Here is a 51,848-nt window from a genome sequence, read left to right on the forward strand (position 1 = left end):
CCCCCCCCCCCCCCCCCCCCCCCCCCGCCGCCCCCCCCCCCCCCGCCCCCGCGCGCCCGCCCCCCCCCCCCCCCCCCCGGGCCCGGCTGGTCGCCGCCTGTGACCGGCTGCTCGCAGGGTGATGCTCAGGAGGGCGCGGCCACCGGCTCCTGCACGGCCGGCGCGACGCTCGCACGACGCTCCCGCCGCCAGGCCGCCCGCGCGATCCCGGCGGTGACGGCGACCCAGCCGGCGATCAGCAGCAGGTCGACGGCTCCGGGGAGGTCCGCCACAGCGCCCATCACGGCGGCGGCGTTGACCAGGATGACCAGGCCGCCCACCAGTGCGCCCATCGGCGCGTGGGGCAGCCGGCCGGCGAGCCGGGCGGCGACGGGGGCGACCAGGACGCCGCCGAGCACCAGGCCGAGGACCGGCAGCCACGGGATCTCCTGGTGGGCGGCACCGGTGACGAACCCGCCCGAGACCGACACCGCGACCACGAACTCGGCAGCGTTGGTGGTGCCGACGACGCGGCGCGGCTCGTGGCTGGTGACGGTCATCAGGCTCGGGGCGACGACCGGGCCCCAGCCGCCGCCGCCCGTGGCGTCGACGAACCCGCCGAGCAGGCCGATCGGCGAGAGCCAGCGGGCGGTGTGCCCGGACCGGGGCGTCGGGATGATCCGGAACCCGAAGCCGAAGCGCGCCAGGATCACGAGCCCGAAGAAGAGCAGCAGCCCCGCCATCGACGACTTCGCGGCCTCGAGGCTGATCGAGGTCAGCACCACCGCGCCGAGGAAGCCGCCGATCGCGCCCGGGACGGCGACCCGCACGAGCACGGCGCCGTCGACGTTGCCCTCGCGCCAGTGCGAGAGCCCTGAGATCAGCGTCGTCGGGAGCTTGGCGGCGTGCGTGGCGGCGCTGGCCGTCGCCGGCGCCACGCCGAGGGCCAGCAGGACGGTGGCCGAGGTGACCCCGAAGCCCATCCCGAGGGTGCCGTCCACCAGTTGGGCGAGACCGCCCGCGAGTGCGAATGCTGCGACCAGCCACATGTCCGACGCCTCTTCTCGACTCTTTCGACTAAGACTAGTTATTCACTATAGATAGAGGCCCCGCGATTCCGCCAGTCCGGGCCGGCGCCGAGTGTCCGCGACCCCGTGCCACACGAACCCGGCCTATGCTCGGCTCCGTGACTCACGTCCACGACGCCGTCATCGTCGGCGCAGGGTTCGGCGGGATGGGTGCGGCGATCCAGCTGCGCCGCCTGGGGTACGACGACCTCGCCGTCCTCGAGCGCGAGAGCGGGCTCGGAGGCACGTGGCACGTCAACCGCTACCCCGGCCTGGCCGTCGACATCCCGAGCTCGACGTACTCCTACTCCTTCGAGCCGAACCCGTTCTGGTCCCGCCTGTTCGCACCGGGCCCGGAGCTCAAGCGCTATGCGGAGCACGTGGCCGACAAGTACGACCTGCGCCGCCACATGCGCTTCGGGGTCGTGGTGACCGACGCCGAGTGGGACGACGACGCGGCGGTGTGGCGGGTGCACACCGAGTCCGGCGACGTGGTCTCGGGGCGCTACCTGCTCACCGCGACGGGCTTCCTCTCCCAGCCGCGCACCCCCGACATCCCGGGCATCGAGGAGTTCGCGGGCACGATCGTGCACACCGCGGCCTGGGACGACGACGTCGAGCTCACCGGCAAGCGGGTCGGGATCATCGGCACCGGCGCCACGGCCGTCCAGCTCATCCCCGAGCTGGCTCGGGTCGCCAGTCACCTCACCGTCTACCAGCGCACCCCGATCTGGGTGTCGCCCAAGATCGACGGACCCGTGCCCGGGGGGCTGCAGAAGGCGTTCGCGCGGGTGCCGCTGACGCAGCGCGCGGTGCGGCTGGCCGGCACCGGCATCCTCGAGGTGATGATGGTCGCCGGCGTGCTGCACTACCGCGACCTGCCGCTGGCGAACCGGATCGGCGCGACCGTCTGCCGCAACCACCTGCACCGGCAGGTGCGGGACCCGTCGCTGCGCGAGAAGCTCACGCCGCGCTACTCGTTCGGCTGCAAGCGCCCGACCTTCTCCAACGACTACTACCCGACGCTGTGCCGCGACGACGTCGACCTGGAGACGGCGTCCATCGACCGGGTCGACGCGGAGGGCATCGTCACCGCCGACGGCCGCCGCGCCGACCTCGACGTGCTCGTGCTCGCCACCGGGTTCGACCTGTGGGAGACCAACTTCCCGGCCTTCCGGATCGTCGGCCGCGACGGCCGCGACCTCGGCAAGTGGTGGCGCGACAACCGCTTCGTCGCCTACGAGGGCGTCACCGTCCCCAAGCTCCCGAACTTCATCTCCCTCAACAGCCCCTACTCCTACTCGGGCCTGTCCTACTTCACGACCATCGAGTACCAGATGGCCCACATCAGGCGGCTGCTCTCCGGCATGCGACAACGTGGCGCGGAGGTCTTCGAGGTGACGGAGACCGCCACGCAGGACTTCCTGGACCGGATGCAGGAGCGGCTGCAGGGCTCGGTCTTCGTGCAGGGCGACTGCGCGTCGGCGCGGAGCTACTACTTCAACCAGCACGGCGAGGCGGTGCTGCTGCGTCCGACCTCGACGCTGCAGTCGCGGTGGGAGGCCCGGCGCTTCCCGCTCGACGACTACCGGTTCCGCGCCGCGTCGTAGAACCTCACTGGAGCGCCAGGCCGTAGACCGGGATGTTGCTGGCGCCCGCGGGCAGCTGGATGGGCGGGTCGAACTGGCCGGACGCGCGGTCGTGCCGGATCAGCACGTGGGACTCGAAGACCATCCACACCGAGCTCTCGCTGACCTTCAGGTCGTCCATCTTCGCGCCCTCCGCGCCGGGCACCTCGGCGCTGACGACCTGGTAGTCCCCGCTCGCCGGGTCCAGGCGACCCAGCTCGCCGGCGCGGCCGACCCAGAGCGCCCCGGTCTCGTCGGGGTCGGAGGCGAACGCCGCCTCCTCGTCGATCTCCTCGACGACGTCCAGCGTCTCCGGGTCCAGGCTGCGCAGCCCGTCGTACGTCGACGCGTAGAGCACGCCGTCGACGAGCGCGAGGTCCCAGACGATGGCGTCGTCGGGGTCCTCCACCGTCTCGAACTCGCCGGTCTCCAGGTCGATGCTCATGATCGTGTGGTCGTAGGTGTTCACGGCGATCATCCGGTCGCCGTAGGGCACCAGGTCCTCCGGGCTCAGGTCCGGGCCGTCGAGCTCCACCGTGTCCACCACCTCGCCCGTGTCCGGGTCGATCTCGAGGAGCGAGGTCGCGTCGTCCTGGTCCTCGGCCGCCCACAGCCGGTCGCCCTGCCAGGCGAAGGCGTCGATGGTCTGCTCGGCGGGCGAGCGCTGCTCGAGGACGTGCGTGGCGGGGTCCACCCGGTAGAGCTCACCGGCGGCGACCCACAGCGCCCCGTCGTGGAAGGCGGCCTGGGTGATGTAGCCGTCGACGGGGACCTCCGCCGCGACGGAGCCCGACGCGACGTCGACCTTGTAGAGCTCCTCGGTGTCGGGCGACCTGACCCACACCGTGGTCGGCTCCGGCACCGTGGTCGGGGCGGAGTCCGGCGCCGCTGCGCCATCGCCGGACGACCCGTCCCCGTCGTCCCCGCCGGAGTCGTCACCGCAGCCGGCGAGGAGGAGCGAGGCCAGGGCCAGGGCGGCGATGCCGGGAGCGAGCTTCATCGTGGTGGTCCTCCGGGAGCGGGCGAACGGGTGCGTCACCCTAGGACCGGCGGAGGCGGCCGCGACGGGGCTTCGGTGATTTCGGGGCCGGTGGTCCAGACCTCAGCGCTCGACGGCGATCCGCAGCCGGTTGGCCGCCTCGGGCAGCTCCACCGACTCCTCCAGCTCCAGCGTCGTGGCGTCGAGCGCCGACAGCGAGCCGTCCTCGGCGCCGGCCCACACCGTGTCGCCGACCAGCTCGAGGTCGGTGACGTCGTCGCGCGCCACCTGCACCGGGTCGGAGAGCGTGCCGGTCGCGGCGTCGTACGACGCCATCGACCCGCCCTCGTAGGCGAGCCACACCACGTCGCTGTCCGGCGCGGCCAGCGCCGCGGTCGCGCGGGCGGGCAGCTCGGCGACCGCCTCCGCCTCGAGGGTGCTCGGGTCGACCCGGCTCAGCTCGTCGGCGCCGGCCGCCCAGAGCACGTCGCCGTCCACCGCGACCGCGCCCAGGCTGGAGGTCACCTGGCCCGACGTGGCCTCGCCGGTCGTGGTGTCGACGCGGGTGATCTCGGAACCGAACTCCGGCCAGGCCCACACGGCCTCCCCGTCGGCGACCATGCTGTTGACGTCGGCGGCCTCGACGAGCTCGCCGAGCGCTCCGGAGGAGGGCGCGAGGCGCGCGACGCCGTCGGGATCGCCCAGCGCGAGCCACAGCTCGTCCCCGGCCACGGCGATCTCCCGCACGCCCCCGGCGACCACCTCCTCGACGTCGCGGGTGTCGAGGTCGAGCCGATGCAGCGAGTCGGCGGCGCCGGCGAGCCAGAGCGCTCCGGCGGCGTGCTCGACGTCGTAGAGGTTGTGGCCGACCTCGACCGTCTCCACCTCGCCGGTCGCGACGTCGACGCGGTAGACCTCACCGCTGCCGCTCGCGGTCACCCACAGCGCGACAGGAACGCCGGTCGCCGGGGTGTGGTCGGGCGGCTGCATGGTGGAGTCCTCGGTGGCCGGGGCGTCCTTGAGGTCGTCCTCGACCCCGCTCTCGGGGTCGTCGCCGCAGGCAGCGGCGAACAGGAGCAGCAGGGCACCGGCGCCGAGCACACCGGCCCGTCGCCGCCGGGGAGCAAGGGGCGTGGGCACGACCCGAGTCTGTCCTCCCCCGCCCCGCTCCGCACCGGAACGGCCGAATCGTGGGCGCGGCGGCCTACCCGCCGAGCTGGTTGGGGTTGCGCCACTGTCGCTCGAACGGCAGCCGCCACGCGTACGGCGCGATCAGCTGGTGGATCTGGTTGGGCCCCCAGCTGCCCTGCCGGTAGGGCCGCACGATCGGCGGGTTGTCGAGCAGCGGCTGGGAGACCTCCCAGAGCCGCTCGATGCCCTCGGCGGAGGTGAACAGGGTCTGGTCCCCGCGCGCGGCATCGTGGATGAGCCGCTCGTAGGCCTCCAGCACCGAGCCGGCCCAGGTGGTGTCGGTCATCGCGAACTGCATGGAGAGCTTGTCGAGCTTCATGCCGGGCCCGGGGCGCTTGCCGTAGAAGGACAGCGACATCTTGGCCTTGTCGGCGAGGTCGAAGGTGAGGTGGTCGGGACCGTGGTCGCCGACGCCGGAGTGCTTGGGGAACATCGACCGCGGCGGCTCCTTGAACGCGATCGAGATGATCCGGGCGCCCTCCGCCATTCGCTTGCCGGTGCGGAGGTAGAACGGGACGCCGGCCCAGCGCCAGTTGTCGACGAAGCACTTGAGGGCGATGAAGGTCTCCGTCTCCGACTCCGAGGCGACGCCCTCGATGTCGCGGTAGCCCTGGTACTGCCCGCGGACGACGTTGGCCGGGTCGATCGGCAGGATCGAGCGGAAGACCTTGTTCTTCTCCTCGCTGATCGCGTGCGGCGACAGCGACGTCGGCGGCTCCATCGCCGTGAAGGCGAGCACCTGGAAGAGGTGGGTGACCACCATGTCGCGGTAGGCACCGGTCGACTCGTAGAAGCTGGCCCGCTGCTCCAGGCCGAGCTCCTCGGGCACGTCGATCTGGATGTGGTCGATGTTGTTGCGATGCCAGATCGGCTCGAAGAGGCCGTTGGCGAAGCGGAACGCCAGGATGTTCTGCGCGGCCTCCTTCCCGAGGAAGTGGTCGATCCGGTAGATCTGCGACTCGTCGAAGACCTTGTGCAGCCTGAAGTTGAGGTCCTTCGCCGTCTCGAGGTCGACGCCGAACGGCTTCTCCATGATGATCCGGGCGCCCTCGGCGAGGCCGGCCTCGTCGAGGGTGTGCACGACCGCGAGGGCAGCCTTCGGCGGCACGCTCAGGTAGTGCAGCCGGACGCACTCGCCGGAGGTCGTCGCCTCGGCCTTCTCCACCGCCGCCCGGAGTCCCGCCGGCCCCTCGGCCCCCGGAGCCCAGTGCAGCCGTTTGGAGAACTCCGGCCACGCCGCCATGTCCCCGTCGTCCCCGGAGAACTCGCAGACCGCGTCGTAGGCGAGCTTCACGAACGACTCGGTCGTGTGCTCGTCCAGCGACGTGCCCACGACCTGGAGCTCGGGCAACAGGCCGCTCTCGAAGAGATGCAGCAGCCCCGGCAGCAGCTTGCGCCGGGACAGGTCGCCGGTGGCCCCGAACAGCACCACGGTCACGGGCTTCATGTCGTCCACGTTGCCTCCTCGGTGTTACCGCCACGATAACCACGCGGAAAGGATCGACCCGGGGCCGGCCGAGGGCTCACCCCAGGCGCTGGCCCAGGCCGTCGAGGAGCAGGGTGAGGCCGAGGTGGAAGTCCCCGCTGTCGCGCGTGCGTACGGCGTCCGGCCCGGCCTGCCGTTGGAGCTGCTCGTCGGCGACGTGGCCGAAGACGAAGTGGACGAGGCTGCGCGCGCCGATCCGCGCCAGGTGCTCGTCGGCGCCGGCGCGGGCGAGCGCGTCGTACATCCGCTGCAGCGGCTCCTGCGCGCCGAGGCCCAGCGCGTGGACCCGCGCGACCAGGGCCGCCCCGTCGCGACACGCCAGCATCGCGTCGCGGAGCTCCACGCAGACCAGGCGCAGCTCCGCCTCCCACGTCACGATCTCCGCACCCCTGCGACCACGGGCGAGCAGCTCGTCGGCGACGGCGGCCAGCAGGGCGTCCTTGTTGGCGAAGTGGTGGTAGAGCGCACTGGGCTGCACACCGAGCTCGGCCGCGAGCTTGCGCATCGAGAGGTCGTCGAGCCCGTGGGTGTCGAGCACCGCGATCGCCCGGCCCACCACGTCGGCCCTCCTGTAACGCACGTCATTCCTCCCTCCGTTGACGCCGTCCGACGCCAACCCTAACCTGAACACCGTTCAGTTCGGCTCGCGCCGACTTCCGTCTCCCGAGAGTGACCACGATGAACCGCCGTACTCCCACCACCGACGTCGCGCTGATCGCCGGCTTCGCCGCCCTCATCGCCGTCTGCGCCATCCTCCCCGACATCAAGACCGGGGTGGGCGTCCCCTACTCGCTCCAGACGTTCGGCGTGCTGCTCGCCGGCGCGGTGCTCGGCCCGGTCCGTGGGTTCCTGGCGGTGGTGCTCTACCTGGTGGCCGGCCTGGTGCTGCCGATCTACTCCGGCGGCGCGTCCGGTGCCTCGCACTACAGCGGCGTCACGGCCGGCTACCTCATCGCGTTCCCGCTCGCCGCGGCGCTGTGCGGCTACCTCGTCCACCGCAACCGCGAGCGCGCCACCCAGTTCACCCTCGTCTTCACCGCCGGGCTGCTCAGCAGCTTCCTGCTCATCCACACGCTCGGCCCGCTCAACCTCGCCTGGCGTGCCGACCTCAGCCTGAAGGAGGCGTTCGTCATCGACACCGCCTACTTCCCCGGCGACATCCTCAAGAACGTGGTGATGGCGCTCGTCGCCACGGCCGTGCACCGCGCGTTCCCCGACCTGACCGGCCGTCGTGCTGCTGCGTCGACGGAGCAGCGCGCGGAGGTGCCCGCAGCGGACCCGGCGTGAGCCGGATCGAGCTCGACCGGGTCGTCGTCCGGGCGGCCACGCCCGGCGGCCCGGCGCCGGAGGTCACCGTGCTGCGGGAGACCTCGCTGGTGCTGACCGAGCCGCGGATCGCGCTGATCGGGCCGAACGGCTCCGGCAAGTCGACGCTCGCCCGGCTCGTGAACGGCCTGGTCGAGCCGTCGTCGGGCCGCGTGGTCGTCGACGGGCTCGACGTGGCGAAGAAGGGCCGGGAGGTACGCCGCCGCGTCGGCTTCGTCTTCACCGACCCGACCGCCCAGCTCGTCATGCCCACCGTGGTCGAGGACGTCGCGCTCTCCCTCCGCCACCACGTCAAGGACCGCGCCGAGCGGGCGGCAGCGGCGCTGGCCGTCCTGGAGTCGTTCGGCCTGAGCGAGCTCGCAGACCGCAGCGTGCACACGCTGTCGGGGGGCCAGCGACAGCTGCTCGCCGTCGCCGGCGTGCTGGCGGCCGACCCCGACATCCTCGTCGCCGACGAGCCGACCACGCTGCTCGACCTGCGCAACGCCCGCATGATCGGCGATCTCCTGCTCGGCCTGCGGCAGCAGCTCGTCCTCGCCACCCACGACCTCGACCTCGCCCTCCGCTGCGACCGAGCCCTCCTCGTCGACGACGGCGCGATCGTCGCCGACGGCCCAGCCGAGGACGTCGTCGCTCACTACCGCGCGACGGCGCACTGAGGACCGCCGTGGCCGCCAGTCCGCTCGGTGACTACCAGCCCGGCAGCACCGTCCTCCACCGGCTGCCGGTGGGCGCCAAGCTGCTGGGTCTGGTGGTGCTCAGCGTGCTGGCCGTGGTCTTCCGCGGCCCGGCGACCACCACGGTCCTGATCGCCCTCGCCGTCCTGCTCGCGGTGGTCGCGGGCGTCGGGCTCCGCCGCGCGGCGCGTGCCCTCCGTGGCGTGCTGGTCGCCATGGCGATGCTCGCGGCCTGGCAGGCCTGGCAGCGCGGCGGGGAGCACGCCTACGTCGTGGTGGGCGCGCTGCTCGCCCTCGTGCTGCTCGCCACCGTCTTCACGACGACCACCTCGGTCGAGCGGATGATCGACGCCATCACCCGGTGGCTCGAGCCGCTGCGCCGGTTCGGCGTGCGCCCGGACCTGGTGGCGCTCGCGTTCTCCCTGATGATCCGGGGCATCCCGCTGACCCTGGAGATCGCGGCCGAGACCCGCGACGCCGCTCGCGCCCGCGGCCTCGAGCGCAACCCGCGGGCCTATCTGACTCCCCTGGTCATCCGGGTCGTGGCGCACGCCCGAGCGACCGGCGACGCGCTGCATGCCCGGGGCATCGGCGACGACTGAGGGCAGCGACGCCCCCGCGCTCGGGAGGCAGACCTCAGTGGAGGAGCCACTGGACGACGGTCCAGGCTCCGATGGCGAGGAGCGCGAGGATCGACAGCAAGCAGGCCAGCAGGGCGACGCAGGCGACCCGCTCCGGCCACCGCATGCGGCGGTCCGCTCGCTGGAAGTCGCGCTGGTGGGACGGCAGCGCCGCGCGGAGCTCGTCGACGCGCTGCGTCACGCTCTTCCGGTCCCCCCGCTCGTCGGAGTCCGCCAGCCGGCGAACCGGCGCCGGGATGCTGTGCCACCGCGCCTCGGCGTTGCCGTAGCGCTCCTCCCACGCGGCGACGGCGATCCGCGCCTCGTCGTCCTCGCGGCCGGTCAGCCACCAGAGGACGCCGGCCGCCCGGTGCCAGCCTGTTGTCCTTGCTGCTCCGGGCATGCCTCTGGCCCCACCTGGCGGTGGGGTGTGGGGCGTGGTCCCTAGCCGGGGCAGGGTGGGCCGGTCTGGATGGGCCAGGGCCGGGTGTCGTGGTCCGGCGGGATGCCCATCACGTCGGTGTCGACGGCGACGGGTGGGTCAAGAGTCCTGGTGCCGGTGTGGTCGACCAGGAAGTGCCGCCCGTTCGGCGTGATCCACAGATACGTCCCCGGCTGGACGATGACGTAGCGCCAGGTGGAGAACGTCTTCGCCCGATGATGCGCCCGACAGGCGGGGACGAGGTTGCACGGACACGTCACCCCGCCCTGGCTGTGCGGGAGGGCGTGGTCGAGGTCACAGCGACTGGCGCGGCGGCCGCACCAGGGGAACGCACAGTGGTGGTCGCGCAGCTGCACTTGTTGGCGGTGGCGGTCGGGGATCTCGTAGGAGTCCACCGGGATGTGTCCGGCGAGGTCGATCACCGGCCGCACGACCACCGTCGTCCCAGAAGTGGCGAGCCACTCCTTGATCTGTGCGACCGTGATCGGGCGTTGCTGGTCCTCCCACCGCCCCACCGGCGCAACCTGCTCATCCGAGCTCCCGGTGATGGCGGCATCCGAGACGTGCACGTTCAGCACGGCCCGGCGCCCAGGCGATGCGGTGGTCACCTCACCGGTGTCTTCGTCCACGACCTCGAGGTCGAGGGTCAGGTCGTTGCGCGCGAGGTCGCCGACCGCGACCGCCCGCCGGACGTCGAGGGACCCGTCGTGGCCCAGCTTCCCGAGCAGCACGGCGCGGCGGGCAACGGCGGTGTCGAGGTCGGCACCATCAGCGGCGTCCAGGACCCCGTCGACCTGGACCACGCCGTCGGTGACGTGGTCGAGGTGGACGTCGAACCGCCGGGAGTCCGACGACGCCTCACGCCGGGCCTCAGCCGCCTCAGGATCGTACAGCGTGATGGCTTCGTCGATGTGGTGCTCGACCTCCCGCCAGGAACAGGACCGGATGTGCGGGGCGAGCTTCCGGTCGACGTGCGCAGCGGCCTCGAGGCTGAGGTCGTGGGTGAGCTCGGCGACCCGCTCCGCCTTCCACGGCGCACACCGCCCGGCGAGGACCGCGGCATAGATCCGCTTGAGCCGCCACGCACACCCGATCACCCGACCCACGTACGAGCGGCCACCGTCCGGGGTCCGCTCGAGCGTGGCGATCAGCTCCATCAGCGCGAACTCCGAGACCAGGGGTGCACCCGGGCCGGCGATCGGGATCCCGGTGTCCACATACCCCTCGATGAGGGTGGCGGCGCCTTCCTCGCAGTCGACGACGTTGCGGTCGGCCCAGGCCACGATCCCCCGCCACTCCCGGACCAAGGAGGCCTGACGGCCGTGGACTTCACCGGCGAGGTGCTCGAGCAGCTCACGATCCGAGCAGCGGTCGAACTGCCCCTCCGCGTCGCTGTCGTTCCCGAGCTCCATGACACCCATCCAACCACCCGCCGCCGACACAACCCCGGGCCCGAAACCCGCCTGGGGACAGGCGATTCCCCATCCGACGATGTGGACAAATGGTGGCGCAAACCGGGTCGCCGCAACAACGATCGCGACCCCACGGCACGCACCACCTCTCCCTACGAAACGAAGGCCGGCAACGAAACCCGACCACAACCAGAGCCGCACCGCGTAAAGGCCCTTTCGGCCCGGCACCACCTACGCAACCGCAGCCCCACGACACCAGCACAAGCACGACTCGTCAGCCACCACCACCGCCCGAACCGGACGCTTCGACCCGACTGCGAGGATCTCGGAGACAACGAGCCAGGACGAGCCGAGGGAGACCGAGCGGAATGAGCAGTCCCTACCGAATCCTGACGTTCGACGTCGTGGGCACGCTCATCGACTTCGAGCGGGGAATCCTCGACTGCCTGCACGCGCAGTGGCGAGGGGTGCTCGGCGCGGTGAGCGACCAGGAGCTGTTGGAGGCCTACGCCCGTGCCGAGGACGTCCAGCAACGGCTGACCCCGGAGATGCCGTTCAGCGAGATGCTCGAACCCGCGAGCCGCCGGCTGGCCGCAGAGCTGGGCCTGTCGATCACCGACGAGATGGCGATGGCCCTTCGCGCCTCGATCCCGGACTGGCCGGCATTCCCGGACTCCGTGGCGGCCCTGGAACGGCTCGGCGCGACGCACCGACTCGTCGCGCTGACGAATGCGGGCAGGTGGGCCTCCCGGCACATGGCGACCACGCTCGGCGACCCGTTCGACGACATCGTCACCGTGGAGGACGTCGGCCTGAACAAGCCTGATCCGCAGGTGTTCGCCTTCTGTCGTGGGCGCCAGAGCGTGAGCGGATACGTCCTGAGGGACTTCCTGCACGTCGCGCAGAGCCAGTACCACGACATCGGCGTCGCCCAGCGCCTCGGCCTCCGTACGGCGTGGATCGAGCGCCGGGCGGGCAGCGGCTCCTACGGCGGGACGCCCACTCCGGAGCGGGTGGCGACGCCCGACCATCACTGCAGGACGCTCGCCGAGCTGGCCGACGAGCTCGACGCCGCTCCGAGCCCTCCCACGCACGACTAGGGTCGACGGCCCCGTCCGCTCAGCCGCCCTGCGCGCGTCTCGACTACTCGGGACGGGATTCGAGCAGGCGCTCGGTCACGGCCGACAGGAGGGCCCCGACCGCTGCCCCCTCCAACGTCGCCTCCTCTCCCCGACGAAGGGCGACCGCCGCGTCGATCACGTCCGGCTCCGGCCACCGGCTCCGCGCCCAGGCGGCGCCCTCGAGCTTCGAGCCGAGGACGTCCTCCTCGGCGAACCTCCACGCCCGGCACGCGTTCAGCACCGAGTGCAGGGTCGTCCTCTCGTGGGCGCGGTGCCAGCGCATGGAGTCGGACATGGCGCCGAGGAGGGCGGCGCGAGGGACGTCGGCGAAGACGGTGCTCGGCGGTGGCCCGGTGACGACGACGGCCGATCGGTGGGCGATCGCCCGGTCCAGCACGTACCAGAAGCCCGGCTCCCCGCCGGCGTCCATGCGGACCGCCGTGGGCATGCGCGGACCACCGGTGACGTTCACCTCGAAGTCGGCACCCGTGGGAGGAGTGGCAGCCTCCTCGCGGCGATAGAGCGTGAACTCCACGCCGCGCGCCGGGCACGCCTCGCTCACCTCGAGGACGGCCGACGCGACCTCGAGCCCCTGTGCCGCGCCGAGCGCCGACTCCGAGACCGCGACCAGGTCGATGTCACTGCCGCCGGGGACGTAGCCGCCCAACGCGACGGAGCCGACGAAGTACACGCCCACCAGGTCCGGGCCGAGCGCGCGTTCCAGGACGCCGGCCACCCGGTCACCGAACTCGTCGACCTCGGGCGTCGCCACAGCGCCATCATGCGGCACGGTCACGCCGGTCGAGTCGGCACCCGTCGTGCCCACGCCCTGGACACCGCGGAATAGGACGCCCGCCGCTGCGGTTCGGGACTCCCGTGCCCCTGGACGACTCCCGACGCGTCTCCCTGCTGCTCGGGCTCCTCTTCGGGCTCGCCGGCCTGGGATCGTCCTCCGCGGCGATCGCGCTCCCGCTGATGGGGCGTGACCTGGGCGTGGACATCGGCACGGCCACCTGGACCATCAGCCTCTACGTGCTGTTCCTGGCGGTCACCACGGCGGTCTACGGGCGGCTCGCGGACCTGCTGGGCGTGCGGGTCCCGCTCATGGTCGGCATCGCGCTGATGACCGCCGGGGCCCTAGGTGCGGCACTCGCCCCGAGCTACGACGTGCTGCTCGTGGCCCGGATGTTCCAGGGCGCGGGTGCGGCCGCCGTACCGACCCTCGGGATCACCGTCCTCAGCGGCCGGTACGACGGCGCGGTGCGCGGCATGGCGCTGGGCCGGCTGGCCGGGATCGCTGCCGCGGTCAGCTGCCTCGGTCCCCTGCTGGGCGGCGTCGTCGAGCACGCGTTCGGCTGGCGGGCCGTGCTCGCCCTCCCGATCTTGGGCGTGCTGGTGATCCCCTTCCTGTGGCGGGCACTGACCGGCGAGGGGACCGGAGCGCGGCTCGACGTCCTCGGCGCCGTCCTCGTCGCCGCGACCTCCGGCGGGCTCGTCCTCCTCGTCCAGTCCCCGTCGACCGGCCTCCTCGTCGCCGTGGTCGGCGCGCTGCTCCTGCTCCTGGGCGTGCCCACGGTGGCCCTGTGGGTACGACGCCGCCCGCACGGCTTCCTCCCGCTGGCGGTGATCTCCAACCCGACGGTCGTGCGCAGCGCCGTCGCCGCCGCGGCGGTGCCGGCCGCGTGGTTCGCGCTGCTCATCGCCGTGCCCGCGGTGCTGGTCCACGCGGGATGGGCCGCCTGGCAGGTGGGCCTCCTGCTGCTGCCGAGCGCGGCCGTCGCGCTGTTCGTGCCCCGCTACGCGGGACCGCTGCTGGACAGGATCGGCGGCGCGGCGTCCCTCGCGGTCTCCGGAGTGATGGCGTCGTTCGCGCTGCTCCTCGCCGCGCTCGGTGTCGCGCTCGAGGCACCCGCGATCCTCGGAGCGACCATCATCCTGGTCACCGTCGCGTTCGGCCTCGGCCAGCCCGCGCTGAGCGCCTCGGTCGGCAACGCCGTGCACCTCGACGTGCGGGGGGTGGCGCTCGGGGTGGCCACCCTGCTGTTCCTCGTCGGCGGCAGCGTCGGCTCCGCCGTCGTCGGCGGTCTCGGGGACCTGATCGGCACGACGGGCAGCCTGGTCGTGCTGGCGGCCCTGCCGCTGTGCGGACTCGGCGTGCTCCGCCCGGAGCTCCGCCGGGCGCCGCAGCCCGCCTGAGGCCGGCCGGGACGCGCGGTCACCAGATCGGCGGGACCCGGTCCCTCCACGGCGCGGCCGCCTCCACCTGCCCGGCGAGCGACAGCAGCAGCTCCTCCTCCGCAGGCCGGGCCGCGAGCATCACACCGACGGGCAGACCGTCCGCGGTGTGGTGCAGCGGCAGCGAGATGGCCGGCATGCCGGTCACGTTCCACGCCGACGTCCACGGGGTGAAGGCCTTCTGCGCCTCGAAGTCCGCCGCCGGGTCGGCGTCGTCGCGGATCGCGCCGACCGGCAGCGGCGGGGTCGCGAGGGTCGGCGTCAGCACGGCGTCGTACGGCGCCAGCGCGACCAGCGCCTCCGCGGCGAACCGGCGCAGCTGGCCGATCGCGAGCCCGAACTCCGGTCCCGAGACCGCCTCGCCGCGCTCGCCCAGCCACCGCGTCAGCGGGCGGATCGTCGACCGCTGCTCCGGCGACAGCGGCACCGTGGACAGCGCCGTCAGCACCGCCCAGCACGTCTCGAAGACGGCCACGGCCTCCGGCGGGATCGGCACCGGGACCTCCTCGACCGAGTGCCCCAGCGACGCCAGCAGCGTCGACGCCGACTCGTAGGCCGCGCGCACGTCGGGGTGCACGGGCACGTCGGCGATCACCGGCTCGTCGAACCGGGCGACCCTCAGCCGGCCGGGCTCGCGACGGGCGGCGTCCACGAACGAGCCTGCCGGAGGCGGCGCCCACGACGGGTCGCCGGCCCGGCGACCGGCCAGCACGTCGAGCAGGGCGGCGGCGTCGGCGACGGTCCGGGCGATCGAGCCCGACGTCGCGAGACCGACCGGGTCGCCGTACATCGGGAAGCCGGAGATCCGTCCCCGGGTCGGCTTCAGGCCCACCACGCCGCAGCAGGCCGCCGGGATCCGGATGGACCCGCCGCCGTCGGACCCCTGCGCCACCGGCACCAGCCCGGCGGCCACGGCGGCCGCGGCACCGCCGGACGAGCCGCCGGCCATCCGGGTCAGGTCCCACGGCGTCACGGCCGGCGGTCGCCCTTCCGGCTCGGTGTAGCAGGGCGAGCCGAACTCCGGCGTCGAGGTCTTGCCGAGGCTCACCATCCCGGCCGCCTCCATCGCCAGGGTGACCGCGTCCGAGACGTCCGGCACGTAGCCGGCGAACGCCGGAGAGCCGAAGGCGGTCGGCACACCCGCGGTGAGGTTGAGGTCCTTGATCGCCGTCGGCACGCCGGCCAGCGGCGAGGCGCCGGCACCGACCGGTCCGACGGCGGCCACCTCGCGGGCCCGGCGGCGGGCCATGTCAGGGTCCAGGTACGCGAACGCGCCGCCGACGAAGTCCGGGACGTCGTCGGCGGCGCGCGCGATGCGATCGAGGTAGTGCTCGGTGAGCTCGACGGGGCTGGTCTCGCCCGTCCGGATCAGCTCGCCCTGCTCGAGGGCGGTCAGGTCGTGGAGTTCGGCCACGCCCCGACCGTAGTCCCTCGCGGTGGTCAGGCCGCGGTGGCCTCGGGCTCGAAGTCGGCCAGGCGCACCAGCGCCTGGAGCAGCCGGGCCCGCACCTCGGGGTCCTTGGTGGGGTCGACGTCCACGGCGGACTGCGACACGGTGACGTCCTCGATGACGACCGCGCCGGCGATCCCGGCGGAGCGAGCGGCGTCGGCGTGCGCCCACTTGCCGCCGTACGGCGTCGGGGTGGCGCCGACGACCGCGAACGGCTTGCCGACGATGGCACCGGCCCCATAGGGGCGCGAGAGCCAGTCGATCGCGTTGTTGAGCACCGCCGGCATGGTGCCGTTGTACTCCGGCGTCACGGCGAGCACCCGGTCGGCGGAGGCGACCCGCTCGCGCAGCGCGACCGCGGCGGCCGGCGCGGCGTCGGCGTCGATGTCCTCGTTGTAGAAGGGCACGAGGTCGAGGCCGTCGATGATGTCGACGCTCACGTGGTCGGGGGCCTCGTCCCGGAGGATCTCGGCGATCCTGCGGTTCACGGAGTCGGCGCGGAGGCTGCCGACCAGCACGGCGATGCGGGTGGGGTTGGTTCCAGTCATGACAGGCGAAACGGACCGTGGTCCGCTTTCTATTCCGGGTCCGGCGGAACTTTTGCCGCAACTACAGTGGTCGGACCATGCCGAAGCCGCTGCCCCTGCTCACCTCGGCTCCGCCGACCGAGCGGCGCGACGCCGCCCGCAACCGCGAGGCCCTGCTGCGGGCGGCGGGCGAGCTGATCCAGGGCTGCGACGTCCGCGCGGTGACCATGGACGCGGTGGCGGCGAGGGCCGGCGTCGGGAAGGGCACCGTCTTCCGCCGGTTCGGCAGCCGGGAAGGGCTGATGGCCGCGCTGCTCGACCAGGCCGAGGCCGACTGGCAGGAGGGTGTGCTCCGCGGACCCCCGCCCCTGGGTCCCGGGGCGCCGCCGATGGAGCGGCTGCTGGCGTTCGGGGAGTCGCGGATGCACCTCCACCTGCGGCAGGCGGCGCTCATCGAGGAGGCCGGCCAGGCCTGGCGCACCAACTACGCCGTCGCCGGGTTCGCGACGATGCACGTGCGCTACCTGCTGCGCGAGCTGGGCGTCCGCGGCGACCTCGCCTACCTGGCGACGGCGCTCAACGCGGCGCTCTCGGTGCCCGTCCTCCTGCAGCAGTACGACGCCGAGGGGATGACCGACGCCCAGGTCGTCGCCGGCTGGAGGGACCTGGCGGAGCGGGTGACCGCCGACCGGGCCTGAGCCCGGGCGCCGCCCGGTCAGTCGACGTGGTGGCGCAGCAGGCCGTAGGTCAGCCCGTCCATCAGCGCCTCCCAGGACGCCTCGATCACGTTGGCGCCGACGCCGACCGTCACCCACGTCGACTCGCCGTCGCTGGTCTCGATCAGCACCCGGGTGATCGCGTCGGTGCCGTGGCCCTGGTCGAGGATCCGCACCTTGAAGTCGATCAGCTCGAACTTCGCGATCTCCGGGTAGGCCTGCGAGATCGCGGAGCGCAGCGCCTGGTCCAGGGCGTTGACCGGCCCGTTGCCCTCGCCGGTGACGACGTAGCGGACCCCGGCCGCGCGCAGCTTCACGGTCGCCTCGGAGACGGCCTCCTCCCCCGGCCGGGCGTGGGTGAGCGTCTCGGTGATGACTCGCCAGCTCTCCACCTCGAAGTACGACGGCCGCCGGCCCTCGGCCTCCTCCATGAGGAGCAGCTCGAACGACGCGTCGGCCGCCTCGAACGTGTAGCCGCGCGACTCCATCTCCTTCACCCGCGCGGTCACCCGGGTGACCGTCTCCCGGTCCTCGGAGAGGTCGAAGCCCAGCTCGCGGCCCTTGAGCTCGATCGAGGCCCGGCCCGCCATCTCCGAGACGAGCAGGCGCATGTCGTTGCCGACGCCCGCCGGGTCCATGTGCTGGTAGAGGTCGGGGTCGACCTTGATCGCGCTGGCGTGCAGCCCGGCCTTGTGCGCGAAGGCACTGGTGCCGACGTAGGGCTGGCGCGACGCGGGCGGGACGTTGGTGACCTCCGCGACCGCGTGCGCGATCCGGGTGGCCTCGGTCAGCAGGCCGGGCGGCAGCACCTGGCGGTCCAGCTTGAGCTCGAGGTTGGCGACCACGTTGACGAGGTCGGCGTTGCCGGTGCGCTCGCCGTAGCCGTTGATGCAGCCCTGCACGTGGCTGGCGCCGGCGTCGACGGCGGCCAGGGTGTTGGCCACCGCGCAGCCGGTGTCGTTGTGGCAGTGGATGCCGACGCGGACGCCGGTCGTCTCGATCACGTCGGTCACCACGTCGGAGACCCACGGCGGGAGCATGCCCCCGTTGGTGTCGCACAGCGCGACCACCTCCGCCCCGGCGTCGTAGGCGGTGCGGAGCACCTCGAGCGCGTAGGCCCGGTCGAGCCGGTAGCCGTCGAAGAAGTGCTCGGCGTCCAGGAACACCTGCTGTCCCTCGGCGCGCAGGTGGCCGACGGTGTCGCGCACCATGGCGAGGTTCTCCTCCGGCGTGGTGCGCAGCGCCTTCTCGACGTGGCCGATGTGCGACTTCGCCACCAGCGTCACCACACCGGCGCCGCTCTCGCGCAGCGCGGCGACGAGCGGGTCGTCCGCGGCGCGGACCCCGGCCCGGCGGGTGGCGCCGAACGCGGCCAGCCGTGCGTGCTGGAGGTCGAGCTCGGTCTGCGCGCGCCGGAAGAACTCGGTGTCCTTCGGGTTGGCCCCGGGCCAGCCGCCCTCGATGTACCCGACGCCGAGCTCGTCGAGCTGGCGCGCGATCGTCAGCTTGTCGGCGACGGAGAGGTTGAGTCCCTCCTGCTGGGCGCCGTCACGCAGGGTCGTGTCGTAGACGTGGAAGGCGCCGTGCAGGTCGAGTTGCTGGTTCATCGGGTTCTCTCGGGGCGATGGTCCGGACAGGGGTCAAGCCTCCCATGCCGGTCGATCCCGTGGACCCGGGACCGCAGGCCGAGAGGAAGCCGGTCAGAGCCCGAACGGGCCCTCGGACCACGGCACCCAGCTGACGCCCTGCCCGGCCACGAGCACGCCGAGCACCGTGGCGACCGACATCAAGCCGGCGCACAGGAACAGCCAGGGCAGCACAGAGCGGCTGATCGGGTCGACGACGCGGGAGACCGGCGAGCGGAACCGGCTGGCGCCCGGGCCCGACCACAGCGCCACCCCGAGCGTGGCGCCGCACGCCACCAGCGTGCTCGGGACGTCGACGGCCAGGGCGTAGCAGATCAGCCCCGCCGCGAGCCCCAGCCCCGCGCTCCACAGGACCAGCACGACCGTGCCGGTGACCGCCCGCAGCAGGTGCCACGGGCTCGAGAGCACCAGCCCGGGGGCGTCGTACCACTTGGCACCGCGAAGCGTACGGCGGTGCGCGACCGCCGAGGCGGCGAGCGAGCCCGCGCGCAGCAGCCACACCACGAGGACCACCCCTGCGGCCGCGACCCACGGCGCCGCCGCGAAGGCGGTGCCGAGCGTGACCGCCCCCAGGCCGATCGCGACCGCGCGGCGCAGCCGCTCCCCGAGCGGCGCCCTGGGCGCCGGGGCGAACGGGTCGTCGGGGTCGTAGCCGTGCTGCTGGTCCCAGTCCTGCTCGATCCGGGCCATCGCGTCGGCCGGCGGCGCCGCGACCGTCGGCGCGCTGCTCTCGACCAGGGTCGCCGGACGCTGCTGGCCGGTGGGCGCGGACGGCTCCGGGCCGGCGACGGCCAGCGGCACGGTGAGGTCCTCGGGCTCCGCCGCCGGCGCCGCGAAGGCGCCCGACGGCGGCGGCACCGGCGGCAGGTCGGGCCGGGTGCTGAGCGGGCGCAGCCACGCGAGGATCTCGCCCAGCAGCGGACGCTCCAGCGGGTCGGGATCGAGGGCCGCGGCGAGCACGTCGGCCAGCGTCGGCTCGATCCCGGACAGGTCGTGCTGGCCGCGGCGGGTACGGTCCATGATCGCCATCGCCGGCCCGCGGCCGTACGGCGCCCGCCCGCTCGCCGCGTAGGCGACGGTGGCCGCCCACGCGTGCACGTCGGCCGCCGGGGTCGCCTCGTCGCCGTACAGGATCTCGGGGGCGAGGTAGCCGGGCGTGCCGAGCAGCCAGCCGGTGTGGGTCAGCCGCGGGTCGTCGGCGACGCGGGCGAGCCCGAAGTCGATGAGGATGGGGGTGCGACCCTCCATCAGCACGTTGCCGGGCTTGACGTCGCGGTGCAGGACGCCGACCGCGTGCACCGCCTCCAGCCCCTCGGCGAGACACCCGGCGAGCCAGTACAGGTCGCGGCCCTCGACCGGGCCCTCCTGGCCGACGTGGTCGTGCAGCGACAGGCCGGGCACGTAGCGGGTGACGACGTAGGGGATCTCCGCCCACGGGTCGGCCGCGAGCATCTCGGCGACCCACGGGCTCCGCACGCGGGTCAGCGAGCTGACCTCGCGGGCCAGCCTGCCCCGCGCCTCCTCGTCCCCGACGATGTGGGGGCGGAGCACCTTGAGCGCCACCCGCCGGCCGTCCGGGCCCTGCGCGAGGTGCACGATGCCCATCCCGCCCTCGCCGAGCCGGGTCAGCAGCGCGTAGTTGCCGACCATCGTCGGCGTGGTGCTCCCGGGCTGCGTCGTCACGCTCCGAGGCTACCCGCGGGCCGCCTCGCCCACGCCCGTCCGCGCCGCGGCGGCAGCCACCATTGAATTAGATAAGTACAGACTGATATAAGTGGTCCATGATCTACTCCCCCGCCGACCACCTGGGCGCCGTCGAGCGCGCGCTCTCCTCCACCACCCGCGACGGCCAGGAGCTCCGCGTCCTGACCGTCACCCGCACCTTCGACGCCACCCCTGAAGTCGTCTGGGACGCCCTCACCACGGCCGAGCGCATCGAGCGATGGATGATGCCGGTGTCCGGCGACCTCCGCCTCGGGGGCCGCTTCCAGCTCGAGGGCCAGGCCGGTGGCGAGATCCTCGCCTGCGACCCGCCCCAGCGGCTCAGCATCACCTGGGAGTACGACGGGATGAGCTGGGTCGACGTCTCCCTGGTCGCCGCCGACGGTGGCACGGCGCTCACCCTGGAGCACTCGGCCCCGGTGCCGCCGGAGAAGTGGGAGCAGTTCGGGCCGGGCGCGGTGGGCATCGGCTGGGAGATGGCCCTGATGGGGATGGCCGAGCACCTCGCCGCCCCGTCGGCTCCGCGGCCGGCACCGGAGGAGCTGCCGGACCTCACCGACTACCTGCGGGCCTCCAGCACGGCCTGGGCCGAGGCCGACGTCGCCGCGGGCACCGACCCCGACCAGGCCCAGGCCGCGGCCGATCGCTGCTTCGCCGCCTACACCGGGGCGCCGGAGGACGCCGGCGCCTGATGCACGCCTTCGACGTCCTCGGCGACCCCGTCCGGCGCCGGATCCTGGAGCTGCTCGCCGAGGGCGAGCACAGCTCGGGGGAGGTCGTGGCGGTGATCGCCGACGAGTTCGGCATCAGCCAGCCGGCCGTGTCGATGCAGCTGCGGGTGCTGCGCGAGACCGGCTTCGCCACGGTCCGCGCGGAGGGCGCCCGCCGGATCTACGCCCTCGACGGCGGGCCGCTGGCGGAGGTCGACGCGTGGCTCGGCCGGTTCCGGGTGTTCTGGGAGCAGCGCCTCGACGCGCTCGACACCGAGCTCAGGCGCGGGCGGCGTCGCCGGGACCAGGGCGGGACGGACGAGGCCGGGACGGACCGCACGTAACCGACGACCGGGGGCGGCTAAGACCGGGCGTCCAGCTCGGCGACGAGCCGCTTCGGCGCGACCAGCCGGTACGACGCGTCCACCAGCTCGCGGATCTCCTGCCAGTCGACCTCCGGCCCGGCCAGGTCGATGGCCCGGCCGCCGTGGGGGCCGTAGTAGGCCGGCACGAAGAACCGCGGGTCGCCGTCGATGGCCGGCAGGTCGACCGGATCGGGCATGAAGATCAGCGCGCTCGGCACCTGCCGGTGCTCACCGGGCCGGAGCTTCTCCGAGCCGCCGAACGCCGCGAAGATCCTGCCGGCCCGGAAGGTGGGCCGGCCGTGGGAGATCCGCTCCTCGGCGCCGGGCAGGCCGAGGCAGATCTCCCGCAGCTCGGCCAGGCCCGGGTCGTCGTCGTGGTACACGATCGGATGCGCCATGGCGGCAGTGAACCACCCGGCGCCGACTTCAGCGGTCCGCGACCGTCAGAGGATGCGGTGCATCCAGCCGAAGGTGTCCTCGGCCCGGCCGAACTGCACGTCGACCAGCGCCTGGCGGATCCGCATGGTGAGGTCGGTGCTGGCCGGAGCGGGCACCTCGCCGTCCTGCCACCGCAGGGAGCCGACGGGCGTCACGACCGCTGCCGTGCCGCAGGCGAAGATCTCGGTGATCCGCCCGCTGGTGACGCCCTCGCGCCACTCGTCGATGGAGAACCTCCGCTCCGTCACCTGGTGGCCCATCTTGCCGGCGAGCTCGATGATCGAGGAGCGGGTGATCCCCTCGAGGATGGTGCCGGTCTCGGGCGTGACGATCGAGCCGTCGTCGAAGACGAAGTACATGTTCATGCCGCCGAGCTCCTCGACGTACTGCCCGTCGTGGGCGTCGAGGAAGACGACCTGGTCGCAGCCGTTGGCGGTGGCCTCCTGCTGGGCGACCAGCGAGCTGGCGTAGTTGCCGCCCGTCTTCGCCGCGCCCATGCCGCCGCGTCCGGCCCGGGTGTACTCCTCGGTGAGCCACAGGGTGACCGGCTTGATGCCGCCCTTGAAGTAGGAGCCCGCCGGGCTGGTGATGACCATGAAGGTCACGTGCTGGGCCGGACGGACGCCGAGGAAGCTCTCGGAGGCGAACATGAACGGCCGCACGTAGAGGCTCTTCTCGCCGCCGTCGCGGTTGTCCGGCACGAACCGGGCGTCGACCCGGACCAGCTCGTCGACGGCCGCGACGAAGTCGGGCACCTCGAAGGCGGGCAGCGCCAGCCGGTGGCTGGAGCGGACCATCCGCTCGGCGTTGGCCTCGGGACGGAACGACCAGATCGAGCCGTCGTCGTGCCGGTAGGCCTTCATCCCCTCGAAGATCTCCTGCGCGTAGTGCAGGACCGCTGCCGCGGGGTCGAGGGTGATCGGGGCGTAGGGCGTGATGCGCGCGTCGTACCAACCCTTCTCCGGAGTCCACTCCGCGGTGAACATGTGGTCGGAGAAGTTCACGCCGAAGCCCGGGTTGGTCAGGATCTCTGCCAGCCGGGCGTCGTCGGTCGGGGTCGCAGAAGGCGTGGTGGTGATCTGCATGATGGAAATCTAGTCCTCCGAGGTCGCGGTGGGGAGTGGGGCTGCGGCGCGCCTCGGGAGGCGCGTCAGCCGGCTACTCGTGCGGCGATCGCGTCGCCGACCTCGGGCGTACGACGCTGCTGCCCCGGCACCCGCTCGGCGAGGTCGGCGAGCACCGCCGCCTCGATGCTCGCGGCGGCGCCGGGGTGGCCCAGGTGGTCGAGGAGGAGGGCGGCGGACAGGATCGCCGCGGTGGGGTCGGCCACGAGCTGGCCGGCGATGTCCGGCGCCGAGCCGTGCACCGGCTCGAACATGGACGGCGCGGTGCGGTCGGGGTTGACGTTGCCCGACGCGGCCAGCCCGATGCCGCCGGTGATCGCGGCGGCGAGGTCGGTCACGATGTCGCCGAAGAGGTTGTCGGTGACGATCACGTCGAACCGCTGCGGGTCGGTGGTCAGGTAGATCATCACGGCGTCGATGTGGCTGTAGTCGGTGGTGACGTCGGGGTACTCCTTCGCCACCTCCTGGAACAGCCGCCACCACACCGACCCGGCGTTGACCAGCACGTTGGTCTTGTGGACGAGGGTGAGCTTCTTGCGGGGCCGCTTCTGGGCCCGGGCGAAGGCGTCGCGGATGACCCGCTCGACCCCGAAGGCGGTGTTGACCGAGACCTCCGTCGCCACCTCCGCGGGCGTGCCGACCCGCAGGGCACCTCCGTTGCCGGTGTAGGGGCCCTCGGTGCCCTCGCGGACGACCACGAAGTCGATGTCGCCGCGGTCGAGGACCGCGTCGGAGAGCGGCGAGGTCGAGCCCGGCAGGAGCCGGGACGGCCGCAGGTTGACGTAGTGGTCGAGCTCGAAGCGCAGCCGCAGCAGCAGGCCGCGCTCGAGGATGCCGGGCGGCAGGTTGGGGTCGTTGGGCTTGCCGCCGACCGCGCCGAGCAGGATGGCGTCCTGGCCGCGGATCTCCTCCAGCACCGAGTCGGGCAGCACCTCGCCGGTTTCCAGGTAGCGCTCGGCCCCGAGCGCGTAGTGGGTCTGGGTGAACTTCACGTCGGCGGGAGCCGCCGCCTCCAGCACCTTCAGCGCCTCAACGGTCACCTCGGGCCCGATCCCGTCGCCGGGGATGACGGCGAGGCTGACCTGGCCGGTGGTGACGGTTCCGGTGCCGGCGGTGGAGGAGTCGGTCATGGAGGCAGACCCTAGTTGTCGTCGGGACGGGCGTCGTCGCCGTCTCGCAGGGCAGTCCCGGCGAACGGCGCGCCGGCGGCACCGGCCCGACCGGCGGCACCGATCGGACCGCGGTGCAGCGGGTGCTCGGGATCGTGCTTGGCGGGCCCCCACTCGGCCCCGGACCGGTCCGGGGCGGCGGGACGGCCGGCGGTTGACTGGGCGGTTGACTGGGCGGCTGACTGGGCGGCTGACTGGGCGGTGAACATGGCGGCTCTCTCCGTGGGGCTTCGAGGTCGATTCGGATGGATCGAGAAGCCCACGCGGGTGGGGAACGCCGCAGTCACCGCGGCGAGGTGGCCTCTCTCAGGCCTCGCCGCGGCGCACGATTACGAGAAGAACGCTCCGCATGGTGGGTCGAGCATACGACGCACCGGCGCGGACGGCAGCACGTTTCCGCGATGCGGGCATGTTCGACATCCGAGACCGACCGCACAGCAGCTGAGACGGCGGATGGAACACTCGGGACCATGAGCGCGCCCCCCGAGCTTCCCGACATCGTCGACCGCGCGTTCGACGTCTCCCGCCGCGCGGGCTACGTCTCCTTCTGCCGCAACGAGACGGGCCGGCTGCTCGCCACCCTCGCCGCGACCCGCGAGGGGATCATGGCGGAGTTCGGGACTGGCTGCGGCGTCGGCACGGCGTGGCTCCGCTCCGGCGTGCGGGCCAGGCAGGCCCGGATCGTGACCGCCGAGCTGGACCCCCGGCTCGCGTCGGCCGCCGCGGAGATCTTCACCGACGACCCCCTCGTCGACGTGCTCACGGCCGACTGGTCGACGCTGATGGACAAGGGCCCCTACTCGCTGCTCTTCCTCGACTCCGGCGACCCCGCGGCCGTGCGGGTGGACAAGATCGCTGACGTGGTGGAGCCGGGCGGCATCGTGGTGCTCGACGACTTCGTCCCGTGCGAGATGTGGCCGCCCATCACCGGGGGCCGGGTCGACACCCTGCGGGAGGAGTGGCTGACCGACGAGCGGTTCACCAGCGTCGAGGTGATGGTCGCCTCCGACGCCGCGGCGCTGGTCGCGACGCGGCGCTGAGCGGGCCCCCTCACACCTCGCCGGGGGCTGCCCTCCGCACGACCAGGCGGGTCCACGCGCCGAGATAGACCCGCTCGTCCGGCGAGATCTCCCGCTTCTCCCCCGGGTCGATCGGCTCGGACGGCAGCGCGCCGACCGAGGAGCCGACGTAGGTGCCGTTGGAGGACCCCAGGTCCTCGACCCACCACCGAGTGCCGTCGGTGGTCAGCTGGCAGTGGCGTCGGCTGATCCCGTTGTCGGTGGCCAGGTCGATGTCGGGGTGGATGCCCCGGCTCCGCGAGGTGCGGCCGACGAGGACCGACGTGGTGCGCAGGGGTACGACGGTGGGCACCCCCGCGGACGGCAGCGGGTCGCTGGAGTCCTGGTCGGCGTACCAGTCGGGGTCGATCCAGATCTCGGCCACCCACGGCTCGGCCAGTGCGGGCGCCACCGGCGCGGAGGTGGCTGCCGCGGGCGGCGCCTCCGCCGCCGGCTCCTCGACCGGGGACGGGTCCTCGGCAGGCGCACCGAGGTCGAGCACGGACTCGATCGTCGGCGGGGCGACCGGCCGCGGCATCGACCCGGTCGTGAAGTCGTAGCCGCACGCCTCGCAGAACAGGGCGTTCGGCGGGTTCGCCGCCGAGCAGTTCGGGCAGGTCGCCGCGTCATCGCCGGAGTCCGTCGGCGGCTGAGCGCCGCCGGCGGCGGGCTCGGCCGGCTCGGCCGGCTGGGCGGGCTCGGCGGGCTGGGCGGGCTGGGCACCGCCCTCCGGGATCGGCAGCCCGCAGACGTCGCAGTAGTCGTCGGCGGCCGAGTTGTGCCCGACGGGGCAGAGGGTCACGGGGTCGGCTCCTTGCGGATCCGGGTGGTCTTCGTGGAGGCGGTGTCGAGGGCCATCTCGTCGGCGCGGTCCACGGCCCGCTTGAGCCGCACCGTGCCGTCCGCCTCGCTCTCGACGTCCACGACCTTGCGGAGCTTGCTGGTCGCCTCGTCGTTGCCCGTCTCGGCGGCGAGCTGGACGGCGCGCCCCAGCTTCGTGGTCGCCGTCGCCTCGTCGCCGGCCGACTTGGCGGCGAGACCCTCCTGGATCATCCGGGCGAGCTCGGCCTGGCCGGTGTAGTGGGCGACCTGCTGGTCGATCCGTGCGGTCAGCTCGGAGTTGCCCGACCAGGTCGCCTTGACCAGCCCCTGGGTGACGACGTCGTCGCCCAGGGCGAGCTGGACACGGGCGGCGAGCTGCTCCTGGCCCACCGCCTTGGCCGGCACCCGTACGGCGATGTGGTAGTCGCGCGACTCGTCGGACCACGCGCCGGTCGGGTACTCCCCCGTCAGCGGGTTGACCGGCGTGCGCCGGCTGGTCAGGTCCTCGACGGTCGGCGAGACCTGGCGGACGAAGAGCACCTCCGCGCCCTGCGGCGTCCACACCCGCAGCTTCGCGTCGGCCACGCCGCGCGACATCGCGGTGCGCATGATCTCCTGGAACTGCTGCCGCATCTGGTCGGGCCTCGGGATGATGTCGACGGTGCCGAGCAGCGCCCGCGAGATCCGCCGGATCTCCGCGACCTGCCAGTCCGTCCCGGCGCCGCGGCAGTCGGCCTGGAAGTAGCCGGTCGCCCGGTTGATCGCCTCGTCGAGGCGACCCGGGCGCTCCCGGTTCTCCCCGTCGGTGAGCAGCAGGACGTGCCGCTGGGTCACCTCGGGCACCGACGCGAAGAGCTGCCCCGCGAGGTCGAGCCAGGTGCTGATCGCCGTACCGCCGCTGCCGACGAAGCGGCCGATCGCCGCCGACGCCTCCTGGCGGGCCCGGGCGTCCATCCGCACCATGCCGGGCCCGCTGGCGACCGGCGGGTAGGCGAGCATCGCGCGGTCGGCACCGGCCACGACCGCGAACCAGGTGCCCTCGACGATCTCGGCGAGCGCGGCCTGCGCGGCGTCCTTGGCGGCCGCCATCGTCGCCGGTCCCATCGACCCGGAGGTGTCGACGATGATGATCTCGCCGGCGGCGCCCGCGCCGGACTGCCCGGCGGTGCCCGCTCCCTCGCAGGTGATCGTGACGATCGCGTTGACGTCGGTCCCGCCGTCGGGCAGGAACTCGTTCTGGTAGACGCTGGCGGTGAACTCAGCCATCGCTCGGCTCTCCTCCCGCAGGGTTGCTCAGGTTGGCATTGTGCCCCAGTCGACCAGCCCCGCCGCCGGGCCCGTCGTCCGGCTCGACAGCAGGCTCGACCCGGGCCAGTGCCGCGGTGATGTTGTCGTGCCCCCCGGCCGCATTGGCGAACCGCACCAGCGCGAGGGCCAGCGCCAGCGGGTCGGTCTCCTCCGCCGCTCGGATCTGCTCCTGGAGCTCCTCCGGCGTGGAGGCGTAGTTCCACAGGCCGTCGGAGCAGGCCAGCAGCCAGCCCGGCTCGGTGACGTCGAGGCCGCCGACACCGGGGACGATGTCCTCGGCGTCGCGGCCGAGCCACTTGGTGATCGCGTGGGCGTGCTCGCCGGACTCGGCGACCTCCCGGGCCACGCCCGAGGCCATCTGCGCCTGGGCCACCGAGTCGTCGACGGTGAGCTGGACGCCGCCACCGGAGTCGGGGAGCCAGTAGCACCGCGAGTCGCCGAGATTGGCGTGGCTGACCCGGGTGCCCTCCAGCACGGCGACGGTGAAGGTGGCGGAGGCCGGGTTGTCCGAGTCGGGGTCGGTCACCGCCACGATGGCGGTGTTGGCGGCGGTCGCGGCCTCCGCGAACACCCTGGCGACGGCGGAGTCGCGGCTCTCCGGCGTGCCCATGCCCGCCGGGAGCGGCATCCGCAGCACGTCGCGGGCGGCGCGGGCACCGGCCAGGGAGGCCACGTCGGAGTCGACGGAGTTGGAGACGCCGTCCAGCACCACGAGCACCGCCCGGGACCCCGGCTCGGAACCGGCGAGCAGCGCCATCGCGTCCTCGTTGCGGCTCTTGCGCACCCCTTTGTCGCACACGCCGGCCACCCAGGCCGCCGGCTGCTCGCGGAAGTGGTCGCGCTCGCTGGGCGCCTTGGTGCCGCACTGCGTGCAGTACAGGTCGGGGCCGACCTCTCCCCCGCACTCCGCGCACGGCCGTCGGCCGGGGGCGGGCGGGTCGGGCAGCGCGGCCGCCGGCTTGCGGGTCGGCGCACTGATCGGCGCGTCGTCCACCGGGTGACCGGGGACGCCCGGCGCCGGCGGCGCGCCGGGCACGCCCGCGGTGTCGGCGTCCGAGCCGGCGGCCAGCGGCGCCCCGCAGCCCTCGCAGAAGCGCGCGCCCGGCGTCACGCTGGAGCCGCAGGACGGGCAGGTCCCGGCGTCGGTCGCCGCGGGCGGCGGAGGCGGCTGGGTCACGTCAGGCTCCAGTTCCGGACGGCGTTCGCCTGGTTGACCAGGACGACCCGCTCCTCGAGGTCGGTGGCATCCCGGGCCAGCGCGCGCAGGGCCTGCTCGAGCCCGTCGCGGACCCCGACCTCGGTCGCCGGGACGGAGCCGATCCGCGCCCCGTCCGGCACCCTGCGCGGCTGCGTCACCACGGGCAGCGCCTGGTCGAGGATCCGGACCACGAACCGGTGGCGGATCGCGGTGTCGACGCTCGAGGACTCGATGGTGCGCATCGCCTGGTCCAGGATGGCGAGGTCCGGCGTGTCGCCCGAGAGCAGCACCTCCGCCCGCTGCTGCCGGCTCTCGGTGTAGCCGCGGCTGGTGGTCGGGACCAGGTCGAGCGCGGCGACGGCACCCACGGTGTCCTGACGCTGGGCACGCACCCGCGCCATGCCGAACGCCGCCGGCGGGACGTAGGCCGCGTCGGTGGAGGCGCACACCTGGTAGAGCCCCTCCGCCACCTCCGGGAGCCCGCCGCGCTCACAGGCGAAGGCGAGCGCCAGCTTGGGCGCCAGCTCACCGGGCACCTGCTGGTAGACCGCGTTGAACGCCGCCTTCGCGGTCTCCCAGTCCTCCGCCTGTACGGCGGCGAGCCCCTCGATCCACAGGGCCCGCCACTCCCACGGGTCGTCGACCAGCAGCCGCTGCGCGTGCGACCGGGCCACCGCCGCCCGGCCCAGCTCGAGCGCCGCCCGGGCGCGGGCGAGGTGCACCTCCGGGCTGTCCTCCGGCGCCTGCTCGAGATCCGCCAGCCGCTGCTCCTGGTCGTCGTCGCTCACCGTCGACAGCCAGCTGTACTGCGGGTCCGTGGTGTCCTCCCGCAGCTCCGGCAGCTGGCTCCACTCGGTGATCGGCCGCGCCGTCTCGGGGGCCTCGAAGAGGACCGAGGCGGCGGAGGTGACCGCGGTGCCCGAGCGCTTGCGCGCGACCACCTCGCGCAGCACGCCGAGCACCTGGGTGCGCAGCTCGTCGACCGAGGCGAACCGGTCGGCCGGGTCGGGCGCACAGCACTTGGCGACCAGGTGGTAGAGCGAGTCGTACTGCTGGAACAGCGGCGTGGTCTCCACCGGCGGCAGGCTGTGGAGGTAGGTGCCCTGGTAGCCGCGGAACTCCATGCACAGCACGACCAGCGTGCGGCCGATCGTGTAGATGTCGGAGGCGACCGACGGGCCGATCTCGGCCACCTCGGGCGCCTGGTAGCCGACCGTGCCGTAGATGGCCGACTCCTCGTCGTCGATCCGGCGCACTCCGCCGAGGTCGATCAGCTTCATGGCGTCGCCGACCTGGATCATGTTGTCGGGCTTGAAGTCGCAGTAGACGAGCCCGAGGTCGTGGAGGTACTGGAACGCCGGCAGCAGCTCGAGGATGTAGGCGAGGGCCTGGTCGACCGGGAGCGGGTCGTAGGCGCCGTTGTTGTCGGCCATCCGCTGCTTGAGGATCTGCTTGAGCGACTTGCCGCCGACGTACTCCATGACGATGTAGCCGGCGCCCTCGTGGGTCACGAAGTTGTAGATCTCGACGATCAGCGGGTGCTCGACCTGGGCGAGGAACTGCTGCTCGGCGATCGCCGCCGCGAGCGCGTCGGGGTCGCCGGAGTTGAGCAGCCCCTTGAGGACCACCCACCGGTTGGAGACGTTGCGGTCGCGCGCGAGGTAGATCCAGCCGAGCCCACCGTGGGCCAGTGCGCCGGCGACCTCGTACTGACCGGCGACCAGGTCGCCGGGCTGCAGCTTGGGGGTGAAGGAGAACGGCTGCCCGCAGTTGGGGCAGAAGCCCTCGCTCCGGCCCGGCTTCCCGTCGATGCTGCGCCCGACCGGGTTGCCGCACTTGGAGCAGTTGCGCTTGTTCTCGGGCACCTGCGGGTTGGCCATGATGGCGGCGGCGGCGTCGACCGGCGGCGCGGGAGGGACGACGGTCAGGCCGGCTCCGAGCCGGGCCGTGCGCATCCGCTGGGACCCGGTCCGCGTGCGGCGGGTCGCGTAGCTGCCGGTGGTGCCGGCCCGCTCGGAGCCGATCGCGGCCGACTGCACACGGCTCGCGGCGGTGGCGGCGGTGGGGGTGGCACCGTCGATCGGCTGGGGCTCGCCGAGGGCCGACCGGGCCGAGGCGAGCGCCGAGGCCTCCGCGACCCGGGCCCCGGGCATCGCCGGGGAGCCGCACACGTCGCAGTAGCCGTCGAGGATGTGCCCGTCGCAGCCGGGCTGGCCGCACGGGTCCCCGTTGACCGGCAGCGACCGCGCCGGCGTCGCCGTCGCCGCGGCGGCGGCCGGCTCGGCTGCGACGGCGGTGGCGCCGCCCTCCCCCGGCATGCCGCAGACGTCGCAGTAGCCGTCGAGGATGGTGCCCGAGCAGCCGGGCTGGGTGCAGGCTGCGGTGGCTGTGCTCATCGGCCGGTCTCCTTCGCGAGCCAGGTCTGGTAGGTCGTCACGAGTTGGCGGGCGACCGTCATCGGGGTCGGCCGCCGCTCGATCACGCTCCGCGCCGCGCGCTCCGCGTCGGCCAGGTCGGGGTGTGCGGCGACGCCCGCAGCGGCCGCCTTGGCGACGTAGGCGTCGAGCAGCCCCACGAGCTGCTGGTGCTCCGCGAGCGCGTCGGCGTAGGCGTGCTGGGCGATCTCGAGCGCCTGGGAGACCCGGTCGAGCTTCTTGAGGTAGGGGCCGATCGCGTCGGGGGTGACCGGCACCGGCCCCAGTGCCTCGACGTCGGGTACGGCGTAGCGGGGTGCGGGGTCGACGGTCGCGACGCAGGTGGCGGCGAGCTTCTCCAGCGCCGCCTCGCGCTGCTCGAGGTCGGCCCGCAGCTCCCGGGCGGAGAGGACCTGGTCGCGGGCGTCGCGGCGGCGGGCGTTGCCGACGATCAGGTCACGCTCGAACATCGTCGCCTCGACCTCGAGCGGTCCCAGCAGCCCGCCGACGTCGGCGCCGCGCTCGGCGCGTGCCGTGACGTCCTGGAGGCGGGCCATCAGGCCGGCGAGCTGGTCGACCGACCGGTCGCGGGTGAGCGCCGGCTCCAGGGCCACCTGGTCGCGGATCCGCTCGAGCTGCGCGCGGAGCTCGCGGATCCGGGCCGCCGACTCGTCGGCGCCGGGCACCAGCGCCAGCCGGGTGCGGAGCTGGCCGGTGAGCGCGTCGCAGAGCCGGCCCGCCTCGGGCAGCGACACGGCGAGGCCGCCAGGCAGCTCGGTGGCGCCGTCGAGCCGGCCCCAGATGAGCGCCGAGATCCGCTCGCGCTCCTGCTGGAGCACCCGGCCGCCGTCCCAGGTGGCGAAGACGAGCTGGTAGCGGTCCGAGATCGCCTTCCACAGCGCCAGGGCGAGCGACATGTCCCCCGCGAGCTCACCACCGCGGCCCGCCCCGAGCGCGGCCTGGTCGAGCTCGTCGAGCTCGGAGCGGCGTACGCGCAGCCAGGTGTCCAGCTCGCCGAGGTAGCGCTGGATCGCCGCAGGGTCGAGCGCCTCGCCGAGCCGGCCGGGGGCCTGGGGTGCGGTCGTGGTCATCGGAGCGGTCGTCAGGGTCCTCACCGGCCGTAGCGGGCCGGCGGCGGGTTCTCCGCGGAGACCCTGCCGAGATAGGGACGCAGCCACCGGTCGTACGCCGCCTGCCAGGAGCCGTCGCGGCGCATCTCCTCGAGCACCGCGTTGACGAAGGCCACGAGGTCCTCGTCGTCGGCGTTGGCGCCGATGCCGTACGGCTCCTCGGTGAACGCCTCCTGACGCGGGACCTCCGCGTAGAGCTCGTCCTGCGCGGCCAGCCCCGCGAGGACGGTGTCGTCGCCGGTGATCGCGTCCACCTCCCCCTGCTGGAACTTCACCAGGCAGCCGGTGTGGTTGTCGGCGGTCACCGCGACCGCGGCCTCCTGCACGGCGCGGATGTTGTCGATGCTGGTGGTGCCGGCCGGGGCGCAGACCTTCACCTCGGCGAGGTCCCGGGGTCCCCGGTAGCCGCGGGCGAGGTCGGAGCGCAGCAGCACCTTCTGACCGGCGTGGTAGTACTCCGTCGAGAAGGCGATCTGCTCCCACCGCGAGCAGTTGATCGTCATGTTGCGGGCGACGAGGTCGAGCTTGCCGTCCTCGAGCAGCTCGATCCGCTGCGCCGCGTTGATCACGCGCAGCTGCAGCTCGACGCCGAGCTCGTCGGCGACCCGCTGCGCGAACTCGATGTCGAACCCCTCGATCCGGTTGGTCTGCGGGTTCCGAGCGCCCATCAGCAGCGTGTCGGCGGAGACCCCGACCCGCAGGACGCCGGCCTTCCGGACCCGTGCCACGGCCGGTCCGCCGGCGCGGCTCGCGGCGTAGGAGCGGAGGTCGGCGTCGGTGGTGGTGCAGTCCGCCGGCTGCGGGGCGGACTGCTCGGTCTCCTTCTCCTCCGGAGGCAGCGGCGTGGCGTCGTAGCCGCAGGCCGTGACCGCCAGCAGGCTCGCGGTCGCCAGTGCTGCGGCCGCGCCGCGGACGCTGTGGAACCTCATGAGAACTCCCTCCGCCGCTCGCCGATGCCACGGGCGACGGCGACGGCCGCCACCACGCCGAGCAGCGCGGTGAGGATGCTGAGCACCAGCCCGAGCCAGCGGCCGCTGCGCAGGTCGTCGATCGTGCTGGCGCTGGCGGTGTCGACCGATTCCTTGACGATGGCGTCGAAGCGGTCGTGGGGTGCGGTCGAGCCGCGGTCGTCGGAGCGCGTCGCGATCCGCACCGCCGCGTCCCAGCCGTTGCCGTCGTCGGCAGCGACGATGTCGGCGTGCCTCGCGGCGTACTCGCGCCAGCTGGGCAGGGCCGCGGCCGGCGCGTTGTCCGCCACCACCTCGGCCGCCTCGGCCCACCGCTCCTCGTTGTCCGCACCCGAGCCGCGCTTGATCAGGCGCAGGCTCTCGTTGGCCTTGGCGTCGTTGGCCGCCGTGCGCGCGTTGGCGCTGGAGAGGGCCTCGGCGAACGACCCGTCGCGGAGATCGTCGTTGGCCCCGGCCTGCAGCCACGCCCAGGTCACGGCGGCGAGCGTCGCCAGCGCGACGATCCCGGCCGCGAGGGCGACGCCCTTGTTGACGTGGCGGTGGAAGGCGCGGGCCAGCCGGCGGTTGAGCGACCACAGCGCGGCGACGGCCAGCACGCCGAGGAGCAGCAGCCACCACGGGTGCTGCCCGCCCATCGCGGACTCCGCCCGCTCGGTGTTGGCCTCGACGAGCTCGTCGAGCACCGGGATGGCCTCGTCACGCAGCTGGTCGCTGGCGAGGCTCTGGTAGGCGGCACCGACCGGGAACCCCTGGCGGTTGTTGGTGCGGGCCTGGGCGATGGCGGTGGCGTAGTCGCTCACCTGCCGGTTGAGCACCGCGAGGGCCTCCTGGTCGGCGGGCTGGGCGTCCGCGGCCTCCGCGATCTTGCGCAGCGCCTCGTCGACGGCCGCGTCGTACTCGGCACGCTGGCCGGTGTCCTCCAGCCCGCCGACCAGGAACGCGTTGGTGGCGAGCGCGTCGGCGCGGAGGAGCGAGGTCTTGACCTCCTGGACCCGGACCAGCTGCTCGGTGTCGGCGGCGGCCCGGCCGTCGGCCTGCCAGCCGAGAAGCTGCACCAGTGCGCTGAGCAGGCCGAAGCCGATCGCCACCGTCATGCCGATCAGCTGCCACCGGTTGAGCAGGGCGGGCGTGTCGACGAAGGCCGGCTGCTGCTGCGGCGCCGGTGGCCGGCCGGTCGCGACGGCGGGCGGCGGCGCGGACGACGGTGAGGCGGCTGCCTGGGGGGCGGCAGTCTGGCTCACGGCTCCTCCTCGGTCTCGGGGGCCTCCGGCTCCGCCGGAGCGTTGGGGTCGACGACGAGGTCGTCGGGCTCGAGCGTGCGGAGCTGCTCGACGGTCGGCTCCTCGACCTCGCGCAGCCGCCACGCGTGGTGGCCGATCGCCGCCTCGAGCAGGTTGCGGACGAAGCGCGCGTTGCCGAACGACGGCCCGCGCTGCTGGTCGGCGAGGATGTCGCGCAGCCGGTCGAGCACCTGCTCGGCCGCGTCGTAGTCGGCGCCCTTCGCCATCAGCGCGAAGATCGCGACCAGCTCGTCGTCGGTGTAGTCGGTGAAGTCGATCGTCGTGCGGAAGCGGCTCTCGAGCCCGGGGTTCTCGGAGATGAAGATCGCCATCGGGAGCGGGTAGCCGGCGACGATCACGACGAGGTCGTCGCGCTTGTCCTCCATCTCCTTGACCAGCGTGTCGATGGCCTCCTTGCCGTACTGGTCGCCCGACAGCGCGTAGGCCTCGTCGATGAAGAGCACGCCGCCCTCCGCCGACTTCACGACCTCCGCCGTCTTCTGCGCGGTCTGGCCGAGGTAGCCCGCCACCAGCTCGGAGCGGTCGACCTCGACCAGCTGGCCCTTCGAAAGGAGGCCGAGGGCGCGGTAGATGCCCGCCACGAGGCGGGCCACGGTGGTCTTGCCGGTGCCGGGGTTGCCGTTGAAGACGAGGTGGCGGGTGATCGTCGGGGTCTCCAGCCCGGCCTTCTTGCGCAGGCCCTCGACCCGCAGCACCGCGGCCTGGCGGTGGATCTCGGCCTTGACGCTGCTCAGCCCGACCAGGCCGTCCAGCTCAGCGAGGAGCTCCTCGACGGTCTTGGTCTCCTCCTCGGGAGCGGGCTCCGGCTCGACCGGCTGCTCCGGCTCGGCCGCCTGCACCTGCGGTGCGTCCGCGGCGGTGGACGGCGGTGCCTCCGATCCGGACCGCTGGGGCGCCGCGGGCGCGGACGGATCGGGACCGCCCAGGGCCTCGAGCTGCTGGCGGACCTGGTCGCCCACGCGTCGTACCTGCTCGAGGAGGTGGTCGTTGATCCCCGGCGCCGGCTGGCGCGCGGGCAGGTCGAAGGCGCCGGGGAGGACGCCGCCGGACCCGGACGCCGGGAGAGGTGCCTCCCCGAGCTGGGCGGCGGTCGCCATCGTGGCGTTGCCGACCGCGTCGGGCCCCGCCTCGCCGAGCCGGCTCGCGGCGAGGGCCACCTCACCGAGCGCGGCGGCATACGCAGGTGCGTGCGTCGACTTCTCCAGCGACAGCTGCGCCATGGTCGGCGTCGGGCCCGCGCGGTAGCGGTTGCCGCGCTTGGCGGCGAGCATGAAGTCCTCGGCGGAGACGGACCTGCCGGTCTCCTGCGACCACGCGACGAAGGCGCCGCGGGACCGCTCGGCGACCGTGGCGGCGAGTGCCTCCCCCTCGGCGCGCGCGACCTCCTCGTCGACGCCGGCCTCGCGCGCCACCCCGCCCAGGGTCGCGAGGGCGGCGGCCAGTGCCGGGGCGCCGTCCGTCATGGCGCCTCCAGCGTCAGGTCGGGGCCGCCCGAGGAGGAGTGGCCGAACTTGGCGTCGAGGAACCGGCCGTGCGCGATCAGCGCCTGGGCGTCCGCGCGGTTGGCGGCGTCGAAGATCTTGTCCATCGTGGCGCCCAGCAGCTCGAGCTGCTCGACGAGGATCAGCAGCGCCGTCTTGTGGCCCTCGATGGGCCGGGTGTCGGCCCACTCGCGCGGCAGCCGGAGGTAGCCGCCGACGGCCTCGGGGAGGTAGTCGGTCGCGGTCGCCACGACGGAGTAGCTCTCCTGGCTGCCGAGGCCGAGGTTGCGCAGGCGCGGCAGGGTCTGGTGGATGGTGCGCGCGATCCGCACCACCCGCGTCGTCACGACCGGCGGCGCGTTGCCCTCACGGAGCATCGCGTTGACCTGGTTGAGCGCCGCCAGAATGTCCTGCTCCGTCGGCGCGGGCGGTACGACGAACTGCGGCTCGGCCGGCCGCTCGCCGTCCCGTCCGCGGCCGGCACGACGCCACCACGACTTCAGTCCCACCTGGTGCCCGTCCCCTGTCCCGGCTGGCGCATCCGCGTTCAGCCGATGTCGAGCGTGCCGGCGGCGTTGCGCCGGTCGTGCTGCTGCACGCGCTCGAGGTAGGCACGCGACTTCTGGACCTCCGACTCGAGCACGCCGATGGTGGTCGACATGGTGTCGAGCGCCTTGAGCTTGAAGTCGTCGATCGAGTCCATCGTGGCGTAGATGTTGGCGAACGCGGCCTGCAGCTGCTCCATGCCGATGGTCGACGAGGCCGCCTGCTCCTGGATCGCCGCCGAGTTCTCGCGCAGCATCTCCGAGGTCCGCTGGATCATCGCCGAGGTCGTGGTGTTGAGCGCGGTGATCTGGTCGAGCACCAGCTTCTGGTTGCTCAACGCCTGCGCCACGATGACGGCCGTGCGCAGCGCCGAGATCGTCGTCGTGGTGGCCCGGTCGACGCCCTTGATCAGCTCGACGTTGTTCTTGATGATGATGTCGATCGCCAGGTAGGCCTGGATCGAGACGGCGAGCTGGGTCAACAGGTCCTGGTGCTTCTGGCGGACGTAGAAGAGCACGTCCTGCGACAGCGTCTTGGCCGTCTCGGGGTCACTGAGCTCGAGCTCGGCGATCCGGGCCGACAGCCGGGCGTCCAGCCTCTCGGCGACGTAGACGTACTGGTTGAGCCGGCCCATCACCGACCACAGGTTCGTCTTCTCCAGGTTGAGCGCCACGTTGTCGCGCTGCAGCTCGTCCTGGCCGCTGCGCAGCGAGTGGAGGATGCCGTTGAGCTGGCTCTGGGCGGACTGGTACTTGCGGAAGTAGTCCTCGACCTTGTCGTTGAAGGGGAGCTTGTCCCACCACTTCTTCACGCCCGTCGCCTGGCCGGGGTCGAGGTCCTCGACCGTCCGGCGCAGCTCGAGCAGGGTCTTGCCGACCGTCGACCCCTGCGCGATCCCGCCCTCCTTGAGGGCGGTCACCGGCTTGTCGAGCATCCGGTTGGAGGTCTCGGCCGCCTTGCGGATGTCGGCGTCACCCATCGTGCGGACGTTCTCCGCCTGCGCGGCGAACTCGGGGCTTCCCGCCTTCGTGCTGGTCAGCGACGTCAGGAAGCTGTCGACCTTGGCGTCCAGCTCGGGCACGACGTCGGGGGAGACCTGGGGCGCCATCTTCGGCGCCTGGGTCTCGACGACGGGCGCGGGCGCCTCGGGCGCGGTCAGCGTGATGACGGGCTCGGGGGGTGCGAGCGGGGCGGGCTCGGGGGCGGCAGCCTGGGAACCGTCGGAGGTCATGGCCGGAGCCTATCCAGCCGGACCCTGCTTGACGCAGGGTCGAGCAGGAATTCCGGGACCGGTCAGGGGCATCCCCGGGCGGTCACGAGCCGGGGCGGGGGCCCACCGGGTCGAGGTCGGTCATGAACCACGGGATCATCAGCTGCGCGAGCGGGCCGATCGCGAGGGCGTAGACGACGGTGCCGAGCCCGAGGGTGCCGCCGAGCAGCAGCCCGAGCAGCACGACGGTGCCCTCGATCGCCGTACGGACCAGGCGCAGGGACAACCCCGTCCGCCGGTGCAGGCCGGTCATCAGCCCGTCGCGCGGCCCGCGGCCGAGCTGGGCGCCGATGTAGAACGCGGTCGCCAGCCCGCACAGCAGCACGCCACCGACCATGAGCGCGACGCGACCCGGCATCGCGGCGGGCGCGTCGAACAGGGCCAGGGTGGCGTCGGCGCTGAGGCCCACGACGACCGCGTTGGCGATGGTGCCCAGTCCGGGCTTCTCGCGGAGCGGGATCCACAGCAGGAGCACCAGGAAGCTGAACACGACCACGGCCTGGCCCAAGGTGATCGGCAGGTGCCTGGTCGCCCCGGAGTGGAGGACGTCCCACGGCGCGAGGCCGATGTCGCCGAGCACCATCAGCGCGAGGCTGACGCCGTAGAGCACCAGCCCCACGAAGAGCTGCAGCAGCCGCCGCGGCAGCCGCCCGGCGCGGAGCTGCGCGACCGGGCCGAGGTCGGCGAGCTGCGGGGCGGGTCGGGCGGGTGCGATCGTCATGGTCCCAGGGTGACGCTTGATTGGACTGTTCTGAAATAGCCAATCGTGGTTCACTGGCCTGCATGTCCCAGTCCATTACGGCCGCCCGGCTCGCCGGGCTCGTCGCCGGGTTCGACCGCTCGCCGGCCTACCTCGGGCTGGCGGAGGCGCTCCGCGAGCTGATCGGCGACGGCCGGATCGGCTACGGCACCCGGCTGCCCAGCGAGCGCGACCTCACCGCCACCCTGGGCGTCTCCCGGACCACGGTGACCCGTGCCTACGCGGCCCTGCGCGAGACCGCCTACGCCGAGGCGCGGCAGGGAGCCGGCACCTTCACCCGGCTGCCCGGCGGACCGGTGCGGGCGCACGACCGCGCACTGTGGCCCAGCGACGTCGGCGCCGGGGTGATCGACCTGGTGTGCGCCGCGGCCACCGCACCGCCGGGCGTCGCGGCGGTCTACGCGGACGCCGCGGCCGAGCTGCCGGCGCACCTCGGCACCCACGGCTACTACCCCGCCGGGCTGCCCGCGCTGCAGGCCGCCATCGCCGCGACGTACGACGCCCGCGGCCTGCCGACCAGGCCGGAACAGGTCATCGTGACGGCCGGTGCCCTCGCGGCCACCGCGATCGTGGGCACTGCTCTCGCCGGGCCGCGGGAGCGCGTGCTCATGGAGTCGCCGACCTACCCCAACGCCGTGCGTGCGCTGCGGTCCGGTGGCGGACGGCTGGTGACGGTCCCGCTCGACCCCGACGGCTGGGACCTGGACCTGGTGGCCGACGTGGTCGGCCGGCACCGGCCGCGGCTGGTCCACCTGATGCCCGACTTCCACAACCCCACCGGGCTGGTCATGCCCGAGGACCAGCGGTCGGCGTACGCCCGGCTGCTGGCCCGTCACGACGCGGTCGCCGTCGTCGACGAGGCCCACCACCTGCTGCGCCTGGACGAGGAGCCGCCACCGGCACCGTTCGCCCGCCACGCGCGCGACGCGGTGACGGTCGGCAGCGCCAGCAAGTCCGTGTGGGGAGGTCTCCGGCTCGGCTGGATCCGCTCGCCGCTGCCGCTGGTCGACCGGCTGACCCGCGCACGGGTGGGCCTGGACCTGGGCGCGCCCGTGCTGGAGCAGCTGGTGCTCGCCCGGCTGCTCGGCGACGGCCTGCCACCGCTGCTCGACGCGCACCGGGCGCGGCTGCGCGAACAGCGCGACGCGCTGGTCGAGGCCCTTCGCGAGGAGCTGCCCGACTGGCGGTTCCGGGTCCCGGCCGGCGGCATGGCGCTGTGGTGCCGGCTGCCGGCGACCCGCGCCACCGCCCTGTCGGTGGAGGCCGAGCGCCACGGCGTGCTGCTCGCGCCGGGGCCGTCGTTCGCGCCCGAGGGCGGCCTGGACCGCTACGTCCGGATCCCCTACACCGTGCCTGCGCCCCAGCTCCGCGACGCCGTACGACGCCTCGCGGCGGCCTGGGCCGCGGTCACCTCCGACGACGGCGCCCCGGCAGCGCGCCGGCGGCGGGCGGGCGGGTCCGGTCCGGTCCTGGTCGCCTGAGCCGCGGTCGGCTCAGGCCAGGTCGACCGCGTGGATCGAGGTCGCCTCGATGGCGGCCTCAATCTCGGCCAGCGTCTCGGACGGGATGGCGGAGTCGACCGAGAGGGCGACCAGGGCCTCCCCGCCCTTGGTCTCGCGGGAGACCTGCATCCCGGCGATGTTGACCCGGGCCTGGCCGAGGATCTGGCCGACGGTGCCGACCATGCCGGGGCGGTCGACGTAGGTGAAGAACGCCAGGTGGTCGGTGGGCTCGATGTCGATGTCGAACCCGTTGACCTCCACGATCCGCTCCCGCTGGTGGATGCCCACGAGGGTGCCGCTCACCGACACCTGGGTGCCGTCGGCCAGCGTGCCGCGGAGGGTGATCAGGTTGCGGTGGTCGGGGCTCTCGCTCTCGGTGACCAGGCGCACCGCGACGCCGCGCTCCGCCGCGAGGAGCGGCGCGTTGACGTAGGAGACCTGGTCCTCCACCACGCTGCTGAACACGCCCTTGAGCGCCGCCAGCTCGAGCACCTTGACGTCCTGGTCGGCGATCTCGCCGCGCACCTCGACGTCCAGCTGCTGGGCGACCTCGCCGGCCACGCCGGTGAAGATCTGGCCGAGCCGCTCGGTCAGCGGGATGCCGGGCCGGACGTCCTCGGCGATCACCCCGCCCTGCACGTTGACCGCGTCGGGCACCAGCTCGCCGGAGAGGGCGAGCCGCACCGACCTGGCGACCGCGATGCCGGCCTTCTCCTGCGCCTCGTCGGTCGAGGCGCCGAGGTGCGGCGTGGCCACCACGTTCTCGAGCTCGAAGAGCGGGCTGTCCGTGCACGGCTCCTTGGCGAACACGTCCAGGCCCGCGGCCGCGATCCGACCGGTCTTGAGCGCGTCGTAGAGCGCCTCCTCGTCGACGATGCCGCCGCGGGCGGCGTTGACCAGCACCAGGGAGGCCTTGGCCTTGGCGAGCTGCTCCGCGCCGATGAGGCCGACGGTCTCGGGGGTCTTGGGGAGGTGCACGGACATGAAGTCGGACTCGGCCATCAGCGTGTCGAGGTCCACCAGGCGCACGCCCATCTGCGCCGCGCGGCCGGCCTGCACGTAGGGGTCGTAGGCGATCACGCTCATGCCGAACGCCGCCAGCCGCTGCGCGACGAGCACGCCGATCCGGCCCAGACCGACGATGCCGACGGTCTTCTCGAACAGCTCGATGCCGGTGTACTTCGAGCGCTTCCACTCGCCGTTGCGCAGCGCCGCGTGCGCCGGGGACACGTGGCGGGCCGCCGCGAGCATCAGCGCGACGGCGAGCTCGGCGGCGGAGACGATGTTGGAGGTGGGAGCGTTCACCACCATCACGCCGGACTGGGTGGCCGCCTTGACGTCGACGTTGTCGAGCCCGACGCCCGCGCGGGCGACCACCTTCAGCCGCCGGGCGGCGGCCAGCGCCTCGCTGTCCACCTTCGTCGCCGACCGCACCAGCACGGCGTCCACGTCGGCGATCGCCGGGATCAGCTCGGCACGTTCGGCACCGTTGCAGTGGCGGATCTCGAAGTCCGGGCCCAGGGCCTCGACCGTGGCGGGGCTCAGCTCTTCGGCGATCAGAACGACGGGGCGGTCAGTCACAGCGATGTCCTTCTCAGGATCGTGCGGGTGGAAGGGGTGCACGACGCTGTGCCGACCGTCACGCTACCCCACCTGAGGCCTCGCGCGACGCCCAGGCCTGCTCCAGCGCCTGCTCGAACAGCTCCACCGGCTGGGCCCCGGAGATGCCGAACCGGCCGTCCAGCACGAAGAAGGGCACGCCGGAGGCGCCGTACGCCCGCGCCTGGGCGACGTCCTCGAGCACGGCGTCGCGGTAGTCGGTGGTGCTGAGCACGACGTCCACCCGGTCGGCCGGGAGACCCGCGGCGTCGGCCGCCGCCCGCAGCACGTCCGGGTCGCCGAGCGACTCCCCGCGGGTGAAGTACGCCGCCAGCAGCTCCTCGAGCAGCTGCTGCTGCCGGCCGCGCTCCTTGGCGAGGTGCAGGAGCCGGTGCGCGGTGAGGGTGCGGGCGTGCGGCGCGTCGTGGTGCCGGAACTCCAGGCCCTCCGCCGCGCCGACCGCGTCGCCCTGGGCCATCGCCTCCCGGGCGCCGGAGACGTCGGTGCCCCACTTGCGGGCCAGGACCTGGACGGTCGACTCGGTGGGGACCTCCGGGGCGAACGGGTCGAGCTCGTAGGAGCGGTAGTCGACCTCCACGTCGTCGCGGTGGTCGAAGTCGGCCAGCGCCCGCTCCAGGCGTCGCTTGCCGATGTAGCACCACGGACACACGACGTCGGCCCAGATCTCGATACGCACGGGGGTCACAACGCCGCCGCGCCCACAGGTGTTCCGCCGAGCGGGCCGCTGACACCCTGAGAGATCTAGGGGTCACCTCAGGGAACGGTCAAGGGTCCTGCCCGAAGCGGCACCGGCCCGCGCCCCGACAGGCTTCGGGACATGATCACAGTCGAGTCACTGTCCAAGTCCTACGGCGGCTTCACCGCCGTCGACGACGTGTCGTTCACCGCGCAGCCGGGCCGGGTCACCGGGTTCCTCGGCCCCAACGGCGCCGGCAAGTCCACCAGCATGCGGGTCATGGTCGGGCTGACCAAGCCGACCTCCGGCGAGGTCCGGGTGCTGGGCCGCCGCTTCGCCGACCTGCCCGACCCCGGACGCGAGGTCGGGGTGTTGCTCGACGCCTCCGCCCAGCACGCCGGGCGCACGGGTCGGGAGATCCTCACCATCGCCGCGCGCACCATGGGGCTGCCGCGGGCCCGCGTCGACGACATGCTCGAGCGGGTCAGCCTGACCCAGGACGAGGCCAGCCGGCGCGTCCGCAACTACTCGCTCGGCATGCGCCAGCGCCTCGGCATCGGTACGGCGCTCCTCGGCGACCCCCAGGTCCTCATCCTCGACGAGCCCGCCAACGGGCTGGACCCGGCGGGCATCCGCTGGATGCGCGACCTGCTCCGCGGATTCGCGGACCAGGGCGGCACGGTGCTGCTCTCCTCGCACCTGCTGCACGAGATCGAGGTGATCGCCGACGACATCGTGGTGATCGGCAACGGCCGGATCGTCGCCCACGGCACGAAGGAGGAGCTGCTCGCCGGCGCCGGCACCCTGGTCCGCGCCGCCGATCCGGCCGCGCTGAGCGCCGCGCTGAGCGCCGCGGGCATCGCCGCCACCCCGATGTCCGGGGGCGCCGTGCTCGCCGAGGCCGACCTGGCGCGCGTGGGCCGCACGGCCTTCTCGGCCGGCATCCCCCTCACCGAGCTGCGGGCCGCCGACGGCGCGGGCCTGGAGGAGATGTTCCTGGCGCTGACCGCCGAGAGCCAGCGCGACGCCGTCACCGGCACGACCCACCTGGAAGGAGCCGTGGCATGACCGCCACCACCCTCGAGGCGCGCGCCACCGCGGCCGCGCCCGCTCGTCCCGCCCCCTCGCCCATCCCGTTCCGCAGGGTGGTCGGCGTCGAGCTCCGCAAGATGTTCGACACCCGCTCCGGCTTCTGGCTGATGGCGAGCATCCTCATCCTCTCGGTCGTGGCGACCGGGGCGACGATCATCTTCGCCGACCGCGAGGACCTCGACTTCGAGGCGTTCGCCTCCGCGGTCGGGATCCCGATGTCGGTGATCCTCCCGATGATCGGCGTGCTGTCGGTGACCAGCGAGTGGAGCCAGCGCACCGCGCTGACGACCTTCACCCTCGTGCCCAGCCGCGGCCGGGTCGTCGTGGCCAAGCTGCTGAACGTGCTGGCCATCGGCGCGGTCGCGATCCTGGTCGCGGCGGTCGTCGGCGCCATCGGCAACGTGGTCGTCAGCGCCATCGTCGACAAGGACGCCGTGTGGAACATCAGTGTTGCGGAGCTCTCCCGGATCGTGCTCGCCAACGAGGTCGGCATGCTCATGGGCTTCGTGCTCGGCCTGCTGATCCGCAGCTCCCCCGGAGCGATCGTCGGCTACTTCGTCTACGCGCTGGTCCTGCCCGGCATCTCCAGCGCGCTGGCCAGCACGCAGGACTGGTGGTCGGACAACGCTCCGTGGTTCGACCTCAACTTCGCCACGTCCCGCCTCTTCGAGGACGTCGCGATGTCCGGCGAGGCCTGGGCCCAGCTCGGCACGGCCGCGCTGATCTGGATGGTCGTCCCGGGGCTGCTCGGGATCCGGCTGATGATGCGGTCGGAGATCAAGTGACCGCCTCCGGCTGACAGCGAGGACGACGAAGCCCCCGACCGGCGCGGTCGGGGGCTTCGTACGTCGCCGAGGCTCAGCGGGCGGCCGAGCCCTCGGTGTAGTCGTCGTCGGTCTGCTTCCACGCGAACTGCGCCCGGAGGGTCTTGCCGGTGGCCTCGATGGGGTGGCCGGCCTCCTCCTCGCGCAGCTTCTGGAACTCCACGGCACCGTTGTCCTGGTCGTCGATGAAGCGCTTGGCGAACGCACCGCTCTGGATGTCGGCGAGGACGTCCTTCATCCGAGCCTTCACCGAGTCGTCGATGACGCGCGGGCCCGACACGTAGTCGCCGTACTCGGCGGTGTCGGAGATGCTCCAGCGCTGCTTGGCGATGCCGCCCTCCCACATCAGGTCGACGATCAGCTTGAGCTCGTGGAGCACCTCGAAGTAGGCGATCTCCGGCTGGTAGCCCGCCTCGGTGAGGGTCTCGAAGCCGGCCTGCACCAGGTGCGACATGCCTCCGCAGAGGACGGCCTGCTCGCCGAAGAGGTCGGTCTCGGTCTCCTCGGTGAACGTGGTCTTGATGACGCCGGCGCGGGTGCCGCCGATCGCCTTCGCGTAGGACTTCGCGACGTCCCACGCCTGACCCGAGGCGTCCTGCTCGACGGCGATGATGTCGGGGATGCCGCGGCCGGCGACGTACTCGCGGCGGACGGTGTGTCCCGGCGCCTTGGGCGCGACGAGGATGACGTCGACGCCCGCCGGCGGCTGGATGTAGCCGAAGCGGATGTTGAAGCCGTGGCCGAAGACCAGCGTGTCGCCCTCGGCGAGGTTCGGCTCGATGGACTCGCGGTAGAGGTGGCGCTGGACCTGGTCGGGGGCGAGCACGACGATCACGTCGGCCTCCTCCACGGCCTCAGCCGGCGTGACGACGCGGAGGCCCTCCTCCTGCGCCTTGGGGCGGCTCTTGGAGCCCTCGGGCAGGCCGACGCGGACGTCGACACCGGAGTCACGGAGGTTCAGCGCGTGGGCGTGGCCCTGGCTGCCGTAACCGATGACCGCGACGTGCTTGCCCTGGATCAGGGACAGGTCGGCGTCGTCGTCGTAGAACATCTCAGCCACTGGTGGCCTCTCCTCGTTGTTGTGGGTGGGTGGTGCTCCGGGCCTGGGGCGGTCAGCCCGCAGGCGGCGGGACGGGTACGGCGACCGGCTTGCCGCGCTCGGAGATCGACCGCGAGCCACGGCCGATCGCCACGATGCCGGACTGGACGAGCTCGCGGATGCCGAAGGGCTCGAGCACCCGCAGGAAGTCGGCGATCTTGCCGGCGTTGCCGACCACCTGCATGGTCACCGCGTCGGACGAGACGTCGATGACCTTCGCCCGGAACAGCTGGACGACGTCGAGCACCTGGCTACGGTTGTCGGCGGTGGCGCCGACCTTGACGAGCACCAGCTCGCGGGTGACCGAGGCGTCGGGGTCGAGCTCGACGATCTTGATCACCTCGACCAGCTTGTTCAGCTGCTTGGTGACCTGCTCGAGCGGCGAGGACTCCACGTTGACCACGATCGTCATCCGGGAGATCTCGGCGTGCTCGGTGGGGCCGACGGCGAGCGACTCGATGTTGAAGCCGCGGCGGCTGAACAGGCCGGCGATCCTGGCGAGGACGCCGGGCTTGTCCTCGACCAGGACGGACAGGGTGTGCTTGGCCATCTCGGGTCGGCTCCTCAGAGGTCGTCTTCGTCGAACTGCGGCGCGAGGTCCCGCGCGTACTTGATGTCGTCGTTGCTGGTGCCGGCCGCGACCATCGGCCACACCATCGCGTCGCGGTGGACCCGGAAGTCGACGACCACGGGCACGTCGTTGATCTCCATCGCCTTCTGGATCGTCGCGTCGACGTCGTCGGGCGACTCGCAGGAGAGGCCCACGCAGCCGTAGGCGTCGGCGAGCTTGACGAAGTCGGGGATGCGGACCTCGGGGCCGGTGTGCAGGTCGGTGTTGGAGTAGCGCTCGTTGTAGAACAGGGTCTGCCACTGCCGGACCATGCCGAGCGACTCGTTGTTGATGACCGCGACCTTGATCGGGATCTTGTTGATCGCGCAGGTGGCGAGCTCCTGGTTGGTCATCTGGAAGCAGCCGTCGCCGTCGACCGCCCACACCGTCTGGTCGGGCATCGCGACCTTCGCCCCCATCGCGGCCGGCACGGCGTAGCCCATGGTGCCGAGGCCGCCGGAGTTCAGCCAGGTGTTGGGGCGCTCGTACCGCACGAAGTGGGCGGCCCACATCTGGTGCTGCCCGACGCCGGAGGTGTAGATCGTGTCCGGCCCGGACAGCACGCCGAGCCGCTCGATCACGTGCTGCGGCGCGAGCCGGCCGCCGGCGGGCGTCTCGTAGCCGAGGGGGTACTTCTGCTTGACCCCGGCGCAGAACGAGACCCAGCCCTCGTAGTCGCCGGTCCGGCCGGCGTCGCGCTCGGTGCGGAGCGTGGTCACCAGGTCGATCAGGACCTCGCGGATGTCGCCCACGATCGGGACGTCGGCGTGCCGGTTCTTGCCGATCTCGGCCGGGTCGATGTCGGCGTGGATCACCTTCGCGCCGGGCGCGAAGGAGTCGAGGTTGCCGGTCACCCGGTCGTCGAAGCGGGCGCCGAGGCTGATGATCAGGTCACTCTTCTGCAGCGCGGCGACCGCGGCCACGGTGCCGTGCATGCCGGGCATCCCGAGGTGCTGGGGGTGGCTGTCGGGGAACGCCCCCCGAGCCATCAGCGTGGTGACCACGGGGATCCCGGTGAGCTCGGCGAGGGTCAGCAGCTCGCGGGAGGCGCCGGACCGGATGGTCCCGCCGCCGACGTAGAGGACCGGCTTGCGGGCCTCGAGGACGAGCCGGGCAGCCTCGCGGATCTGCTTGGCGTGCGGACGGGTGACCGGACGGTAGCCCGGCAGGTTCAGCTCGGCCGGCCACCGGAACGTGGTCTCGGACTGGAGGGCCGACTTCGCCACGTCGACCAACACCGGGCCGGGGCGGCCGGTGGAGGCGATGTGGAAGGCCTCGGCGATCCTCGTCGGGATCTCGGCGGGGTCGGTGACCAGGAAGTTGTGCTTGGTGATCGGCATCGTGATGCCGCGGATGTCGGCCTCCTGGAAGGCGTCGGTGCCGATCAGGGACGAGCCCACCTGCCCGGTGACCGCGACCATGGGCACCGAGTCCATGTGGGCGTCGGCGAGAGGCGTGACGAGGTTGGTCGCGCCGGGGCCGGAAGTGGCCATGCACACGCCCACCCGTCCCGAGGCGGCGGCGTAGCCCTGCGCGGCGTGGCCGGCGCCCTGCTCGTGACGCACCAGGATGTGGCGGATGCGGCTGTCCATCAGCGGGTCGTACGCCGGGAGGATCGCACCGCCCGGGATGCCGAAGATGTCGGTCACCCCGGCCGCCTCCAGCGACCGGACCAGGCTCTGTGCTCCGGTGATGGTCTCGCCCGAGCCCTGCTGCTCGCTCACTGTGCTCTTCCTTCGTTCAAGTGCCGGCCGTACAAACAAAAACCCCTCTGTTGCGGAAGCAACGAGGGGCGGACGCGCGAACCGAGGCTCAGTCGGCGCGTCCGGTGCGTACGAGAAGGTGCTGGTGCATGGACCCACCGTACGCCGTCGTACGTCGTGCCGTCGAACGAGTCTCCCACGTCGTCCCGGATGGCGAGACGGCGGTCTCAAAAAGCGGCTACCGGAGCGGGATACGCGCAAAGGCCTCCTGGTACCGCCCCATCCCGATGTACTGGTGCGACACCCAGATGTCACGGGACTGGAGCGCGGTCAGGGACTGGAGCGGTCCGCACCGCGCGACGCCGTTCGCGTCGGTGATCGCCCGACACGCCAGCTTGCTGCCCGGCGGCTCAGGGTCGAACCGGTTGGGGGCGTACGCGCTGCCATGGGTGAACTGAAGCCCAAGGCCCGAGATCGGGGTGCCGTCGTCGTAGCGGGTGGCTCGGGCGACCAGCGCGTAGCGGACCTGGAGCGGGCTGGGCCGGGTCATGAACGGCTCCGGCGTGAGCTTCACGACGATGAGGTTCGTGTAGGAGATGGTGAAACCCTGGCTGTCGCCGAACCCGTCGCTCCCCGTGAACGTCGCCTCGAAGAAGGCGGTTCCCGGCCACGCGGTCACCACCGTGGTGGCGACACCGTCGGCATCGACGGGGACCGCCTCACCGATCGGGTTCCGGCTCCGCGAGAACTGCACGGTGCCGGTCGGGACGCCCGCGGGCGAGGTGACCCGGGCGGTGATCGTCGCCTGCTCGCCCCCGTAGCGCCCACCGGACACGGTGACGGTCGTCGTCGTCGGAACCGGCTCGTCGGCCTGCTCGTCGGCAGAGGCGGGCACCGGGCCGAGCGCCGGGAGGAGCGAGACCGTGGCGAGCACCACCACGAGGGCCACCGCGAGACGGGTGGAGGGCCGAGCGCGCATGTCGGGAGCCTTTCGTCGAGCCGCCCCCCGCGCCGCACGCTAGCGCAGGCAGCGCCGGGCGTCCGCGAAACCGCAGCGTCAGGGCAGCACGAGTCGGCCCACCGGGCCGGGGTTGAACGCGACCTCCCACCGGAAGCCGTCGGGGTCGGCGAAGTAGCCGGTGTAGCCGCCCCAGTCGCGCTCCGCGGCGGGCTGCACCTCCGTGGCGCCGGCCGCGCCGGCCTCGGCGAGGACCTCGTCCACCTCCGCCCGGGTCGCCACGTTGTGGGCGAGGGTCAGCGGCGCGATCCCCGGCCCGCTCGCGAGCGGGCCGACCTCGGCCTCGAAGTGGGTGCGATCCCACAGGGAGAGCACCAGCTGGGGTCCCGCGCGGAACATCAGCACCTCCCCCGCGACGTCGACCTCGGGCGTCCAGCCCAGGCCGGCGCAGTAGAACCGGCGGGTGGCGTCGAGGTCGGCCACCGCGAGCGTGACGAAGCTGATCCGCTGGTCCATGGCCACGATGCTGGCACCAGGCACCGACAGCCAGTACCCGGCCAGATCTGATCAGGGTCCGGTCAGCTCGCTGAGCGCGGCGCGCTGCCGGCCGTCGTCGTCGAAGTTGGCCGGGTCGAGCCACCGCTCGTGTGCGGCGCGCACCCGCGGCCACTCCTCGGCCGTGACCGAGAACCAGTCGGTGTCGCGGTTGCGTCCCTTGACCACCATGTGGTTGCGGAAGCGCCCCTCGTAGCGGAAACCGAGCCGCGCCGCGGCGCGCCGGGAGGGCTCGTTGAGGCTGTCGCACTTCCACTCGAAGCGCCGGTAGCCGAGGTCGTCGAAGGCGTGCCGCATCAGCAGGTGGATCGCCTCCGTGGCCGCAGCGGTCCGCTGGAGCCGGCGCCCGAACAGCACGCCCGCGACCTCCACCTGGCCGTGCGCCGGCTCGATCCGGGTGTACGACGCGATGCCGGCCGCCCGGCCCGCGTGCTCGCCCGCCCGGGGCACGAGGGCGAAGGTCAGCGTGCCGGGCGCGTCCACGACGGCCGCCAGGTGCATCCACAGCTCGGGGAGGGAGGTCGGCCGGTCGACCGGCCGGTAGGTCCAGAGGTCGTCGTCCTGGGGGCCGCAGCAGGCGACGTGGAGGTCGGCGAACCAGGCGGAGGTGAGCGGCATGACCCGCACGGTCCGCCCCTCCAGGGTGACCGGCGCGGGGGCCGGCCGGGGCTCCCAGCCGGGGACCTCGCGCCCCACCTCCGGGCGCCGCGGGTCGGTCACCAGGCGCCGCGCAGTCGCTCGTCGGCGGCGGAGCTGACCGGGTCGTCCGCCGACTGCACGAAGACGGCGACCACCCGGCCACCGCGCTCCTCCAGCCGGTCGCGGACCGCCCGCCACGCCGCGAGGTTCGGGTGGTCGACCTCGGTGCAGGCGGCGGCCGGGGCGAGCGCGGTGATGGCCTCGGTCAGCTGCTGCCGGCTGACGTCGAGGGTCGCGGTCGAACCGTCGTGCTTGAGCACGGTCGCGAGCACGACGGCGGGCAGGCCGTGCGTCCCGCCGGGTGCGTTGACGTGCAGGAAGTCGCCGTCGAGCGCGACGCCGTGGCCCACGGGTGGGCGGTAGCCGTCGATCTGGTCCTCGAGCCGCCGGCGGATCCGGGCCAGGCCGTCGAGCGTCGACCACTCGTCGAGCGGGTCGAAGTCGAAGGCCGGCAGCCCGTCGATGCTGGTGCGGTTCTTGCGCCGGCGGTAGTCGGCGGCGCCCTCCCGGCCCTTGCGGGTGAAGTAGGGCTGCAGCAGGTCGCGCTCGCCGACGTAGTCCATCAGCGGGACGCCGTAGCCGCAGGAGTCGGAGATCCGCTCGATGTCGACCACGACCACGGCCCGGGCGCCGGGCAGCTCGTCGAAGCGGGCCGCCAGCGCGTCGTACTCCTGGTCGTAGATGGTCACCACCCGGCCCCGGCCGTGGAACCGCACGATGTTGGGCGGGCCCTCGAACGCGCAGAACATGACGACGATCCGGCCGTTCTCCCGCAGGTGGGCGATCGTCTCGCTGCCGCTGCCGGTGGTGTCGACCCAGGCGAAGGTCCGGTCGTCGAGCATCCCGAAGGTCCCGGGGACGCCGCGCGGCGAGACGTTGACGTGGCCGTCGGGCGCCAGGGGCGCCGTCGCGACGAAGAAGACCCGCTGCGCGTCGACGAACGACCGCAGCCGTCCGGCGACCCGCTCGTGGATCTTCACCGCGGGCCGTCAGCCGGTGACCGCGCCGTGCGCGGCCGACTTCACGGTCGCGGCGTACTTGCCGAGGACGCCGCGGGTGTAGCGGGGCGGCAGCGGCTCCCAGCCGACCTTGCGCGCTTCGAGCTCGGCAGCGTCGACCTCGACCTCGAGGGTCTTGTTGAGCACGTCGAGCACGATGGGATCGCCGTCCCGGACGAACGCGATCGGACCGGCGTCGACCGCCTCCGGGGCGATGTGGCCCACGCAGAGCCCGGTGGTGCCGCCGGAGAACCGGCCGTCGGTCACCAGCAGCACGTCCTTGCCCAGCCCGGCGCCCTTGATCGCGCCGGTGATCGCCAGCATCTCGCGCATCCCGGGACCGCCCTTGGGGCCCTCGTAGCGGATGACCACGACGTCGCGCGGCTGGATCTTGCCGAGGGCCAGGGCGTCGAGCGCCGCCCGCTCGCCGTCGAAGACGCGTGCGGTCCCGCGGAACACGGTGTCGTCGAAGCCCGCGCTCTTGACCACGGCGCCCTCGGGAGCGAGCGAGCCCTTGAGGATGGTGATGCCGCCGGTCTTGTGGATCGGCTGGTCGAGCGGCCGGAGCACGTCGCCGTCGAGGGCGGGCGGGCTGAGCTCCGCCAGGTTCTCGGCCAGGGTCCTGCCGGTGACGGTGAGGCAGTCGCCGTGCATCAGGCCGGCGTCGAGGAGGGCCCGCATCACCACCGGGATGCCGCCGATCCGGTCGACGTCGTTCATCACGTAGCGGCCGAACGGCTTCAGGTCGCCGAGGTGCGGCACCTTGTCGCCGATCCGGTTGAAGTCGTCGAGGGTGAGGTCGACCTCGGCCTCGCGGGCGATCGCGAGCAGGTGGAGCACGGCGTTGGTCGAGCCGCCGAGGGCCATCACGACGGTGATCGCGTTCTCGAAGGCCTCGCGGGTCATGATCTGGCGTGCGGTGATGCCCTGCCGCAGCAGGTTGACCACGGCCTCGCCGGACCGGTGGGCGAAGCCGTCGCGGGGGGGGGGGGGGGGCGGGGGGGGGGGGGGGGGGGGGGGGGGGTGGGGGGGGGCGGGGGCGCCGGGGGGGGGCGTGGTGGGGGGGTTGGTGGGGGGGGGGGGGGCGGGGGGGGGGGGGGGGGGGGGGGGGGGGGGCGGGGGGGGGGGGGGGGGGGGGGGGGGGGGGGGGGGGGGGTGGGGGGGGGGGGGGGGGGGGGGGGCGGGGGGGGGGCGGGCCCCGCGCCGAGGCCTCCGCGACCCGGGCC

48 protein-coding genes and 1 pseudogene are annotated in these 51,848 nt (G+C 73.1%); 13 read left to right on the forward strand and 36 right to left on the reverse strand.

Annotation, left to right across the window (positions count from 1 at the left end):
* Positions 1–125 precede the first annotated feature (125 nt).
* Positions 126–1,028: a sulfite exporter TauE/SafE family protein gene (locus ACPOLA_RS16050; protein WP_435771508.1), complete on the reverse strand. Its 903-nt coding sequence runs from the start codon at positions 1,026–1,028 to the stop codon at positions 126–128.
* A 137-nt stretch (positions 1,029–1,165) separates the two neighbouring features.
* On the opposite strand from ACPOLA_RS16050, the gene ACPOLA_RS16055 reads away from it, so the two are divergent.
* Positions 1,166–2,656 (forward strand): flavin-containing monooxygenase, encoded by a 1,491-nt coding sequence (locus tag ACPOLA_RS16055; protein WP_435771509.1) that lies wholly within the window; start codon positions 1,166–1,168, stop codon positions 2,654–2,656.
* Between the two features lie 4 nt (positions 2,657–2,660).
* On the opposite strand, the gene ACPOLA_RS16060 is transcribed toward ACPOLA_RS16055, so the two are convergent.
* The 4 genes from ACPOLA_RS16060 to ACPOLA_RS16075 form a co-directional block, all read right to left on the reverse strand.
* A complete protein-coding gene (locus tag ACPOLA_RS16060; protein ID WP_435771510.1) occupies positions 2,661–3,674 on the reverse strand; it encodes an NHL repeat-containing protein in 1,014 nt (337 codons plus the stop codon).
* A gap of 102 nt (positions 3,675–3,776) precedes the next feature.
* Entirely contained in the window at positions 3,777–4,793 is a 1,017-nt protein-coding gene (locus ACPOLA_RS16065; protein ID WP_435771511.1) for an NHL repeat-containing protein, read from the reverse strand.
* 64 nt (positions 4,794–4,857) lie between these two features.
* Positions 4,858–6,291, reverse strand: a complete 1,434-nt coding sequence (zwf, locus tag ACPOLA_RS16070; protein ID WP_435771555.1) for a glucose-6-phosphate dehydrogenase — start codon at positions 6,289–6,291, stop codon at positions 4,858–4,860.
* Between the two features lie 76 nt (positions 6,292–6,367).
* Complete coding sequence (locus ACPOLA_RS16075) at positions 6,368–6,910, reverse strand: TetR family transcriptional regulator (protein WP_435771512.1); 543 nt, start codon at positions 6,908–6,910, stop codon at positions 6,368–6,370.
* A 98-nt stretch (positions 6,911–7,008) separates the two neighbouring features.
* On the opposite strand from ACPOLA_RS16075, the gene ACPOLA_RS16080 reads away from it, so the two are divergent.
* From ACPOLA_RS16080 to ACPOLA_RS16090, 3 genes are read left to right on the forward strand one after another with little or no spacing between them, the layout of a single operon-like run.
* On the forward strand, positions 7,009–7,617 hold the full coding sequence (locus ACPOLA_RS16080) for a biotin transporter BioY (protein WP_435771513.1): 609 nt from the start codon (positions 7,009–7,011) through the stop codon (positions 7,615–7,617).
* Positions 7,614–8,315: an energy-coupling factor ABC transporter ATP-binding protein gene (locus ACPOLA_RS16085; RefSeq protein WP_435771514.1), complete on the forward strand. Its 702-nt coding sequence runs from the start codon at positions 7,614–7,616 to the stop codon at positions 8,313–8,315. The genes ACPOLA_RS16080 and ACPOLA_RS16085 overlap by 4 nt, the downstream gene beginning before the upstream one ends.
* An 8-nt stretch (positions 8,316–8,323) precedes the next feature.
* Entirely contained in the window at positions 8,324–8,935 is a 612-nt protein-coding gene (locus ACPOLA_RS16090) for an energy-coupling factor transporter transmembrane component T (protein WP_435771515.1), read from the forward strand.
* A 34-nt stretch (positions 8,936–8,969) separates the two neighbouring features.
* Here ACPOLA_RS16090 and ACPOLA_RS16095 read toward each other — a convergent pair whose 3' ends face one another.
* Complete coding sequence (locus ACPOLA_RS16095; RefSeq protein ID WP_435771516.1) at positions 8,970–9,356, reverse strand: hypothetical protein; 387 nt, start codon at positions 9,354–9,356, stop codon at positions 8,970–8,972.
* A 41-nt stretch (positions 9,357–9,397) separates the two neighbouring features.
* Positions 9,398–10,807, reverse strand: coding sequence for an HNH endonuclease (locus tag ACPOLA_RS16100; protein ID WP_435771517.1), 1,410 nt, complete (start codon positions 10,805–10,807; stop codon positions 9,398–9,400).
* A 368-nt stretch (positions 10,808–11,175) separates the two neighbouring features.
* Between ACPOLA_RS16100 and ACPOLA_RS16105 the strand changes: the two genes are divergently transcribed.
* The gene (locus tag ACPOLA_RS16105) at positions 11,176–11,907 is read left to right on the forward strand and encodes an HAD-IA family hydrolase (protein WP_435771518.1); all 732 of its coding nucleotides are present in this window, start codon (positions 11,176–11,178) and stop codon (positions 11,905–11,907) included.
* A gap of 43 nt (positions 11,908–11,950) precedes the next feature.
* Here the strand turns inward: ACPOLA_RS16105 and ACPOLA_RS16110 are convergent, their stop codons facing one another.
* Positions 11,951–12,700 (reverse strand): aminoglycoside adenylyltransferase domain-containing protein, encoded by a 750-nt coding sequence (locus tag ACPOLA_RS16110; RefSeq protein ID WP_435771519.1) that lies wholly within the window; start codon positions 12,698–12,700, stop codon positions 11,951–11,953.
* 104 nt (positions 12,701–12,804) lie between these two features.
* Between ACPOLA_RS16110 and ACPOLA_RS16115 the strand changes: the two genes are divergently transcribed.
* Entirely contained in the window at positions 12,805–14,124 is a 1,320-nt protein-coding gene (locus ACPOLA_RS16115) for an MFS transporter (RefSeq protein WP_435771520.1), read from the forward strand.
* 19 nt (positions 14,125–14,143) lie between these two features.
* On the opposite strand, the gene ACPOLA_RS16120 is transcribed toward ACPOLA_RS16115, so the two are convergent.
* Both ACPOLA_RS16120 and ACPOLA_RS16125 read right to left on the reverse strand, forming a co-directional pair.
* Positions 14,144–15,577: an amidase gene (locus ACPOLA_RS16120; RefSeq protein WP_435771521.1), complete on the reverse strand. Its 1,434-nt coding sequence runs from the start codon at positions 15,575–15,577 to the stop codon at positions 14,144–14,146.
* A gap of 26 nt (positions 15,578–15,603) precedes the next feature.
* Positions 15,604–16,161, reverse strand: a complete 558-nt coding sequence (locus tag ACPOLA_RS16125) for an NADPH-dependent FMN reductase (RefSeq protein WP_435771522.1) — start codon at positions 16,159–16,161, stop codon at positions 15,604–15,606.
* Between the two features lie 77 nt (positions 16,162–16,238).
* On the opposite strand from ACPOLA_RS16125, the gene ACPOLA_RS16130 reads away from it, so the two are divergent.
* Positions 16,239–16,838 carry a TetR/AcrR family transcriptional regulator gene (locus ACPOLA_RS16130; RefSeq protein ID WP_435771523.1) on the forward strand — a complete coding sequence of 200 codons (600 nt, stop codon included), beginning with the start codon at positions 16,239–16,241 and terminating at the stop codon, positions 16,836–16,838.
* Between the two features lie 17 nt (positions 16,839–16,855).
* Here ACPOLA_RS16130 and cimA read toward each other — a convergent pair whose 3' ends face one another.
* Positions 16,856–18,463, reverse strand: coding sequence for a citramalate synthase (cimA, locus tag ACPOLA_RS16135; RefSeq protein ID WP_435771524.1), 1,608 nt, complete (start codon positions 18,461–18,463; stop codon positions 16,856–16,858).
* Positions 18,464–18,556: 93 nt separating this feature from the next.
* Positions 18,557–20,185, reverse strand: a complete 1,629-nt coding sequence (locus ACPOLA_RS16140) for a serine/threonine-protein kinase (protein WP_435771525.1) — start codon at positions 20,183–20,185, stop codon at positions 18,557–18,559.
* A 98-nt stretch (positions 20,186–20,283) separates the two neighbouring features.
* Between ACPOLA_RS16140 and ACPOLA_RS16145 the strand changes: the two genes are divergently transcribed.
* Both ACPOLA_RS16145 and ACPOLA_RS16150 read left to right on the forward strand, forming a co-directional pair.
* Positions 20,284–20,916 carry an SRPBCC family protein gene (locus tag ACPOLA_RS16145; protein ID WP_435771526.1) on the forward strand — a complete coding sequence of 211 codons (633 nt, stop codon included), beginning with the start codon at positions 20,284–20,286 and terminating at the stop codon, positions 20,914–20,916.
* Positions 20,916–21,278 carry an ArsR/SmtB family transcription factor gene (locus ACPOLA_RS16150; RefSeq protein WP_435771527.1) on the forward strand — a complete coding sequence of 121 codons (363 nt, stop codon included), beginning with the start codon at positions 20,916–20,918 and terminating at the stop codon, positions 21,276–21,278. Before ACPOLA_RS16145 ends, ACPOLA_RS16150 begins: the two co-directional genes overlap by 1 nt.
* 17 nt (positions 21,279–21,295) lie before the next feature.
* Here the strand turns inward: ACPOLA_RS16150 and ACPOLA_RS16155 are convergent, their stop codons facing one another.
* The 3 genes from ACPOLA_RS16155 to ACPOLA_RS16165 form a co-directional block, all read right to left on the reverse strand.
* Entirely contained in the window at positions 21,296–21,697 is a 402-nt protein-coding gene (locus ACPOLA_RS16155) for an MmcQ/YjbR family DNA-binding protein (RefSeq protein WP_435771528.1), read from the reverse strand.
* A gap of 45 nt (positions 21,698–21,742) precedes the next feature.
* Positions 21,743–22,822 (reverse strand): branched-chain amino acid aminotransferase, encoded by a 1,080-nt coding sequence (locus ACPOLA_RS16160; RefSeq protein WP_435771529.1) that lies wholly within the window; start codon positions 22,820–22,822, stop codon positions 21,743–21,745.
* A 65-nt stretch (positions 22,823–22,887) separates the two neighbouring features.
* Positions 22,888–23,991, reverse strand: coding sequence for a 3-isopropylmalate dehydrogenase (locus ACPOLA_RS16165; protein WP_435771530.1), 1,104 nt, complete (start codon positions 23,989–23,991; stop codon positions 22,888–22,890).
* Positions 23,992–24,500: 509 nt separating this feature from the next.
* Here ACPOLA_RS16165 and ACPOLA_RS16170 point away from each other — a divergent pair.
* Positions 24,501–25,070 (forward strand): O-methyltransferase, encoded by a 570-nt coding sequence (locus ACPOLA_RS16170; RefSeq protein WP_435771531.1) that lies wholly within the window; start codon positions 24,501–24,503, stop codon positions 25,068–25,070.
* 10 nt (positions 25,071–25,080) lie between these two features.
* Here ACPOLA_RS16170 and ACPOLA_RS16175 read toward each other — a convergent pair whose 3' ends face one another.
* The 11 genes from ACPOLA_RS16175 to yczE form a co-directional block, all read right to left on the reverse strand.
* Positions 25,081–25,890: an FHA domain-containing protein gene (locus ACPOLA_RS16175; RefSeq protein ID WP_435771532.1), complete on the reverse strand. Its 810-nt coding sequence runs from the start codon at positions 25,888–25,890 to the stop codon at positions 25,081–25,083.
* Positions 25,887–27,176 (reverse strand): vWA domain-containing protein, encoded by a 1,290-nt coding sequence (locus tag ACPOLA_RS16180; protein WP_435771533.1) that lies wholly within the window; start codon positions 27,174–27,176, stop codon positions 25,887–25,889. Before ACPOLA_RS16180 ends, ACPOLA_RS16175 begins: the two co-directional genes overlap by 4 nt.
* Positions 27,169–28,395 (reverse strand): PP2C family protein-serine/threonine phosphatase, encoded by a 1,227-nt coding sequence (locus ACPOLA_RS16185; protein ID WP_435771534.1) that lies wholly within the window; start codon positions 28,393–28,395, stop codon positions 27,169–27,171. Before ACPOLA_RS16185 ends, ACPOLA_RS16180 begins: the two co-directional genes overlap by 8 nt.
* Positions 28,392–30,812 (reverse strand): serine/threonine-protein kinase, encoded by a 2,421-nt coding sequence (locus ACPOLA_RS16190; protein ID WP_435771535.1) that lies wholly within the window; start codon positions 30,810–30,812, stop codon positions 28,392–28,394. The genes ACPOLA_RS16185 and ACPOLA_RS16190 overlap by 4 nt, the downstream gene beginning before the upstream one ends.
* Complete coding sequence (locus ACPOLA_RS16195) at positions 30,809–31,921, reverse strand: hypothetical protein (protein ID WP_435771536.1); 1,113 nt, start codon at positions 31,919–31,921, stop codon at positions 30,809–30,811. Before ACPOLA_RS16195 ends, ACPOLA_RS16190 begins: the two co-directional genes overlap by 4 nt.
* Positions 31,922–31,941: 20 nt before the next feature.
* Positions 31,942–32,889 carry a glutamate ABC transporter substrate-binding protein gene (locus ACPOLA_RS16200; protein WP_435771537.1) on the reverse strand — a complete coding sequence of 316 codons (948 nt, stop codon included), beginning with the start codon at positions 32,887–32,889 and terminating at the stop codon, positions 31,942–31,944.
* Positions 32,886–34,169: a GlnX family signal transduction membrane protein gene (locus tag ACPOLA_RS16205; RefSeq protein ID WP_435771538.1), complete on the reverse strand. Its 1,284-nt coding sequence runs from the start codon at positions 34,167–34,169 to the stop codon at positions 32,886–32,888. The genes ACPOLA_RS16200 and ACPOLA_RS16205 overlap by 4 nt, the downstream gene beginning before the upstream one ends.
* Complete coding sequence (locus ACPOLA_RS16210) at positions 34,166–35,692, reverse strand: AAA family ATPase (protein ID WP_435771539.1); 1,527 nt, start codon at positions 35,690–35,692, stop codon at positions 34,166–34,168. Before ACPOLA_RS16210 ends, ACPOLA_RS16205 begins: the two co-directional genes overlap by 4 nt.
* Entirely contained in the window at positions 35,689–36,219 is a 531-nt protein-coding gene (locus ACPOLA_RS16215; protein WP_435771540.1) for a hypothetical protein, read from the reverse strand. The genes ACPOLA_RS16210 and ACPOLA_RS16215 overlap by 4 nt, the downstream gene beginning before the upstream one ends.
* Positions 36,220–36,257: 38 nt before the next feature.
* Positions 36,258–37,487 carry a toxic anion resistance protein gene (locus tag ACPOLA_RS16220; protein WP_435771541.1) on the reverse strand — a complete coding sequence of 410 codons (1,230 nt, stop codon included), beginning with the start codon at positions 37,485–37,487 and terminating at the stop codon, positions 36,258–36,260.
* A gap of 82 nt (positions 37,488–37,569) precedes the next feature.
* Complete coding sequence (yczE, locus tag ACPOLA_RS16225; RefSeq protein ID WP_435771542.1) at positions 37,570–38,247, reverse strand: membrane protein YczE; 678 nt, start codon at positions 38,245–38,247, stop codon at positions 37,570–37,572.
* A gap of 62 nt (positions 38,248–38,309) precedes the next feature.
* Between yczE and yczR the strand changes: the two genes are divergently transcribed.
* Positions 38,310–39,767 carry a MocR-like transcription factor YczR gene (yczR, locus tag ACPOLA_RS16230; RefSeq protein WP_435771543.1) on the forward strand — a complete coding sequence of 486 codons (1,458 nt, stop codon included), beginning with the start codon at positions 38,310–38,312 and terminating at the stop codon, positions 39,765–39,767.
* Between the two features lie 12 nt (positions 39,768–39,779).
* Here the strand turns inward: yczR and serA are convergent, their stop codons facing one another.
* Together serA and ACPOLA_RS16240 are read right to left on the reverse strand one after the other, a co-directional pair.
* Positions 39,780–41,369 carry a phosphoglycerate dehydrogenase gene (gene serA, locus ACPOLA_RS16235; protein WP_435771544.1) on the reverse strand — a complete coding sequence of 530 codons (1,590 nt, stop codon included), beginning with the start codon at positions 41,367–41,369 and terminating at the stop codon, positions 39,780–39,782.
* Between the two features lie 58 nt (positions 41,370–41,427).
* On the reverse strand, positions 41,428–42,084 hold the full coding sequence (locus ACPOLA_RS16240) for a DsbA family oxidoreductase (protein WP_435771545.1): 657 nt from the start codon (positions 42,082–42,084) through the stop codon (positions 41,428–41,430).
* A gap of 141 nt (positions 42,085–42,225) precedes the next feature.
* On the opposite strand from ACPOLA_RS16240, the gene ACPOLA_RS16245 reads away from it, so the two are divergent.
* Both ACPOLA_RS16245 and ACPOLA_RS16250 read left to right on the forward strand, forming a co-directional pair.
* Positions 42,226–43,152, forward strand: coding sequence for an ABC transporter ATP-binding protein (locus ACPOLA_RS16245; protein ID WP_435771546.1), 927 nt, complete (start codon positions 42,226–42,228; stop codon positions 43,150–43,152).
* The gene (locus ACPOLA_RS16250; protein WP_435771547.1) at positions 43,149–43,961 is read left to right on the forward strand and encodes an ABC-2 transporter permease; all 813 of its coding nucleotides are present in this window, start codon (positions 43,149–43,151) and stop codon (positions 43,959–43,961) included. Before ACPOLA_RS16245 ends, ACPOLA_RS16250 begins: the two co-directional genes overlap by 4 nt.
* A 73-nt stretch (positions 43,962–44,034) precedes the next feature.
* Here the strand turns inward: ACPOLA_RS16250 and ilvC are convergent, their stop codons facing one another.
* From ilvC to ACPOLA_RS16290, 8 genes and pseudogenes are all read right to left on the reverse strand, one after another.
* Entirely contained in the window at positions 44,035–45,060 is a 1,026-nt protein-coding gene (gene ilvC, locus ACPOLA_RS16255) for a ketol-acid reductoisomerase (RefSeq protein ID WP_435771548.1), read from the reverse strand.
* 52 nt (positions 45,061–45,112) lie between these two features.
* Positions 45,113–45,649: an acetolactate synthase small subunit gene (gene ilvN / locus ACPOLA_RS16260; RefSeq protein ID WP_435771549.1), complete on the reverse strand. Its 537-nt coding sequence runs from the start codon at positions 45,647–45,649 to the stop codon at positions 45,113–45,115.
* Between the two features lie 14 nt (positions 45,650–45,663).
* Positions 45,664–47,433, reverse strand: a complete 1,770-nt coding sequence (locus tag ACPOLA_RS16265) for an acetolactate synthase large subunit (RefSeq protein ID WP_435771550.1) — start codon at positions 47,431–47,433, stop codon at positions 45,664–45,666.
* Between the two features lie 217 nt (positions 47,434–47,650).
* Entirely contained in the window at positions 47,651–48,391 is a 741-nt protein-coding gene (locus ACPOLA_RS16270) for an Ig-like domain-containing protein (RefSeq protein ID WP_435771551.1), read from the reverse strand.
* Positions 48,392–48,469: 78 nt separating this feature from the next.
* The gene (locus ACPOLA_RS16275; RefSeq protein ID WP_435771552.1) at positions 48,470–48,886 is read right to left on the reverse strand and encodes a VOC family protein; all 417 of its coding nucleotides are present in this window, start codon (positions 48,884–48,886) and stop codon (positions 48,470–48,472) included.
* Between the two features lie 51 nt (positions 48,887–48,937).
* Positions 48,938–49,543, reverse strand: a complete 606-nt coding sequence (locus ACPOLA_RS16280) for a GNAT family N-acetyltransferase (RefSeq protein WP_435771553.1) — start codon at positions 49,541–49,543, stop codon at positions 48,938–48,940.
* A gap of 98 nt (positions 49,544–49,641) precedes the next feature.
* Complete coding sequence (locus ACPOLA_RS16285) at positions 49,642–50,604, reverse strand: pyridoxamine 5'-phosphate oxidase family protein (RefSeq protein ID WP_435771554.1); 963 nt, start codon at positions 50,602–50,604, stop codon at positions 49,642–49,644.
* A 9-nt stretch (positions 50,605–50,613) separates the two neighbouring features.
* Positions 50,614–51,606: pseudogene (locus ACPOLA_RS16290) on the reverse strand (dihydroxy-acid dehydratase domain-containing protein); the annotation flags it as partial.
* Positions 51,607–51,848 lie beyond the last annotated feature (242 nt).

Source organism: Nocardioides proteolyticus (genome assembly GCF_051280635.3).
Lineage (GTDB): Bacteria > Actinomycetota > Actinomycetes > Propionibacteriales > Nocardioidaceae > Nocardioides.

What these genes read in the sequence shown, in the direction of transcription:
- ACPOLA_RS16280 (WP_435771553.1), bottom strand. Translation starts at nt 49,543, where the DNA reads ATGCCGCTCACCTCCGCCTGGTTCGCCGACCTCCACGTCGCCTGCTGC.
- ACPOLA_RS16250 (WP_435771547.1), top strand. Translation starts at nt 43,149, where the DNA reads ATGACCGCCACCACCCTCGAGGCGCGCGCCACCGCGGCCGCGCCCGCT.
- ACPOLA_RS16050 (WP_435771508.1), bottom strand. Translation starts at nt 1,028, where the DNA reads ATGTGGCTGGTCGCAGCATTCGCACTCGCGGGCGGTCTCGCCCAACTG.
- ACPOLA_RS16060 (WP_435771510.1), bottom strand. Translation starts at nt 3,674, where the DNA reads ATGAAGCTCGCTCCCGGCATCGCCGCCCTGGCCCTGGCCTCGCTCCTC.
- yczR (WP_435771543.1), top strand. Translation starts at nt 38,310, where the DNA reads ATGTCCCAGTCCATTACGGCCGCCCGGCTCGCCGGGCTCGTCGCCGGG.
- ACPOLA_RS16155 (WP_435771528.1), bottom strand. Translation starts at nt 21,697, where the DNA reads ATGGCGCATCCGATCGTGTACCACGACGACGACCCGGGCCTGGCCGAG.
- ACPOLA_RS16200 (WP_435771537.1), bottom strand. Translation starts at nt 32,889, where the DNA reads ATGAGGTTCCACAGCGTCCGCGGCGCGGCCGCAGCACTGGCGACCGCG.
- ACPOLA_RS16160 (WP_435771529.1), bottom strand. Translation starts at nt 22,822, where the DNA reads ATGCAGATCACCACCACGCCTTCTGCGACCCCGACCGACGACGCCCGG.
- ACPOLA_RS16190 (WP_435771535.1), bottom strand. Translation starts at nt 30,812, where the DNA reads ATGAGCACAGCCACCGCAGCCTGCACCCAGCCCGGCTGCTCGGGCACC.
- ACPOLA_RS16210 (WP_435771539.1), bottom strand. Translation starts at nt 35,692, where the DNA reads ATGACGGACGGCGCCCCGGCACTGGCCGCCGCCCTCGCGACCCTGGGC.
- cimA (WP_435771524.1), bottom strand. Translation starts at nt 18,463, where the DNA reads ATGAACCAGCAACTCGACCTGCACGGCGCCTTCCACGTCTACGACACG.
- ACPOLA_RS16125 (WP_435771522.1), bottom strand. Translation starts at nt 16,161, where the DNA reads ATGACTGGAACCAACCCCACCCGCATCGCCGTGCTGGTCGGCAGCCTC.
- ACPOLA_RS16100 (WP_435771517.1), bottom strand. Translation starts at nt 10,807, where the DNA reads ATGGAGCTCGGGAACGACAGCGACGCGGAGGGGCAGTTCGACCGCTGC.
- ACPOLA_RS16220 (WP_435771541.1), bottom strand. Translation starts at nt 37,487, where the DNA reads ATGACCTCCGACGGTTCCCAGGCTGCCGCCCCCGAGCCCGCCCCGCTC.
- ACPOLA_RS16165 (WP_435771530.1), bottom strand. Translation starts at nt 23,991, where the DNA reads ATGACCGACTCCTCCACCGCCGGCACCGGAACCGTCACCACCGGCCAG.
- ACPOLA_RS16105 (WP_435771518.1), top strand. Translation starts at nt 11,176, where the DNA reads ATGAGCAGTCCCTACCGAATCCTGACGTTCGACGTCGTGGGCACGCTC.
- ACPOLA_RS16245 (WP_435771546.1), top strand. Translation starts at nt 42,226, where the DNA reads ATGATCACAGTCGAGTCACTGTCCAAGTCCTACGGCGGCTTCACCGCC.
- ACPOLA_RS16095 (WP_435771516.1), bottom strand. Translation starts at nt 9,356, where the DNA reads ATGCCCGGAGCAGCAAGGACAACAGGCTGGCACCGGGCGGCCGGCGTC.
- ACPOLA_RS16270 (WP_435771551.1), bottom strand. Translation starts at nt 48,391, where the DNA reads ATGCGCGCTCGGCCCTCCACCCGTCTCGCGGTGGCCCTCGTGGTGGTG.
- ACPOLA_RS16145 (WP_435771526.1), top strand. Translation starts at nt 20,284, where the DNA reads ATGATCTACTCCCCCGCCGACCACCTGGGCGCCGTCGAGCGCGCGCTC.
- ACPOLA_RS16170 (WP_435771531.1), top strand. Translation starts at nt 24,501, where the DNA reads ATGAGCGCGCCCCCCGAGCTTCCCGACATCGTCGACCGCGCGTTCGAC.
- ACPOLA_RS16195 (WP_435771536.1), bottom strand. Translation starts at nt 31,921, where the DNA reads ATGACCACGACCGCACCCCAGGCCCCCGGCCGGCTCGGCGAGGCGCTC.
- ACPOLA_RS16180 (WP_435771533.1), bottom strand. Translation starts at nt 27,176, where the DNA reads ATGGCTGAGTTCACCGCCAGCGTCTACCAGAACGAGTTCCTGCCCGAC.
- yczE (WP_435771542.1), bottom strand. Translation starts at nt 38,247, where the DNA reads ATGACGATCGCACCCGCCCGACCCGCCCCGCAGCTCGCCGACCTCGGC.
- ilvN (WP_435771549.1), bottom strand. Translation starts at nt 45,649, where the DNA reads ATGGCCAAGCACACCCTGTCCGTCCTGGTCGAGGACAAGCCCGGCGTC.
- ACPOLA_RS16080 (WP_435771513.1), top strand. Translation starts at nt 7,009, where the DNA reads ATGAACCGCCGTACTCCCACCACCGACGTCGCGCTGATCGCCGGCTTC.
- ACPOLA_RS16130 (WP_435771523.1), top strand. Translation starts at nt 16,239, where the DNA reads ATGCCGAAGCCGCTGCCCCTGCTCACCTCGGCTCCGCCGACCGAGCGG.
- zwf (WP_435771555.1), bottom strand. Translation starts at nt 6,291, where the DNA reads ATGAAGCCCGTGACCGTGGTGCTGTTCGGGGCCACCGGCGACCTGTCC.
- ACPOLA_RS16275 (WP_435771552.1), bottom strand. Translation starts at nt 48,886, where the DNA reads ATGGACCAGCGGATCAGCTTCGTCACGCTCGCGGTGGCCGACCTCGAC.
- ACPOLA_RS16150 (WP_435771527.1), top strand. Translation starts at nt 20,916, where the DNA reads ATGCACGCCTTCGACGTCCTCGGCGACCCCGTCCGGCGCCGGATCCTG.